Raw genomic sequence first — 42,547 nt, forward strand, 5'->3', positions numbered from 1 at the left:
AACGCAGACAGCAGGATTGACCGGTTGCAATGCCATTCCTGCGCGCAGTTGAGGCTACGATTCTACTGCCATTGTTAGCGTTTAAACCTGATTATTCCAAAGGAACCAGCTGCATCGGCTTGCCTCCCAGTTTCGGAGCAAGTTTTTGCTGCACTGCGACAACTGACGCAAGTGGGCGCCATGCCACAGTCATGTTGTCAATAAAGCCCATATCGTCTAAATGCATGTGGTCCATGCCGTCAATAATATGGTCACCAAACTTAATGGTGAACACTGCAACAAAGTCTGCTCCGTCACGCAAAAGGAGCTTCAGCTCAAAGTCATCGATGGTCTCAAGAAGCCGGGAAACTATCTGAAAAACAAGTTCTTTTCCTTCAAATGGAACAGGAACAATTGGGCTGCGAAGTATGACATTATCCGCCATATAGGCCTCGAGCCCTTCAACGTGACGCTTGCCCATAGCGTTGAGATACGCATCGAGATGCTCAGTGGTGACCATGAAAAAATTCTCCTCATTAGTAAATTTCAGCCAGTGCCTGGTAAGAGACCAGGCACCTTTCAGGTTCATCCTAACGCCATTGATCGTGCGTCATTAAGCGGGGTAAAGTTCATTTCAGATATGACAAAAATGTCAGTAATGAAATTTTCGGGAGGAGATTGTGGATAGTTTCAGCGCACTGGGAGGGCTGGAGGTGTTTGTTCAAACAGCGAGGACACGGAGCTTTGCCGAAGCGGGGCGAAACCTTGGCATTTCTGCGTCCGCAGTCAGTAAAAGTATTTCCCGGCTTGAAGAGCGTGTTGGCGTGCGGCTTTTCCAGCGCAGCACACGTAGCGTCCGCCTTACCTCAGAAGGAGAGATGTTCCTCGAAAGGTGCGGACGCATTTTTGGTGAAATCCAGGCAGCGGAAGATGAACTCAGCGCAATGACACAACACCCACGCGGACGACTAAGGGTGGGTCTGGCACTTTCAGCAGGGTTGCCGCTGCCCGTCCTCTCAGCATTCATGGCGCGCTATCCCGAGATTGAACTCGATCTGGATTTCACCGATCGACTTGTTGATGTGGTCGATGAAGGATTTGATGTGGTAATTCGGGGGAACTCGCTTCGCGATTCACGTCTGGTATCCCGCCCGCTGGGACCCTATCGAGCCTGCCTTGTCGCCGCACCGTCATATTTGAAAGAAAAAGGTATCCCCACAAAACCGGACGATCTTTTGAATCATGCATGCCTGCATTATCGTTGGACGCCCACTGGCAAAATATACCAGTGGCCACTCGAACACACCGCCGGTACAGCAGCAATATCATCGCTGCCCTTGTCGATGGTATGCAATAGCCTGGACGCGTTGCTTTATATGACTCTTGCCGGGCGCGGGATCGCATGTGTGCCCGATTTCTCTGTCAGAACTCCGGTCGCTGAAGGACGCCTGAAAACCTTGCTGGATGCCTACGTAACGGATGCTAATACTATTCATATAATGTGGCCCAGCAACCGAAAAATTACGCCAAAGGTGCGCGCCTTCGTAGACTTTATGCACACCAATTTCTGCGATTATTTGGTCACTCCGATGAATGACCCAAAGCGGAAGAGTGAGCGTTCTCCCATCTGAAACCTGACTTTCCATCTGTACAATCTCCGCGTAAAGGCCGGAATTCTGTTTCTGAAGGGGTGTAGATTATCGGGGGTAGGGTCATTCCTCAGCCAGCTAAGCAGACCTCAGAAAAGTGGTCTTAAAAGTACCACGGTAAAAGTGACACTGTCTCAAACCTCTTCCAAGACACTTTAATCCGCTAAAAACTCAGACATTAATAATATCTACTATAGAGAGCATTAACCACTAGAGTGAGCAAAAGAACTTACACGAAATCTGAAAACACTGTAGTGAGAAGCAACCACTGCAGAGAGTAACATCCACTAAAGTGAGTAAAACCACTATGGAGAGCATTAACCACTGTAAAGAGTAAATAGAGGTGAAGTGGAAAATGTAAGCAAGTACTAACCTAACTATCATAAGGGGCTTCAGGTTAGTAACTACTAGGGGGGTTAGGGTAAAACACGCAAACAACCACTAGAGCGAGTAAAGATTACTAACCGCAGTGGTTGGTGGATTTGATAATCGCTGAGTTTGCTGATTGCAGTGGTTGCGCTTCTCACTACAGTGGTTAATTTGCTTACCACAGTGGTTATGAAAAAAGCCTGCTGATAACACAACAGGCTTCAGGTCAGAGGGATAACGAAGGTATCGATGCTATTTCTTTGCCTGTCGAAGTTGTTCAAGCAACTCAAGTTCTTCTTTCGTCAGCATGACCATCTCACGCGGCGCGCTAGGATCGACATCTTTCTCGGCAGGGATATCAATAATATGTTCATCGTCCAGGACATCATAGACATCATCGCCTATACCTGTCGGGATCTGAGCTGGTCGTAATTTTGGCCGCCTATAGTGGATACAGAAATACACGGCTTTACCGCGTTTGACCTCCGTATAGTCGAGATAGCCAATAGCCTTAAGTTGTTCCATTGCCTTACGAACAGTAGCGTTCTGAGTGATCGCTCGTGATGTCAGATTAAGGCGGGCACGCAGGCGCGACATGGATATGGGAGCGGGATCTGTCGGCAGGCTTTCAATAAAGGTATAGAGAGCCTGCGCCGACTCCTTGCGAGATAGTTCGTTGATTGCCCTGAGCTGAAGAAGAACTTTCTTATCGAATTGATACAACTCAAAAATCTTCGGATCCGCCTGTAACTCGACGACATCCTTTTTCGGGCTATATTTTGCTGACTGAACAAGGTGAGTAACATAATAGTCCCCCTCCTTATTGGAAAACGACAACGTGTTGGTTGCGATACGTTCCAGAGAGGCTTCCAAACGCGCCCTGAGCTTCGCTGAGGAGCGCGCGGAAGGAATGCCACATAATTTAGCGAACTCAACGAAAGGCAGGTATACAGAGTCTCCCAGGACCTTATGCTTGGCAAAGGCATGAATGATCCCGACCCATGTCTTGAAATCATTATCCATATCAAGCCGGGCACCGGTGATCTTAATGTTTTCATATCCTTCAGACTTGACGATCGAAAGTTGCTTGAGCTCCGAAGTGACATCCATGGAATTCATCTGACCTTTACGGCCCCGGGCAGTCGATTTCAACGTGGGTACAAATAAGCCCAACCGCATAAGTGCTACAGGCTGAACCGTGTTATTGCTGTTAGGAACCAGAGTAACAAGTTCACCTGTTCGCTTATCCGTTTCTGCGAAAGCTTTCGCTATCTCTATGTTTTTTGGCTCATTTCCAGACATTATCTGCTCTCACAATGAATGTGCATAAGAGTCTCTCTGTACACGATACAGTGGATACTAACACTCACTATAGCGGTTTTACTACCACACATAGTGGTTAATTTGCTTTTTATAGTGGTTGTTTTACTCCCTATAGCGGTTAACGATCTTCATTTTACCCAAATAGCGCAAGGCCTCCAGAGGTGCGGGGATCTCTTTGGTTCTTTTAGGTTCTATTTGGATCTTATTATTGGATCGAACAAGAGGATAACTTTAAAAACAGAAGGTTAAATTTTCCGATAAGGATCCACAATGACCATTGCAGCCCCGTATCTGGCAGGTGCATAAACTGTGTACATCATGACAAGTCTTCGGACAGCCGGAAGACTTGTCATTTATTTTTCAGGCAATTATCTCATTCCTTAAGGGATAATATTATGCACAGTACTGATGATGGTTTACTCACTCTAGTGGTTTTTAGTCACTCACCAGCGAAGTTAACTTGCTGTTCATAGTGGTTACTAAGCTCTCTATAGCGGTTAGTTTGCTCCTTATAGTGGTTTCTTATGTCGATCAATCCCTTATAGCGCAAGGCTTGTAGCGAAGCGGGGATCTCTTTTGATCTATTAGATGATCTCTATAGGATCTTATTATTGGATCTGGCCTGTGGAAAAGTGGATAAAAAGGAAAGTGAGTTAAAATTTAACGGGAGGAGGAGGGTGGCTCATCTTCAGATAATCAGGTGTCTCTATGATACGCACTGCTTCCAGATCAGCAGTGCGCATCGTTGGCAATGATGTACCTGTCAGAGGTGAGGCATAAATTCGGCCAGCCGGTGTTTTTGTTTTCTTCGTTCGTCAAGATTAGAGGGACTTAACCAAAGCTCCATAGCCTGTCTGATGCCATCCCATTCAGAGTCGATGATAGAATACCAGCGGACATCACGGCTGTGCCCCTTTGAAACCTGTGTCTGCCTGAGAGTACCTTCATAGGTAAATCCGAGTCTTTCTGCCGCACTGATCGCTGCCTCATGCAGGCTGTCACATTTCCATCCACACCGGCGATACCGTAATGTTTCCAGTACATAATAGAGCAATAGGAATATGGCCTCAGTACTGCAAAAGGTGCGTTTCATCAGCGGTGACCAGTTAATCCAGCCTATCTCTACAGAACCGTTATCAGGATCCATTCGCTGTAGCGCAAGAAATCCAACAGCTTTACCTGTAGATATATTGATTACTGCGTAAAAAATGGGATCCTTGCTTGCGGCAAGAGAAGCGATGTAGTAATCGCACTGTTTGATAGTGACGGGGCGTTTAATATGAAAGTACGTCCAGTCACGCTCATCATCAATACTGTGCCAGGCATCGAATAAGTCCCGGCTATGCTTAACGTCAATTGGCTCAAGATAGCAATATTTTCCTCTGAGGATAACTTTTTGAGGAAGCGCATGTGGCTGCCAGTCGGGTAATTCTTTACCCAATGTCTGACCATAAATATTTAATTCAGTCATAATAAATTTTACCTGTGTTGTTAATATTAGTATATTGGGCGAGCACTGTGATTTTGTTTTTCTCCTGCACTATTATTCAATCCATGATGCTCGCATATCGTAATTAAAATACTTATCGGTAAAAAAATAATTTATTTTAGTGCTGAATTTATGTTTACTCTAAAATATACACTAAGCTGTTGATTTATATTAGTTTAAATTAAAAAAGTATTTCTTTGTTTTATTAAAAATATGATTAAGATCACATGTTTATCTTAGTGCGATGAATAGCGGAACGCTGTAAAATGGCGCCATGATTCTTTATTGTTAGAATTAATACTGCATTGTATTATTTCATTCCATAATATAATGACAGCTTTTTATTCGGTATGACCGATACTACTGAATTTTGGATGAACTCATGCCAATTCATCGGCAGAGTTGAAGATAATTCATTTTACTGTATTCATTGACTGACGAAGCAGTAACGGGCTGTCAACTTTGATTATATCGCGATGGGATTTACCCTCTATAATGTGAAGCGCGCTGAGCCTGCCAATTTCATAATGGGGTAATTGTACCGTTGACAACGACGGCAGGAACAAATCACCGATCCCCACCATATTATCGTAACCTATAACTGCCACATCTTCGGGGATCCTCAGGCCTTGCGCCAGGAGCGTCTGGTACACCATAAACGCGATGCGATCGTTACCGCAAATCACCGAATCGAATAAGGGTTTTTTCTGATGAATATGTGCCTGCACAATCGCCGGAATATCCCGATAATGCTCATCACCATATTCCATGTAATAGTGGTCGAGTGTCTCAGAAACCAGCCCCGCCTCCATACATGCTTGTTCCAGACCTTTGCGGCGTCTGACAGTGGCAAGATGTGTTGCAGGCAAATGTAAGCAGAGCGGGCGACGATAGCCTGCAGACAAAAGTGCACGTACCGCTGCATATTGTCCATGTTCGTCATCCGGAATATAACTCGCTACCTGCTGATGCAGGCTTTCGCAATTGGCGAGCACACAGGGAAGGTTTAACAACTTCTCGGGTAGCGGCACCTGTCGCAATCCCATTGTTGTATAGATAATGCCATCCGGTCGGTGTGAGAGAAGCAAATCAACGATATTTTCCGGGCTGTCATCAGAAAACATGTTAACCACAAAGCTGTTCCAGCCATGCGCACGTGCTGTTTCTTCAATGGAGAGTGTGATTTCCACTGAAAAGGGGGTGGTGACGGTATCAAGTGCCAGCACACCGATGGTTTTTGCAATCGCGTGAGCGCCACGTATTTTTTTGGCCGATAAATCGGGCACGTAATTCGTCGCATCGATAGCAGATTGTACGCGTGACAAGGTCTCAGGCTTTAGACGTTCCGGGGAGTTTAGTGCCCTGGAAACCGTCATCAGTGATACATTCGCCAGTTTTGCCACATCTTTCAGGGACGCCATTCTTTTTGCTCCTGCCTGCTCATTACGCCACAGGTTATAAAACTAACTTGCTGATGTAAAAGGATCATACGTGATTTTGGTGTCCGGGTGTGGGTTGCAGTGAATAAGAAAAGTTGATCATGATCTCATACTGCTTATGTTAACGTTAACTTTTGTGATTAACATCTAGAATTACAGCAAAACGGCATGCGCCTTATTTTATGTTAACGTTATCATTTGCGCTCCACCTCAGCATGAGATTGCCATGATGAAAACCCGTCATTCTCAAAGTTATCTGATACTCAGCGCTTTATTGTTCTTTTTCTTTGTAACCTGGTCCTCTACAGGCTCACTGCTCTCGATTTGGCTACATCAGGAAGTCGGTCTGAAAGCAGGGGATACCGGGATAATTTTTTCAGTGGTGTCTTTTTCCACTCTGTTTGTGCAAATTTGTTATGGTTTTATTCAGGATAAGCTGGGGCTGCGTAAGAATTTGCTCTGGTTTATCACGGCATTATTAATTTTTTCCGGTCCGGCCTATCTGCTTTTTGGCCATCTACTGAAAATTAACGTCTTTCTGGGCAGTTTTTTTGGCGGCATCTATATCGGTCTGACTTTCAATGGCGGTATTGGTGTCCTTGAGTCTTACACCGAGCGTGTCGCCCGTCAGAGCCAGTTTGAATTCGGAAAAGCAAGGATGTGGGGGTCGCTGGGTTGGGCTGTGGCAACCTTTTTCGCCGGGTTATTGTTTAATATTAACCCGAAATTAAATTTCGCGGTTGCCAGCTGTTCTGGTCTGGTCTTCTTCATACTTTTGATGCGTTTACGCGTCTCTTCTGCGCCCCATGCCATGCAGGAAGCCGTGGCGGGGGGGAAAGTCACGCTTGAGGATGCATTACGCCTGCTGACCCTGCCGCGTTTCTGGGCGCTGGTATTCTTTGTGGTCGGCACCTGTATTTACGGCGTCTACGATCAACAGTTCCCGGTCTATTTTTCCTCACAGTTCCCGACGCAACATGAAGGGAATGCGATGTACGGCTATCTTAATTCGTTTCAGGTATTCCTGGAGGCCGCAGGCATGTTCTGTGCGCCATGGCTGGTAAATCGTCTAGGTGCTAAAAATGGTCTGATTTTCGCCGGCATGGTGATGGCGATGCGCATGGTCGCCTCCGGATTAGTGGAAGGCCCTCTGCTTATCTCTATCACCAAGCTGCTGCATGCGGTTGAACTCCCGATACTGCTTATCTCTATCTTCAAATACAACAGCCTTAACTTCGATAAACGTCTCTCATCCACGCTCTATCTGGTGGGTTTTGCCTGTACGGGATCCGTAATTGCCACCGTATTGTCACCCCTCGCTGGCTACAGCTACGAAAAATATGGATTTGCTCAGTCCTATCTGTTCATGGGGTTAATGGTGTTCTGCATCACCTTTATTTCTATTTTCCTGTTGCGTTCCGGTAAAACCTCAATGGATCCGCAGATACCACAACTTTCTACTATCTGATTGAAAAGAGAGAAAACGATGACCTATACAATTGCTCATGCTGAACAGGAACTTCAGGCTAAGCGCGAGATGCTAAACCTGCGCTGGTATCCGCGCTATCACCTTGCTGCAAGGGCTGGCTGGATTAACGATCCTAATGGCCTGATCTGGTTTGATGGCTGGTATCACGCCTTTTATCAGCATCATCCTTATTCCACTCAGTGGGGGCCGATGCACTGGGGGCATGCGCGGAGTAAAGATTTGCTTCACTGGGAGCACTTACCCGTTGCCCTGGCCCCGGAAGGACCGGAAGACAAAGACGGGTGTTTTTCGGGGTCGGCGGTGGTGGATGGCGATACCCTGGCGCTGATTTACACCGGACATAAATTTCACGGCGACGCCGGTAACGACGAGAACCTTTATCAGGTGCAGTGTCTGGCAACCAGTCGCGATGGTATTCACTTTAAACGTGAGGGGATCATTATCGATACCCCGCCGGACTTGCATCATTTCCGCGACCCTAAGGTCTGGCGCGAAGGGGATAGCTGGTACATGGTCGTCGGTGCGCGCGTTGGCGATACCGGGCAAATACGATTGTATCGTTCAGCCGATTTGCGTCAGTGGCAGGATGAAGGGATCCTGGATGAGGCGCAAGCCGGTATGGGCTTTATGTGGGAGTGCCCTGATTTCTTTACCCTTAATGGCAAACGTGTCCTGATGTTTTCTCCGCAGGGGATGGCCGCGCAGGGCTTTGAGAACCGCAATCTGTTCCAGAGCGGTTATCTGGTGGGAGACTGGCAGCCCGGAGAGCCGTTTGTCCGCACAGGGGAATTCGTCGAAATGGATCACGGACACGATTTCTATGCCCCGCAGAGTTTCCTGACACCGGATGGCCGCCGCATCGTGATTGGCTGGCTGGATATGTGGGAGTCGCCGATGCCGGAGCAACAGGACGGCTGGTCCGGGATGTTGTCTCTGCCGCGTGAGCTGAGTCTTACTGAAGACAATCGTCTGCAAATGCGTCCCGCGAAAGAGGTGGAAGCGCTGCGTCAGGCCTGGTTCCCATGGCCTGTCAGTACCTTGAAAAACCAGCAGACACTCATGGCAAACAAAGGGGAGGCCATGGAAGTCGTGCTTTACTGGGATTGCGCAAGCAGTGATGCGGAACAGTATGGACTCAGCCTGGGAGAAGGTCTGCGTGTTTATGTTGATACGCAGATGCAGCGTCTGGTGCTTGAGCGCCGCTATCCGCAGTACGGATTATGTGGCACGCGCAGTGTACCGTTGGTGCCCGGCGCTCCTCTGGCTTTACGTATGTTTATTGACAGCTCTTCGGTCGAGGTATTCGTTAATGACGGCGAGGCATGCCTCAGTAGCCGAATATATCCGGATGCCGATCGCCGCGAATTAAGTTTATTTGCCTGGCATGGAACAGCGACATTATCAGATGCCGGAGCCTGGCAGCTGGAATAAGCCCTGTCCAGTGTCGAAAATAACCCGTCTTTGATGATGGGCGGGTTATTACTGCGTTTATCTTCGGGCTGTATTTATACAAAAATGACACATTAATATAAATAATAAGAAGGTCTTTTCCGATGAATAAAATCTGGGTCGGATGTATTTTGACGTCTGTATGTACCTCGGTAGCCCATGCACAGGGTACGCTTTCCCTCGAACAACGGCTGGAACAAATGGAGCAGCGGCTGAAAGTCACGGAGCAGCGCGCGGCGGGTGCGGAGGCTGAAATTCGCGCCCTCAGGCAGGAGAAGCAATTGTCCCACGTAGTAAACAATACTCCCGCGGCTCCTGCGACTCCCGCGCTTCAGCTCACCGGGAATGGTGATATTAAATTTTATGGAGACGTTGAATTTAATATGGATGGTGCCAGCCGCACGGGCAGCCTGACGTCGATAAAAACCAGCACAAATAAAAACTGGGCGCCGGGAAATAAAGAGCGCTGGGATATGAATGGCCGTATTCTCCTGGGGTTTGATGGTCTGCGAAATGGGGTTAATGGAAAATATGCCGGATTCAGCGTTCAGCCGTTGGCTGATATCAACGGAAAAATGAACCTCGACGATGCGGCATTTTTCTTTGGTCAGCAGGATGACTGGAAAATTAAAATAGGTCGCTTCGAGGCCTGGGATATGTTCCCGCTGAATCAGGATACGTTCATTGAATATTCCGGTAATACCGCTAATGATCTCTACAGTGACGGTTACGGTTACATCTATATGATGAAAGAGGGTCGCGGGCGCAGCAGCAGCGGTGGCAATTTCCTGCTCAGTAAGACACTCGATAACTGGTATTTCGAACTCAACACGCTTATAGAAGATGGCAGTTCGCTATTTGTCGACAATAACTATCACGGCAATGCGTTAGATAACCGTAAAAATGTGGTTTATGCCCGCCCGGTTATTGCCTGGCAATCCGGCGAGTGGTCAGTCGCCGCCGCGGTCGAAAGCAACCTGGTGAATAATGCCTACGGATATCAGAATACGCAGGGTGTTTGGGTTGACCAGTCGAACCGGACCGGTTACGGAATGACGATGAGCTGGAATACGCTTAAAACTGATGCAGAAAACGGTGCGGTCGTTAACCTGAGCACGGCTTATCTCGACGCAGCTGACGAAAAAGATTTCAGCGCAGGCATCAATGCCTTATGGCACAGGGTGGAAGTGGGTTACATCTACGCGCACAACAATATCGACAAGTTCAACATGGCCGGGGTGGCCGGTGACTGCGACAGCGACTGCGCGATTCTGGCACCGGGCAAGTATGATATTCATACTCTCCATACCTCATGGCATCTGCCAGATATCATGGATATGCCTAACTTCAATATTTACCTGGGGGCTTATGCCTCCTGGCTTGAAACACCGTCGGTTAAAACGGGTAATACGGATGACCGTTATGGTGCACGCGTGCGCTTTAAATACCTTTTCTAAACACCGGTTGCTGTAAAAACATGGCGCTGGAAATTGGCATGAGCGCATCACTAAAGGATATCGAAGTATGACGTTGAATATAGAAAAACAAAAAATGATCGCCGGCGAACTCTATGAGAGCGATGATGCATTACTCATTAGCGAGCGCAGGCGCGCACGCCAGCTTTTACATGGTTACAACCATTCATCACCAGATGATGAAGAACTGCGTAAACAGTGGCTTAACGAGTTGTTAGGAAGTCATCAGGGCGCGTATATCGAGCCGACTTTCCGCTGTGATTACGGTTATAACATCCATGTGGGAAAAAATTTCTACGCCAATTTTGACTGCGTGATCCTTGACGTATGCGAGGTGCGTATTGGTGATAACTGCATGCTGGCACCAGGAGTGCACATTTATACCGCTACCCATCCGCTTGATGCACAGCTGCGCATAAGCGGGAAAGAACTCGGCAAGCCGGTGACGATTGGTAATAACGTGTGGATCGGTGGACGTGCGGTGATCAACCCAGGTGTCACCCTGGGTGATAATGTGGTGGTGGCTTCCGGCGCGGTCGTGACAAAAGACGTGCCGTTTAACTGCGTCGTGGGGGGGAATCCGGCCCGTATCATTAAGCGGCTTTAGACACCGGTGCCGCAGTCGGTGGAAAAGGGGGGATAAATAATTTAGCCGTTTTGACGCGTTACACCACGGTCAAAACCTAATTGTGTCACGCTGATCCCCCCTTGTTGCAAAATGGCGGCTTCTGTTTCAGGAGCATCCGGTAAGTTTTGCCTTTTCAGGGAGAGCCAGAAGTACTCAAGATCGCGGGGGTCGCGCTGTGAAATAACGTCAATATTGTGCAGATATCCTTTCCCCTGACGGGTAAAGGTCAGCGGCGGCAAGGCCGGGTTAATGGCTACGGGAAAATTGATGTTAAGACATCCGGCCTTGAAATTTTCACTCTTCCAGAGCGCTTCGATAGTGGCAGCGCCCCGGGTTTCTGCGACTGTCCAGGGAACATTATTGCGGTCCGTAAAAGCCTGGCTGAGGGCAAAGGACGTCACCCCCATCAGCATGCCGGTCATTGCAGCGCCAATGGTTCCGGAAAAAACGGTCTCGGTTCCCAGATTGGCCCCTCTGTTAACCCCTGAAAGCAGCAACGTTGGCTTTTTATCTTTCATCAGATGACCGAGCGCTAACGCTACACAATCTCCGGGTGTCCCGGTCACAGCGTATCGTTGTGGTCCTCTCTCACTCAGACGTAACGGACTGTGAAGGCTAAGTGAATGTGACGTGCCACTCTGATCGTGGACGGGAGCAACTATCCAGACATCGTGAGAAAGTTGATGAGCGATTTTTTTCAGGACGGCCATACCGGGAGCATCGATACCATCGTCATTGGTTAATAATATTCTCTCGCATAGCATACTTTGTTGAGGCATAGATTCTCCTTAAACGGGATAAGCTAAGTTGTATAAACGTGGGGATTACGTATGAAAACCGGCAACAAGTTTGCCAAACTGGCTATTTCAACGTATAGACCAGCGTGCCGTATCCGAGCTGGTCGTAACCTCCGCTGTTAGGCCCATAATCACCCCCACCGCCCTCGGGACTGGCTTTTTTTGCAAAAGCTTCGACGTAAGGAGATGTTATCCCTTTCAGCACAACATAATGGTTATAAAAAAGCGCCCAGATTGGCCTCATTTCTCCGCGGAATTTTTCGGAAATGACGGGCTGGGTGACATCACTATTGGTATACGGGGTGTAGGGCACATCATGCATTAGGTTATACTTTGCAACGTATTCGGCGCCAAGCAAAGCCCGGTTATGGTCGTAACCGTATAAATCGTCTCCCTGACTCCAGGCCATTTGGCAGAACGCACCAAGCAAAGCGATATCCAGTAATGAGTGAGCCTGATCGCGGCCGCTTTCCTGGACTTGTCCGAGAGAAGAACCGTAGAGTTTCCACACCAGATGTTCCACAGAACCATTACCCTGGCCATATTTAAAGTAGGTAATCGCTTTATCATAAATATCCCGGCGATCCGTGAGTACGCCGATAGCTAACATGGAGTCCATGTTTGCCAAATCCCAGTTTGCCCAGTAGTGATCAATTTTCGCACCATTATGATGCTCGAGAAAATCCTGATTCATAGGGTAGAAGACGGTCAGCATCATGGTTTGAAAATCATGAAAATCTTTTGGGTTCCATAGGGCTGAGTTACGCAGTATCTCGGCTGCGTTTGCAAACTGATAGCCATAAAGACCTGAGGCCAGATACCGGTCAGATCCTCCCTGAATCGTCGTGAGTGTCGTCGTCCATGCGTTTAAAATACCGATAGCCTTGCGGGCATACGCATCGTCCCCCGAGATTTTCCAACGCAATGCCAGTGCATAAGCCGCAGCAGCGTCGTTAAATAAGGTGCCGTAATTTTCCGTATGAATGCCGTCCTTTCCGCGATAGATAACGGCCTGCGGGTTGGGGTGCCAGTCAAGGGATGCATGCTTATTTTCCCGTAATTTCTGCCAGCCATCGATATAAGGCTGAGTGCCTTGTAACACTTTACTCTGCATCCGTTCAAAGTCTTTCTGGGTATGCAGAAGTCCCGGATGGACAAAGGGCATAACCGCTTCTGCCCGCGTGCTGGTGATGGGGGCAATAATCAATGCCCCGGTTAACATCAGACATGAAAAATAAGGGAGATGCCTATCCCGCACTGCATGATTTTTATAAAATTTCATTATTAATTATTCCTTTATTCTTTAATTAAGGCATGATTTATATTTAATTTTTTGATGTAACTGAGGGGTTCATTTTATTCCGTTGCAAAGATATCTGTAGCAGGCGTAAGCGTCACTGATTTTATTGTAAATAAATATCATCAAAATATAATTTAATGCAATTTACCGTCGATAAGTTAGGCATCTAATATGTAGTATGCTTCATATATTTTTTGTGTTGTGTTAACGATACATTGTGTTTCCCTTGACGAAATATTGATTCTCTTCGGTGAGTATTGCATGGCATTTTTTATTCACCTCGGGAACAGACTCATGAAATCTTATAAAATGGCCTTGAAAAAGGTAGAGTACAAGCTGAAGTTAGTCCGTACATTTTTTATCAGTGATTTACGTTACCGGATGCGAAAGCATCAACAAGAGTTTCGCAGAGTGCCTGATTTTGAAAATCCACAAAGCCTGAATGAGAAGATAAATAACAGAATGATCTTCGAAAGAGACCCTTTCTTTACTATGCTGGCGGATAAAATTGCAGTCCGGGAGTACGTGAAAACGAAAATTGGAGACGATTATCTCGTCCCGCTTTTAGGGGTCTTTGAGAGGGCTGAACTTATTGATTTATCTCATCTTCCTGAGCGGTTTGTATTGAAATGTAGTCATGACAGTGGCAGCGCGATTATCTGCAAAAATAAACATCAGTTCGATGAGCGGGCAGCAAAGAAAAAGCTTAATGATCATCTTAATCGGAATATGTATTATGTCACGCGTGAATGGCACTACAAGGATATCAAGCCTTATATAATCTGTGAAAAATTTATCGATGTCTTCGGGGGGAAACCCTTACATCTTATTCCTGAAGTCTATCGAGTTCATTGTTTTTCAGGTAAAGCACATATTACCGAAGCTGATTTTACTGATGCCATGAATAATGAGTATGTCAATGTTTATGACCCGCACTGGAAAATTCTTCCGCTCACCATGGGTTACAATAACTCCCCGCATGAAATCGCTGAACCTGTTCTTTATCGCCACATGATCGGCCTTGCGGAAAAGCTGGCGGAAGGTATCGCTTATTGCCGGGTGGATTTTATTGCCGATGCAAGCCAGATTTATTTTAGTGAGATAACCCTCACGCCATGCAACGGAAGGATACAGATATCCCCCGTGCACTGGGATTATTTTCTGGGGGAGTTGTGGGTGTGATTTTTCAGTTTAATTATGCAGGATTATATTTTTGCTTAGAAAAAACCCAGGGCATGTCTGAAATATCCTGAGAATGAGGGCGGCGATAATATCAAAAATACGCAATAGTAGGCGAAAATATAAAACAAAATGATCAAAACCAGCATGGCGATATCTCCTTTCATCCGGGTCGCCTTTAATATAGGAGAGTAGAAGGATTGACGTATGAAAAGTCGCCGTTTAGGACGACTTTTCATACGTTCATGTTCAGTCCATCAGAAGGTATAAAGCACACCAAAATTGTAAGTTGTACCACCGCGCTTAACCACAATCGGGCTGTTACCCGCTTTGTCGTCCAGCCAGGTGTAATCGGCACTGACAACGCCGCCCCAGTGCGACGTGAACTGATGACTCCAGGTCAGGCTGCTGTCTACGCCATAGAACCCCCCGGCGGACTGATAAGGTGCGAAATTAGTGCGGTCGCTTTGTTCGCGGCTCACGCCATAAAAGGTGTTCATATAGCGCCGGTCGCCAAAGAGCGCCGCCGACTGAAGCGCGACAGTGTCGGTGTCGTTTTGTACCGGCAGTACCGTGACGGAAGTCTGATAATGCACACCTTGCCCGTCTGTCAGTGGCAGAGTGGCTTTGCCTTCAAAAGACAACCACGGTGTTGCTGACCAACCCACCGCGAGCGCGGTATTCATGGTCGCATCGATATTTCCCATGCCTTTGAGTTTATTCGAGCCATCCCGCCAGGTGGAATTTCTGTCTGTCCGCCCCAGGCTATATCCCAGCGTATGCTCCAGATACAGGCCGTTATCCGCCTGCAGGTCATAACCCACACCTTTCAGCGAATCGAAGAAAAAGGCGCCATCGCGCGCCTGAATGACCGGCGCAACCAGCCAGTGGCGCTGATCGGAACCGCTGTAGCGCGGCGCGCTTTGTGCGCCCATGCCGACGGTAAAGGTTGGCGCAGGCGGAGTGTTGTCGGCCATTGCCTGCAGCACTGTGGCGGACAGGCTGAAACAGGTCATCTGCAGCATTAGTTTTCTGGATATCATTGTGATTCCTCATCACCCAAACATATGGTTCGTAGCGGATTGCAGCCGCGTCTGAAACCCGAAGTATGAAGAGGCCGTGTCAATAAACTGTCGGGGAATTATGAAGAAACCGTCAAGACGCCCCCTGTGCAGACAAAGCGGATCCTGATTGTGGAGAATGACACCGATGTGACGGACATTTCCGGGGCGCATTTAAACGCTGCACATGTGCTGTCGCTGTGCCGGTCAGCAATCTTGCAAAAAAGTGTTCATCTTGACGGTTCCTTGATGAAATATTACGGGAATCTGGACAGTGATTGGATTGAATAGCGATATCTCAATTCAGGAAGACTGTCATGGCTGTTACCTTCACCGATTATGCGCGGCATGCTGTTCGCCATTTATCCGCCTCCGGCCGGATACTTCCCTTCATTCCTGCTGCCTGTCTGGCCATTATTGTTATGGTGCTGATAGGTTGTGGTGACAAAACCCATAAACAAACTCCTCCGGTCAGGCCGGTACGGGCAATTCTCGCACCGTCCCCGGTCGCGGTGGGTTCTCTGATTCAAACGGGTGAAATACGCGCCCATGAAGAGGTTACGCTCGGGTTCCGGCTGGACGGACGCATTCTGACGCGGCAGGCCGAGGTGGGAGATCGTGTGATCGCAGGTCAGGTTCTCGCCACACAAGAAAGCGATACCAGCCGCAACCAGCTCAGCAGTGCGCAGGCCGATCTGAACAGTGCCCGCGCGGCAGAACAGGTGGCCTCGCTCAATCTCAGGCGTATGCAGTTACTGATGCCTTCGGGGGCTATTGCCCGATCGCAGCTTGATAGTGCCCAGGCTGACTGGCAGGCTGCCCGCGCGAAGCGTCAGAGCAGTGAAGATGCGCTCAAAAATGCGCAGGAAAATGTGTCCTGGACAAAACTCATTGCTCCGGCTGACGGGGTGATCACCCAGGTCAGCGCGTCGGCAGGACAAGTGGTCAGTGCCGGACAGTCTGTGATCACCCTGGCCAGTGGCAGCATTCGCGATGCCGTATTTGATGTGGCTGATCCTCAGTCTGTTCCTCAGCAAGCTGACAGCCTGTTTAATGTATCGCTACTTTCGGCCCCTTCCGTAGTGGCCCGGGGGCATTTCCGCGACGTCAGCCCGCAGGCCGATCCGCAAACCCGTACCTGGCGTCTGCGCATCACCCTGGATAACCCGCCACCGGCCATGGCACTCGGTGCCAGTGTTCAACTTACACTTAACGCGTCAGGTCCGCTTTTGATAGCACTGCCTGCCTCTGCGTTGACCCGTACCGGGAATAAACCGGCCGTTTTTGTTGTGGATGAGAAAACACAGTTGTTGCATTTAAGGCCAGTCGTTATCGGGCGTTACAGTACCTCTGAAATATTTATATCTGCCGGTATCCGCTCTGGCGAAAGGGTGGTCATTGCGGGTGTCAGTAAACTTCGAGACGGTGAAAAAGTTATCCCCGGGGAGGACAGCGAATGAAAACGTCTTCCCCGGTCGGGGCTTTCAACCTTTCAGCCTGGGCGCTGAATCATCAGTCGCTGATCGCCTTTTTTATGTTGCTGTTAATGGCGGCGGGTATCATCAGCTATGAGCAACTCCCCCGGAATGAAGACCCGGCGTTTACCATTAAAACTGCCGTGGTGTCTGCGAGCTGGCCGGGTGCAAGCGTGGAGGACACGGTTAATCTGGTCACCGATACGCTGGAGAAAAAACTGCAAGAAACGCCTTATCTTGACTTTGTCCAAAGTGAAACCCATGCAGGGCAATCAGTTATTTTTGTGAACCTTCGCGATGACACGCCCCCTTCAGAAGTCGCGGGTATCTGGTATCAGGTGCGTAAAAAGATGCAGGATATTGCGCCGTCACTGCCAGCGGGTGTGCAGGGCCCGGCGGTGAATGACGAATTTGATGACACATTCGGCACCATTTATGGCTTTACTGCAGAAGGTTTCACGCCGCGTGAGCTTCGTGACAGGGTCGATGATATCAGCCGCAGTCTGATGTCGTTGCCGGATATGGGGAAGATCAATCTGCTGGGTGTGCAGGAGGAGAATATTGTCCTCGCATTCTCACCGGCGCAGCTGGCGGGAATGGGACTGGATTTGCAACAAATCACCGATGCGCTGAAGGCGCAAAATGCGGTTGAACCTTCAGGCGTCTTGCGAAGCGATCGTGAAAACATTGCCTTGCGGGTGAGCGGCGCACTGACATCAGAGCAAAGTTTACGTGCCGTGACGCTGCATATTGCCGGGCGCTACATTCCGCTGACGGATATCGCGACCATTAGCCGCCAGGATGCCGAGCCTCCGTCACCGGCATTCCGGGTCAACGGTCAGCCTGCTATCGGTCTTGCCATATCCATGGCTTCTACCGGCAATATGCTTTCTTTCGGCAAGGCGCTCAATGACCGGATGGCTGCTATTGGCGCGCAGCTCCCGCATGGTATTGAAATGGTTAAAGTCGCGGATCAGTCGACAGTGGTTTCGCAGGCTGTAAGCGGATTTATCCGTGTATTAATTGAGGCTGTGGTCATTGTGCTGGCAGTGTCCTTCGTCTCATTAGGCACCCGTGCCGGGCTGGTGGTGGCTGCGGCGATCCCCATCGTGCTGGCGATGACGTTTATCGGCATGATGCTGGCGGGCATAGGCTTACAACGTATTTCACTGGGGGCGTTAATCATTGCCCTGGGGTTGCTGGTGGATGATGCCATGATCACCGTCGAGGCAATGGTATCCCGCATTGAGGCCGGTGATTCTAAATGGCGGGCAGCAACTTACGCATTCGAAACTACGGCTTTCCCGATGCTGACCGGCACGCTGGTGATGATAGCGGGCTTTATTCCGGTCGGATTTGCCGCCTCAAGTGCGGGAGAGTATTGCTATTCTCTCTTCGCCGTGGTGCTGATTGCGCTTTTATGTTCCTGGGTAGTGGCCATCCTTTTTTCACCGCTGATCGGAACCTGGCTGTTACCTGAGAAACTGGCATCACACGCGGGAAAACAGGGCAGACTGATGCGTTTCTATCAGCGTCTGCTCAATCAGGTTCTGCAAAAACGTGTGGTGACTCTCAGTATTGCCTGCCTTTTGTTAGGGCTTGCCGCTTATGCGACCACGTTTATGCAGGGCGAGTTTTTCCCGGCGTCGGATCGCCCGGAACTGCTGGTCAGCCTTACGCTTCCTGGCAACGCTTCTCAAAGCGACACCGCACGGCAAGCCGGGCGGCTGGAGCATGCCTTGAAAGACAATCCGAACATAGACCATTTTTCTACGTATGTGGGGTCAGGTGCGGTGCGCTTTTACCTGCCTATGGATGTGCTACTGGATGATGAAAACACAGCACAGCTGGTTGTTGTCGCTAAAAGCCTTGAGGACAGGGATAAATTACGTGCGCAACTGGAAACAGTTTTAGCCCGGGATTTCAGCGATATCACGACGCGTGTTTCGCCGCTGGAACTGGGGCCACCGGTAGGCTGGCCGGTAAAATATCGTATCAGCGGACCGGATTACGCGAAGGTCAGACAGATTGCGCAGCATCTCGCCAGTGTGCTCGGAAACAGTCCCGAGACCCGTGAAGTTAACCTGACCGCCGGTGAACCTGAGCGGGTCATCACTTTGCAGGTGAATCAGACCGCAGCACGCGCAGCGGGCGTTTCCTCCGAAAGTCTCGCCACATTGCTTAATACCGTCTGGTCCGGGAGTGTTGTCACCACCGTCAGGGATAAAAACCGGCTGATTGATGTTGTTCTGCGGGCAAATAAGCGTGAACGTCAGGATTTGACCACGCTGTCCGGGCTGATGATCACGACGGCAAACGGGCAGAAAATCCCCCTCAGTCAGGTGGCGACACCTGTCTGGGGCATTGATGACCCGGTTATCTGGCGTCGTCAGCGCCTGCCGTTTATCACTGTACAAACTGATTTAGCCGCAGGGCTGCGTGCAGAGACTGTTTCTCAGCAACTTGCCCCTTTGGTGTCACGCATCAGGGCAACTTTACCGCCGGAATATACTATAGAGGAGGGTGGTGTGGTGGCAGAGTCGGACAAAGGCAACAGCTCGGTATTCGCGGTACTGCCGGTCACACTGTTTGTTATGCTGATCTTACTCATGATCCAGCTTCAGCGATTCTCCCGTATGCTTCTCGCGTTGTTCATGGCCCCATTCGGGCTGATTGGCATTGTGTTGGCAATGTTGCCGACAGGTACGCCGATGGGATTTGTCGCCTTACTCGGTATCATCGCTTTAGCAGGCATGATTATCCGCAACGCGGTGATCCTGATCAGCGAAGTGGACAATAACGTCAGGGAGGGTCTTGACCGCGATGAAGCCATCAAAGCGGCGGCACAACACCGCTCCCGGCCTATATTACTCACGGCTTGTGCTGCAATACTGGGAATGATCCCGATCGCTGAGCAGGTTTTCTGGGGACCTATGGCCTATGCGATTATCGGCGGTCTCATCGTTGCCACTTTCGTCACGCTTACTGTTTTACCCGCTTCGCTGAGTATTATTATGCAGTTTGAAAAGAATCATGTTAATGCAAAGTTAAACTAAGCTGATGAACTTCAGTCACGTAACAGTAGCACTCACTGTCGTACAGAGAAGGAGCCAGCCTGCGAGGTCTGGCTGTAACCTGTTCACGATAATGTTAGTTCTGTGCAATGCTCAGGCAGGTGAACATCTGCCTGAAATCATTCCAAGCCAGGCTGTAAGTTCATTATTGAAAGAAAGCATTAGGGTGAAAAGTATAACTAATAACAAGAGGTTAGAGGATGTCTCCAAAAGCCGTGTTTTTTGACTTAGATAATACGCTTACTCATCGAGCTTTGAGTATTGCCCGGTATGCAGAGATATTTTATTTGGCCTTTCGTAACCAACTTAAAGAAAAAAATGCAGATAATATTAATGCGATTATCACTCGTGAGGATAACGGCGGTTACCTTCCTGAAAACTCGCCATTTTCCTCAATCCGCGAGGCAGTAAGCCAAACATTAGCTTCAGAGCTACGATGGATAGCCCCCCAACAGGGTAAGACAGTCCTGGAACATTGGGTCAATCACTTCCCTTCAGCGGCTATTGTCATGCCTGGTGCCAATGAACTGATTGATGAACTTATCAGGCATGGTATCGCTATTGGCGTCATATCAAATGGCGCTGAGTGGTCACGCAATAAAACGTTAGAAGCCCTTTCTCTTTCAGAAAAAATAGACGTAATGCTCTGTTCTGAAAGGTTTGGCGAAAGTAAGCCCTCACCAAAAATATTTCATGCAGGAGCAAATCGGCTCGGTTTACGTCCAGATCAGTGCTGGTATGTGGGCGATCATCCAGTTAATGATTATCAGGGAGCTAAAAATGCTGGCATGAAATCTATCTGGCTGAAAGGGTTTCATCCATGGCCGGGACGGTGGGTTGATACAGAATATTCCGTAAATTCTCTTAACGAAATCACTATGATGTTTACGCAGCATGCTTTACCTCGGCCTTGGTGAGCAGAAAATAAGATACTATGTACCGGGCTAAAATAAAGAAGTGCATACGTATTAAAATAATAAACAAATTAAAAAGGCCTGCGGAATTCACCACAGGCCCGGGTGGGACAAAATATAGCCCTACATGATTAAGTACTAATCATTATCATGGCTATGCTGTCCACCCTTTTTGCCGGCTTCACTTGCACGTTCGCGGTCATTAGCGAAGTTACCCCCGCTTTTTTGCCCGCCTTTTTTACCGGCTTCTGATGCTTTCTCATGGTCTTCTGCAAAATTACCTGATCCACCACGATGTTCGGCCATAATATCCTCCTATCGGATTAGTACAGTTTTTTAGAGTAAGAGCATCCTGATATGAATATACAGGATGTTTTACCTGAAGAGCATGTGCTCACGTTCAATAATAATATAGTTTGTCTGGCTGTAAAAATTTTTATTTATATTTAATGGGCGGTGAGTGGGGTGTGTCTGCATATACAATCGTAACCCGCTATTCTTTAGGTGGTTTACGGAATCTGCTGTGGTTGGATATTATAATTTTGTTTAGGAAAAATCCTAAACCTATATATTAACAATTAAAACAACTATTATTAATAACTCACATAAACAACATGACGAGGCAATTATGGCTATTACGACATTGAAAGATCTTTTTATTCATGATTTATCTGACGTTTATAGTGCTGAGCGCCAAATTACCAAGGCCTTACCGAAGATGGCACGGGCGGCGACCAATCCCAAACTGGTAGAAGCCTTTAAACTCCATCTTGAAGAAACACAAGGCCAAATTGAACGGCTGGATCAGGTCGTGGAATTAAGTGATGATCTGCGCATTAAACGCATGAAATGTCATGCCCTGGAAGGCCTTGTGGCTGAAGCGCAGGAATTGATCGACTCAGTTGAAAAAGGTGAGGTTCTGGATGCCGGTCTGATCGGTGCCGCGCAAAAAGTTGAACACTATGAAATTGCCACATACGGCACTCTGGTCGCAATGGCCAAAAAATTAGGTTATACCGACGTTGCTAAATTACTTCATGAAACGTTGGAAGAAGAAAAAAGAACCGATGAGAAACTGACCCTTCTGGCGGAGTCCGATCAGGCTTCAAAAGGCTAACTTCCGTTGGGTTGCGATCGTCCGGATGATTGTTTTATTCCTCTGTTTATAAGGAGTTTGTTATGGCCACTTCAGAAGCGTATGAGAATTACATTGACTGGGTGAGGGATGCTCACGCCATGGAACAACAAGCCGAAACGATGTTATCAAAAATGGCGGATCGGTTAGAACACTACCCGGTTCTTCAGCAAAGAATTAAGCAGCATATTACCGAAACGCAGGGGCAACAGCGACTGGTTGAGGGCGTTTTAAACAACCTTGATACCTCGCGCTCCGTGCTGAAGGATACCGCCGGTAAAATGTCGGCGATGGGTCAGGCCTTTGGCGGTATGTTTGCCAGTGACGAAGTCATAAAAGGCGGGATCAGCGGTTACGTATTTGAACATTTTGAAATTGCCTCATACAGCTCTCTTATCGCTGCTGCTGAGCATGTGGGCGATCTGGAAGGTGCCCGCGTTTTTCGGGAGATTAAAATTCAGGAAGAAGAAATGGCTCAATGGTTAGCCGAACATATGCCTGAACTGACGAAACAATTTTTGTCCCGTGAAGAAGACCCGGACGCAGAAGCGAAACGCTGATACTGAGCACGCATTTTACGTTCATGAGCCCCGGCATCGGGGCTCTACGCGTTTAATAAAATGATGAATCCGCCAATCTCAGGCAGTTCCCGTTATATCCCGTTATAAAAGTGCAGCCAGCTTTTCAAGAGCGAAAATGGAGGCCTGCAGGAGAACCGCTTCACTGTCACCGTCAAAATGTCTCACTTCTTGTCGTTGTTTACCTGGCCCGAGATACCAGCCAAACCAAACGGTGCCGGCAGGTGTCCCGTCTTCTCCCCCTTCCGGACCCGCATAGCCACTGACAGAAAGCCCGGTGTCCGTGCCAGCCATTTCGCTGGCACCTTTTGCCATCTCTTTTACGGTCTGAGCACTGACGGCGGTAAATTTAGCCAGCGTGTCTGTACTGACATGAAGCAGTTGATTTTTCGCCCTATCATCGTAGGTAATAAAACCGCTCGCATAGGGTACGCCGCCCTCGGAAGCCGCGCACAATGCCATCCCTACCATACCGGCTGTGCAGGATTCGGCACTTGCCAGTGTAAGGTCTCTGTCCTTGAGTACATGAACCACCTTTTGCGCCGCGTTTAATAATTGCTCATCCATTCCTGTTCTCCTTCTCTTGCTCAAGCTACGAAGAGGATTCACACCTGTTGCCCGCCAATTTTTCCACTAATTTTGTGAGATGTTCTATCTTGTCATGAAGCTGCGCAATTTCTAAATCTGCTTTTACATTCACGTCAGATTCGATTTCCTTACGGATTTGATCATTCTTCTCCTGGCGTTTTTGATTCATCATAATCGCGGGGGCGGTATAAGCTGACTGGAAAGACAGAAAAAGATTAAGCAGGATAAAAGGGTAGGGATCAAAAGCTGATTTCTTAATAAATACATTATAGCTTGTCCAACCCAGAATTATACCCGTTTGTATAAGGATAAATTTCCAGGTTGCAATAGCACCGGTGATTCTTTCGGCAAGTTTTTCACCGAAATTACCTGGCTTCCTGCATTCTTCCGGATCGTTTATTAATGTCGCATGCTCCTCCTGACTTTTTTTTCGAAGTTGTTGCAAGTGTTCTCTGTCTTTGGTGTCCATGATTTCAGCCATATCATCATCCTCTCTGAATTAAGGCATAAAGTTATTTTATTATACATTTCCGATGGGTAAGGTATATCAAACGGTTTTTTTAAAAGCTGTACATAAAACTTTTTTTGTATAATTTTCGCACTACCTTCTGTGTGCCTGTCTATTTCATAAACAATTTAGTATGCTTAAATATAAAATAATGAGCATAACGCGATATTACATCGATAAGATTTTTCTTATTTAAGATAAGCGGTTAAATACGAAAAATACATAAATTTAAGTATTTACCAGACTCAACGAAGAGAATAAAAACAGCTTGAATTTTTTACAACTGACGGATTGCTGTCATTATTAAAATTTACTGAAATGAATCATATACAAGAAAGCAGTGCAGGAGGTGAGAGATGAATTTTCTCGACTGGATGATTGCGGCTGGCATCCTTCTACTGACTATGTCGATGCTGACTGGCTGGTTAAACAGAACGCCTGTGCCTATGTTCGGTCTTTATTTAGTTGTCGGTATCGCTTGTGGTCAATGGGGACTGGGACTGGTAAATATAGATGTTTTTAGGCATACCTCTATGATCAGCCGGGCGACGGAAATTGCTATGGCGGCATCATTGTTTATTACCGGGTTAAAATTGCGTTTTTCCTTTAGTGCGCCGGTCTGGAAAATTGGCGTGGTTCTGGCGCTTCCCACCATGTTATTAACCGTCGGCGGTATGATGCTTATTGCACACTATCTGGCGGGCTTTTCCTGGCCCATCGCGTTGGCCTTTGGCGCGATTGTCGCGCCTACCGATCCGGTGTTAGCCAGCCTGGTGGCCGTCAATGACGCCAGAGACAGTGACTGGCTCAGGTTGTCATTATCCAGCGAAGCCGGTCTCAATGACGGGACGGCATTACCTCTGTTGATGCTGGCATTGATTTTCTTTCATGCAAATGAAGCCCCTCTGTCCGCTGACCAATGGATCCACTGGCTGTCCGTTGACCTGCTTTGGGGATTATTCGCAGGTCTGACCCTCGGCTTCGGGCTGGGCAGGGGCGTTGGCCTGCTCGCGACACGCTCACGACATTTACAACAGGATGTAGCTCCCAGTGATTTCATTGCGCTCGCACTGATGGCCCTGAGCTTCTCACTGGCGACCTAAATAAACGCTTCGGCTTTTCTGGCCGCTTTCGCGGCCGGGGTTGGGCTGCGCAGCGCTGAAGTTAGCGTACAAAAACGCCATAAACAGGATGATGAGAACGGTGAAATCCCTCCCGCCGAAACGATGGTAAATCCTCATTCCCGGCACCGTCTTGAGGAACAGGGGCCGGTGAAGTCCGTCGGATTAGTTATCGGTGACGCGTTATCTTTTGGGGACACGGTCGAACGGCTGCTGGCTGCAACCTTAGTTATTTTATTGGGCATGACGTTAGCGCTGCATTGGGATATTGATGGACTGATGCTTGCTGTGGGGTTGTTTGTGGTTGTGCGTCCGATAGCCGTGTTACTGATGACCTGGGAAATGGCCTATTCCTGGAAACAGCGAATGATGATGGGGTGGTTAGGTATTCGGGGTATTGGCAGTATTAATTATATCGCTTTTGCCCTTCTTCACGGTTTGCAAGGCGAAGAAGTAACCAGAATGGTTAACTGCGCAGTGACATTAATAACGTTCAGCGTACTGCTGCATGGTGTTACGGTTGGGCCGCTGCAGAAATGGCGGCGTAAGAAAAAATAGCTATATTGGCGAAGACGTAGCCGCTGATTGTCGCGAAATCATTATTTGCCGCTAAAGTTATTATAAGCACGGTTCAGAATAGGGTTTAAAACAGAGAGTGAAGCGATGAACAGTGACTGGTATAAAAATGCCATTATTTATCAGGTTGATACCGCTTATTTTTTTGATGCGAACAACGACGGAATTGGCGATATCAGCGGTATTCTTAAACACCTTGATTACATTCGTGGTCTGGGGGCTAATGCACTCTGGCTGACACCTTTTTATCTGACTCCTTTCCGAGATGACGGATACGACGTAAAGGACCATCTCACAGTAGATCCGCGTTTTGGTGATATCGCCGATATGGTGATGCTGCTTGAACAGGCTGAAGAAATGGGACTGCGGGTGATAATTGAATTAATTTTACAGCATACCTCAAGCGAACATCGATGGTTTCAGGAAGCCCGGAAAGACCGTCATTCGCCGTACCGCGATTATTATATCTGGGCAGATGAACCCCCTGAAAATGACGATCCTCCCATGTTTCCCGGGATAGAGGAGAGTGTCTGGAGCTGGGATGAGACTGCGCAGCAGTATTATCGACATATGTTTTACCATGATGAGCCGGACTTAAATCTGGCTTGTCCCGCCGTGATAAATGAAATTGAGCGGGTGATCCTGTACTGGCTCCGGCTGGGTGTTTCCGGATTCAGGCTTGATGCCGCTTCGCACCTGATAAAACAAGCCGGAAAAGGAGATGTCAAAAAAGGTCTCGGGTTACTGAATCATTTACGAAATTTTGTCGCCGTCCGGCACCCCGAAACTATTTTATTGGGCGAGGTTGATGTTCCGCCACAGCAATATAGCGATTATTTTGGCGATAATGATCGCCTGCATATGTTACTGAGTTTCTCACTAAACAAGGCGATGTTTCTTTCCTTCGCACATAAAGATGCCCGCCCCTTGGTTAAGGCGTTGGATGATATTCCCACCCCACCGGCAAGGGCCTGTCTGGCTAACTGGTTGCGTAACCATGATGAACTGGATCTGGCGGGATTAAGCCCGGCAGAACGACGTGATGTTATAAAAGAATTTGGTCCTGAACAGGATACGCATATCTATCAGCGCGGACTGAGACGACGCTTAGCTTCAATGTTTGAAAATGATACAGCAAAAATTGCTATGGCATATTCGGTGTTATTTTCATTACCGGGCACACCTATTATTCGCTATGGTGATGAAATTGGCATGAGCGAGAATCTGTCCCTGAACGAGCGGAATGCTGTAAGAACACCCATGCAGTGGGACACCACCCGGAATGCCGGTTTTTCTCAAGCTGAACGCGATAAACTGATCGCACCAGTGATGGTAAGAGGACCCAACCGTTACCGGCTTGTGAACGTCAGTAAATCACAAATTCAAAACCATTCACTGCTGCATCTTGTCAGCAACATGGCCCGGACGCGGCTAGGGTGCAAAGAAATAGGGTCCGGTACTCATAAAATCATCGACATGAAAATGCCCTCCCTTTTTGCCATTCGTTATGACTATGACGGGGATGCTTTGCTGATGATTACCAATTTAAGCAATAAAAAAGTGCAGGTTGAGCTAAACGAGCCAGAAATTATGATGCTCACCGAACTGCTTGCCGATGAAGAATATGCTAAGTCAGGACTATTGAAAGCAACAGACAGGTTTCCGGTCAATGGCTACGGCTACCGCTGGTTTACGCTCAAATTCACTCGCGAATGAATGCCACGTATACAATACCGAATTACTTTTTCCTGCCGCTTTTTCGCCATAATAGGGCACAAAAAACGGCGCTAAACATTGTCAGCGCCACTTTACCCGTTCGCGCGGGATCGATGGCAATAACACTGTCCTTCGCTTCACCGCTGAACTTTCCCTTGCTTGTGTGATGACCTTCAACAGGCGTATAGAGATTATCGTCTTCATTTATCGGGTGAGGTTCTGACTGCATTTGTCCTCCCCATGCTTTTTGGGACATCAGCTTATCCAGCCATCCCGGGAAAAACATATTGCCAAGAATGGACTGTACAGTGGATATCCCGACCCATAATTCCCTCGGGGCTAAAAGAGAGGCTTTATATATGGCCTCCGCTATCGCTTCCGGCTGGTAAACCGGGGCTACCGGACGGGTGGTCCGGGGCAGCTTGTTACGCGACCATTCAAACTGCGGCGTATTAACGGCTGGGAGATGCACCATCGTCAGCCGGATAGTTGATTTTGAGTGGATAAGCTCTGAACGCAGTGCATCAGTAAAACCACGTATAGCGGCTTTCGCACCACAATAGGCAGATTGCAGCGGAATAGATCGATATGCTAATGCTGAGCCAATTTGAATAATATGCCCCTTATTTTGGGCCGACATAATTTTTAATGCTTCCCGTGTACCATTAATTACACCGTGATAAGTGACATCTGTAACACGTTGATATTCTTGCTGACTCATTTCAGTGAAAGGGGAGATGACCGTACACATGGCGGCGTTTATCCAGACATGGACTGGCCCAAGGGTATTAACAATCTGAGTCGCGGCATCTTCCATCTGACCGGTGTCGGCAACATCTGCACTCATCCCAAGCGCGCGGACGCCTGTCGATTCTATTTCTTTGATTGTTGCTGTGAGACCTTGCTGGCTACGGGCAATAACAGCCACATCATAACCATGCTGTGCAAAGCATAATGCCGTGGCTCGCCCAACACCCGCGGTCCCCCCCGTAACCACGACTAAAGGCATAGAACACCTCCTATTATTTCATTTCTGACATTATCTATCGCTGTGGAATATTGAGGACCGATATTCATATATCCCTATAATCAGCGCCTGCGTATACAGGCGGCAGGCGCTGATTAGGATATTCAGGTCTTAGGCTTGATGATATCTGGCTTGGTGTTTTCAATAGGGCCGGTGGAACCAAGCTCAGCGCCCGTGACAGGGTTTATCGACGGGTCAGACTGGGTCCGTGCTTTCATCGCATCCAGCTGGGACTGCTGTGCTGCATCCAGGCTGACCGAGGCTTCACCCGTTCCGCCATCAACCGCAGGCTGAGGCTGGTCAACATACTCGAATGTCTTATCAGAATTCCAGCTACCACGGACAGTGCCACCTTCTGACATGTTGTAATAGACCTGAGAAAATTGTGGCAGCGGCGGTAATTTGCCCGGCGGGAAATTATCCTGGATCGCGTATAACGCTTTTTCAAAGGACTGCTGATGCGCGACTTCACGGGTCATAAGAAAACTGAGCGCGTCTTTAATCCCCGGATCGTCTGTTACATTGATTAAGCGTTCATACACGATTTTTGCGCGGGCTTCCGCCGCAATGTTTGAACGCAGATCCGCTGTAGGTTCGCCGATGGTGTCAATGTAAGCAGCACTCCACGGCACGCCGGCAGAGTTAACCAGTGCGGGACCGCCGCCATACAGCAGAGAGGTAATATGGCTATCATTCCCTCCACCGGTGAGAGAACGATAAAGGTCTGCCTCTTTTTCGGTCCCTTCAGCCAGCTCACCTTTTGCGCCTTTATTCAGCATACCGACAATAGTACCGATAATTTCCAGATGACTGAGCTCTTCGGTGGCAATGTCGAGTAAAAGATCCTTCCTGCCCGGATCGTCATCTCCAATCCCCTGCGTGAAGTAGCGGCAGGCTGCCGCCAGCTCTCCCTGAGGGCCGCCAAATTGCTCGAGTAATAAATTTGCCAGGCCGGGATTCGGCCCTGCGACACGAACCGTATATTGCAACTGCTTGATATGTTTAAACATGAAGTTTCCTCATTCAAATCGATGAAATATGGGTTGAGCAAATTAAGCCTAGAAAAGGAAAGGGAGATTAACCATAAATAAGGGAAGGATATGAGCATCTGATAACACGTTTAGGATTTTTCTGCATAGAGCAGTTAAAGAGGAAAACTGATCGCCTCAATAACCCTTTCTTTGAAGAGCTTCCCCTGGTGTTATCAGCCACAGAATGTTAATTACACGTATTAAAAGGTGGGAATTAATTTTCAGATCGACTGTTTCAGGATTTCAGCAATATGCCACACATCCAGATTCCCCTGCGCTGCAGCGACAGTCAACTCTTCATGGTCTGGAGAAAACCGAAGAGAAATCCCGTTACGGCGCAGGAACAAAACTGTTGATGCAAATGCCGTTCTTTTATTTGCGTCATTGAAACAATGTCCCCGCGCTATGGCCAGAAGGTATGCAGCAGCCAGAACGTATATATCATTCTCGCCTTCATAAATGTGGCGGTTTAAAATTCGGGTTGCCATACTGTCTATCCGGCCAGGATCGGCATAGCCTGCAAGACCTCCGTAAGCTGCAATCATACGTTCGTGAATACTGATGATGTCTTTACTGGAAAGAAAATAAATCATCGGTTTTTGAGTGCTTCAAGCGTTTGGCCATGTTCAGTAAACAACCAGTCAAAATCCGATTCCGCCTGTATTTTTTGCATTTTTTCATACTGCTCAGCATCAATGACAATGACAGGTTTTGCGGACCGGCGTGTGATCATGATAGGTTCACCGCCGGACACGCCATCAAGGACCGCTGCCAGTTCATTTCGGGCCGTTGTAAAATTTATCGCTTGCATCGTTATCACCTCAATGAAATGTACACCCCAGTTGTACAACTCAATGTACATTTAAAAATGGTATTTTTCAACGCCGCACTCATGACTATTCACACGCATGATTATGAATAAGTAAGGATCACTATGTTCAGTAAAGCACAGCGGGTTGCCTTTCCTGCCCTGGTTATCTCGGTATTTTTGCTTACCGGCTGTCCTCCCGCAGCTGAATTCACTCAATGGGAACGTCCTTCTACGACGGAAGAGGGAGTAAAAAACGCGATGACACAATGTGGTGATCCGGTTGGCTATACACTGAATAACCTGCCCAGAAATGAGCAGGCACTGCAATTCCTTTGTATGCAGCGTTTGGGTTTTACACGTAAGGACGGGTTTGATTTTTGTGAGGTGATGGGAAAACTTCCCGCCTGCGTTGAAAAAAAACAGGGACATCCGCTCAGTCAGTCCCAGCTCGAAGCGCTGCCGTTTGAAGCTGATGAAGGATTCTATCCGATTAAACCGGATTCCAGCCGGTATGAGGATATGCAAGTCACCTGGCGTAAGGTGGGCGCGCCAGGGGGAGGGTTGTCGACGCAAGTTGCCAATGATCGGGAGGCGCTGCCGGTGATGTACGCCTGCGGTTATCCAAAACCGCTCGGGTCCAATCTGGCGGTTGCCAGCATTGGACGTACAGCAAAAGCCCAACGCTGCATGATTGATCATGGCTTTGAACCGAAGAACAAAATGATGCTGGTTTGCCGGCCTTACCCGCAGGTGACGGGATGTGAAAATTTATTGAAATATTCATCCGCATTAAATGAAGTCTCTCCGCGCGCATAGTAACTATCTGCAGTAAGCAGTCTGAACCTGCGCCTCCATCGCTATGATTCGATGCTTCACTCAGAATGCTGTTTCCAGTGAGTCTGTGACGCAATAATCATCATCTACCAATGGCAAATACCGCCATTTATCGAACGCGGTACAGGGATGTGAAATACCACAGCCCACCCAATCACCAGGCTTTAATGTATCCTCATCCGGCAGCAACAAATATGCATGTTGATCGTTCACCTCGCGGATACGCATGCCAGAAGCCGCACGAGGGGCGCTGCCATCAACATTGCGCACCCACAGCGGATTCGGCAGGTCCTGGTCAAAGGGCACATCACGGCGTCCAAAATCAACAAACGCCAGCCCTGGCTCGGGGCGAGATAACACCCGCCCCCAGATTTCCAGCGCTGCCTCAAAATGATACCGGGCATCAGGTTGGGAAAACGGGGCGATGCGGGCATATAACCCGTTATCGTGTGCCATATAGGCACCCGATCGGATCAGCGGTGTGATCGGTAGCGACAGCCGGGCTTCGTTAAAACAGGTACTGACCACATCAAACCAGGCACCGCCACCGGCGCTGAGAATAATGGTGTCGCTGCTGAACAGCTGCTTCTCGGCCAGCAGCGCAGCGGTGGCGATCAGCATCTGACAATAATCTTGCACCCTGGCGATACCAGTGGCGTCACGCTCCGCCCCCAGCGCACCTTCATAACCCGCTACGCCGACCAGTTGCAGGGCAGGGCAGGCAGCGATCGCGGTCGCGATCTCCAGCGCTTCGCGCTGGGTACGGCAGCCGGTACGTCCGCCACTGACGGACATCTCCAGCAGTACCGCAATGCGGCTGTCGCTGAGATGTTGCTCCAGCAAACGAACTCCTTGCATTGAATCGACGTAGCAAAGAAAGCCATGGTCGGGATGCTGCTTTTGCCATTCGCCTATACAGTGAATACCGGCGGGGTCGACCAGCTGATTAGCGAGAAATACGTTGCGAATACCAAACTGGCGCAGCGCCCGTACCTGCGCCGGGGTGGCAGCGCTCAATCCCCAGGCACCGCCTTCAGTGACGGCACGACGCAGGATCGCCGGAGACATAGACGTCTTAGCGTGTGCCGCCAGCATCACGCCCTGTTCATGACAAAAATCTGCCAGCTGACGCAGATTATTTTCCAGCGCCGATTGCTTCATCAGCATCAGCGGGGAAAACACCATGTTGCTGGCAAATATCGGCGTGCCAGCCGGTAACGGCGCATCGCCGCGGCCTGCAACAGATTTAAAGCGTGGCGCGGGTTGGATCGCATCCAGCAGACCATCTGCCATCAGCGGAAAATGAATTGACATAGCGCCTCCAATTAATGCTCAAGCACACGTGACAAAAATTGCTGAGTGCGGGGATTCTGTGGATGAACAAAAATCTGCTCAGGCGATCCCTGTTCAGCAATTACACCCTGATCCATAAACACCACGCGGTCAGCGGTTTTGCGCGCAAAACCCATCTCGTGCGTGACCACGACCATCGTCATACCTTCACGCGCCAGGCTGCGCATCACCTCCATCACTTCGCCGACCAGTTCGGGATCGAGCGCCGAAGTTGCTTCATCAAAAAACATAATTTTAGGTTCAACCGCCAGCGCCCTGGCAATGGCTACGCGTTGTTGTTGTCCACCTGACAGCTGCGCTGGATAATAGTGTGCGCGCTCAGCCAGACCGACGCGGGTCAGGGCTGCCATGCCGCGTTTATTCGCTTCGGCTTCAGACAGTTTCTGCGCTTTAATCAGCGCCAGTGTCACGTTACCGAGTGCGGTTTTGTGGGGAAACAGGTTGAACTGCTGGAACACCATCCCGACATGACCACAAATTTCCCGGTTGCGTTTATTGTCGTGCAGCGGCACATCGTTGACCCAGATTTTCCCCTCATCGGCTGTTTCCAGTCCGCTCATAATGCGCAGTACGGTACTTTTTCCTGAACCCGATGCGCCAATCAGCACCAGCACTTCGCCGGGCGAAACATCAAGGCTGATCTCTTTCAGTACCTGAGTGGTACCAAACGATTTAGTAATACGGCTCAGCGTAATGGCGGATTTGCTCATGATAACTGACTCCTGGTTTAATGATGTTGAACCCAACGGGAAAGCGGAAAACACACAACGAAGTACAGCACGGCCACCAGACCGTAGATCACCACCGGCTGGCCAATGCGATCGACAATGGCCTGCCCCTGATGCATTAGCTCAGACATGCCGATCATGCTGACGATCGACGTATCCTTAATCAGAGAAAGATACTGGCCCACCAGCGGCGGCAGCACAATGCCGCGTGTCTGTGGCAGGATCACGCTAAAAAAGGTCTGGTATTTAGACAGGCCGAGGATCCACGAGACTTCCCATTGTCCTTTCGGCACCGCTTCGATCCCGGCACGAAACACTTCAGCGATATACGCGCCCTGATAAATGCTCAGACCCAGTATCCCGGCAGCAAACAGGTTGATTTCATAGCCGAAATACGCCACCCCGAAGTAGATAAACATCAGGGTGATCAATACCGGGGTTCCGCGAAAAAGCTCGGTATATAACACGGCAACTTGTTGTGCGACTGGCAAACGGCTGGTTCGCAGCACGGCGGTGAGCAGACCGAGTAAGGTACTGCCGATAATCGCCGCCACCGACAGAAGCAGGGTGACACCCAGCCCCTTCAGCAACAGCGGTAACGAGCTGGTGATCAGGTCGTTCATAGCGCGTTCTCCCGCTTCAATGGGTTAGTCAGCCATTTTCTTGCCCACCAGGCGGGCTTTTTTACCCGGGTAACCAGCGGCGGATGAAACATCCGTCGTCCTGCCAGATTACCGAGCCAGGCAAACAGGTTGCTGAGCAGCAAATACACCACCGTCACCACGCTGAAAGTCTGGATATAGAGCAGGGTACGGGCGTTGATCACCGTTGCCGTGCCGGTCAGTTCGGGTAAGGCAATCGCCGACAGCAGCGAAGTACCCAGTAGCAACTGGATCAGATTATTGATAATGGCTGGCCACACCGCGCGTGCGGCCTGGGGTAACACTACGCTGAGAAACAACTGACGGCGCGGAATACCGAGGATCCACGCGGCTTCCAGCTGTCCTTTCGGCACGGACTGAATCCCGGCACGAAAGATCTCCGACAAATAAGCACCGACGTTAATGCCCAGTGCCAGCACGCCAGCAGTAAAGGCGCTCATGGTGACGCCGAGCGAGGGCAGACCGAAAAAGATAATAAAAATTTGCAGCAACACCGGCGTATTACGGATGAATTCGACGTAGCAGTGACTCAGCCAGCGTAGCGGAGCTAACGCGGAAGCTTTCGCCAGTGCTGCCAGCAACCCGAGTGCGACGGCCAGCATGAAAGCGAGAAGAGTGACCTGTAGCGTGAGCCAGGCGGCGGTCAGGAAAGTCTCGCCATAACTCCACAGGGTTAGCCATTGATAACTCATGAATGGACTCCTTCCTGCGGCGTAGCAAAAGCTGCCACGCCGCAGGTGATCAGAATTGCGGGTTCAGTGGATAACGCGGTTTATCGCCAAACCATTTTTGATACAATCTGGCATTCTCACCGGAAGCGTTGATCTCAAACAGGAACTCATTCAGGTAGTTCAGCCACGCCTGGTCTCCTTGTTTCACGCCAAAAGCGTTGTACTCCAGTGGCACCAGCGCTTCGTTGGTGACGGCGAGCGTCGGATCAAGCTTGGCCTGATAAGCGAGGAAGTTGTTATCCTCGATCATCGCATCAGCCTGACCCTGTTTCACGGCAAGGATCGCTGCCTGAGAGGAATCGTATTCCTGAATTTTCACGTCGATACCCATGCTGCGCACTTCGTCACCATTGGTTGACCCTTTCACCGTCGCGATGGTTTTTCCGGCCATGTCATGCGCCGATTTGATACCGCTCTCTTTACGGACCAGCATCGCTTCGCTTGCCACCACATACGGATTGGTGAAGCCGATCTCTTTGGCGCGTTCCAGATTACGTGTGAAGTTACAGAACACCACGTCCACTTTGTTGGTTTGCAGGTTAGGGATGCGGTTGGCGCTGGTGGTGTTCACCATCTCCAGTTTCACACCCATCTCTTTCGCCAGCGCTTTCGCCAAATCGACGTCATAACCATCAGGATTGCCGTCTTTATCGTAAAAGCCGAAAGGAGCGAAACTCAGGCAATCACCCACGCGCAGCGTGCCACGTTGCAATACGGTTTGCAGCGTCGATTGAGGTGCCGCACCCGCCTCTTTTTTTTCTTCCGTGGGAGTACAACCGGCAACGGCCAGCATGACCAGCGTTCCGGCGATGATTTTTAACGAAATTGCATTCATTATTTTTCTCGCTTATTAAATGGAGACAACATGAAAAACATGAGTTATTAACGGACTGCCGTGGTGTTGGCGAATAAATAAAAATCTCAGGTGGTTATCAGATTAATAATATTATTTTCTATCAGCACGAAAGCATTTCATATCCACTTCCACTTTGCAGTCGACGACTAAATCCTGCACGCTACAAATACGTGCCGGTGGATTTCCGGTAAATATATCGCTGAAAACTTTATTAAATGAACTGAAGTAACGTGCGTCAGTTAATACCGCTGTAACGTGAACCACATCCTCCACTGTATAACCCGCCTCACGCATAATGGACAGGCAGTTATCAAACGCCAACCGGGTCTGTTCGATGATTCCGCCTTCCACGACTTCGCCCTCGCGCATTGGTGTCTGACCCGAGATATATAGCCAGCCATCGGCCTCTACTGCTCGTGCGAACGGCAGTTTTTGCCCACCGGTACCGGTGCCGCCTTCAATACCATAACGTTTGATCGTCATGCAACACTGCTCCTTTTTGTTCTGAGAATGCCCATTTGTACGGCATGGCAACAGTCTGGTATACCGGACTGTTATCTGCAATATCGGATTGCCCAAGATTTGCACAGGTTTTTTATTTTTGCAATATGTCGTGAGGAATTTAATTTTTGTGATGCCGTCGCGATCGCAAAATAAAAATGAAAGAAGCAAGTTTCCGAATGGAAATGTTATCCCTCTCGTAATTTAAAAAAATAATCTGCACGTTATGCGCAAAAATGAGGCCCCAAAATAGAACAAGGAAATATAAACTCAGCCAATAAAATTTTAATTAACGGGGATGGGTTAACGACGACTCTCGGTGTATGATGCTTTTCTTTTTTACTGTCTGGCGTGATCGCCTGACTGCATCAGGAGAATTTGCTTATGCCGGACGAGAAACTATCGCGTGCGCGCGGCGTTGACCGGGTTATCGACATTTTTCGCCAGTTGCATATCGCTCGTCAGCCCATGGCGATCCGAGATTTGATCGACGCCACCGGTGCGCCGCGTTCCAGCGTATATGAACTTGTCAGTCTGCTGAGTGAGGCTGGGCTGATTGAACTGGATGCCGACGGCGCGGTGTTCTTTGGCCGTGAAATGCACTACTACGGTGCAGATTACATGGCGCATAACGATCTCATCCGCCGTGCACATCAGCTAATGGTTGAGATAGTGGCCCGTCTTGGTGAGACGGTGCAGCTATGTATGTTGGAAGGGGATAAGTACACCGTAGTTCTGTCAGAAAGTAGTGCCCACCCCTTCAAAATCACTTCTGATATCGGAGTGCGGGTACCGATTACCTGGACGGCCACCGGCCGTCTGCTGCTCAGTAATTGGTCAGACACTGCCATTCTCGATCTCATCCCTGAAGAAGATTATCGCCTGGCAAACGGGCAGGTCCTCGACAAGCAGGCATTCCTCGAAGATATCCATCGTGCCGGACAACTGGGATATTGCCTGACCGAAGGTTTGTCAGAGAGTTTTACCTGCTGTATGGCAGCACCGATTCGTTCGCGTAGCGGGCAGGCGATAGCCGCTATCTGCTTTATGGTGAGCCGCGATACGCCTGAGGAGCGCCGTCAGATGTTACTGAGAGAGTTGATCGTTTTCGGGCAAAAATTGTCTGATTTCACCTGAGTCCGACACATTTTCTTAGTCAGGTGATAACTTTCAGTTCCGTGTCATGATACGTTTTTTATAAAACAGTCATTATCAGCCATGACCCTACCCTAAAATCCTGCTCCGTTGGCGTCAGATTTGGCACGTTAGCCCTTCATTGCAGCATAGCGTTTTCGGTATTCCCCTGGGGGAATACCATTATGTTTGCGAAACACCCGTGTAAAATAGACCGGATCGCTATAGCCCACCGACGCTGCCACCTTGCTCAGCGGCAATGCCGTGGTCTGCATCAGCCATTTTGCCCGATTAATGCGCTGCATCTCGCGCCAGGCGTAAATAGTCTGCCCCAGATTGTTTTTAAACAGGTGCGCCAGCCGCGAGGGCGACAGAAAAACCATCGCGGCCAGCCTTTCAATTCTCATCTCCTGGGCGATATGTTCGTTCAGGTAATCGCAGACTGCGTTGATACGTGGGTCATGGGCATGACGGTTACTGATCGGCTGCAACTGAAAGCAGTTTATAATTAGCCGCTCCAGTGCATTCATCGCCAGCGCTTCGGAGAAAGGTACTGAGTCGTTATAGTGGCGGATTACTTCGTAAAACAGATCGCGCAGCACCAGTTGTTGCTGCGGGTCGTTGACCATCGTTTTGCCAATGCCATGAGTGGTGTGATCCCACTTCAGCCAGTCGACCCAATAGGGCCGCGGGATAAAGTAAATCCACAGATGATCCCAGAACTCACTATGCTCATCACGCCCGTAGTGGTGGGATACGCCGGGCGGGAACAACAGCAGTTCATTTTCGCGAAACAGCAGTGCCCCGTCCCCTGCTTTGGCCCGCGCCTGGCCGCGCAGGGTCAGGTTGATGATGTAGCCCTTCATCCCCTGAGGGCGGTTAATATAGTAGTCGAGCTTCGATCCACGGCTGATGGGGGTAAAACCGGCAACTACCCAGGCGTTAAAGGTGAAGGTTTTTATCAATGGCGAGAAGTTCAAAAGCTCATTGATATCCAGTTCCATATCTTCTCCGCCGGTAGTCATGTGCCGTTAACTTTCGATGATACTAAAGTCCCAGCCTTTGAGACGCAATGGCTCACCGCAGGCCACTGTTTTGCCGCTCAGCAGTTCAGTGCCTGCCGTTTCCGCGATCGCTTCCTGATTATCAGCGCTGTAGTTAAACAGGAAGTGGATATACTTACCGTCGCGGTTACGCATCGTTCTGGCGACCAGCGGATAACGATGGATGGAGGTGCGTGAACGTAAGCTCAGCCCATCGGTCAGCGTGTCAAAAAGCTGCTGAATCAGCGATTTATGTGGCAGGAAGCCAACATACAGCGCCCGTCCTTTACCGTAATCTGCCTCAGTGGCCGCCGCGTACTCTCCCCAGGCCGGATGCTGGTAGCGCAGCAGCGTGCGGGTGCCCGGCGCAGGGGTCAGCAGTTCCATCCACAGTTCGACATTATTATGTGCACGGCAGTCGATCGCTGGCGTACAGGCAGCAACAGTTACGTCCTCAGGTAGCGTGAACTGGCTATAGGTTACGCCGCAGGCCTGACACAGGATGCCCGGCTGGGCACTGCTGCGCACCTTCACGTTCTCGTCGCTAAAACCAGACTTAAAGCCAATCAGCGCTCGCCCTCCTTGCTCAATATAGTGGTTTATGCGCGCCAGCAGACCGTCATCAGCGGCGTAGAGACCAGGAACAATAAGCGTTTTATAGCGCGAGGTTTCATCAGTTACGTCATTAATGATATCCAGCGCGATATTATGATCATAGAGCGCGTCGTGGAAGCGACGGAAAATATCGTTGTAGACGTTGCCCTGAGCATTACCGGGACGAAACTGGTTAAGCGCATCCATCGCTTCGTTGCTGATCAACAGTGCGACATCATTCTCCGCGCGCAGCCCGGCAAGCTTAGGGGAGAGGCGGGCGAAATCGGCGCCGATAGTCGTCGCTTCTTGCCAGGTGGCGTTGCGCGAAAAGTCGTGGCTCAGCAAACCCTTCCAGTAGGTTTCAAAAGCGTTGTGAATGGAATGCCAGTGCCAGTAGGAAACCATCGCCGCGCCGGCGGCCACGTGGCTGAAGGCCTGCAGCCGCAACTGGCCGGGGAACGGCGTCCACTGGGCGAACCCCTGCGCCTGCGTTTCAAGAACGAAATAGTTATTTCCCCCCTTGAGTGCGCGGGTGATAGTACCGCCAAAGGCGATTTCCCGCCCGGTCAGGTGCTTCTGGCTGGGGTGATAGATATCAACCCCGGCGATATCCAGCGCCTTCGCGGCGGCAAAATGGTCAACCCGCGGCTGCACGCCAAACGAATAGCCGCGCCACTCAAAGTCAAAATTATGGGTCACGAACTGATGAGGGAGCGAGTACTCCCGCACGATCTCCGCCTGCCAGGCCAGATATTCCGTCACCTGCTGGCGCTGATAGCATGAGAAGGCGCAGGTGAGGCTGGCATTAATGGTGTTCTCAACGGGCGGGAAATCATCCCAGTTATCGATGCGGTTACTCCAGTAATCGAGGCCGAAGTCGTGATTTAGCGTGTCGAGGCTGGTGTATTTTTCGCGCAGACTGCGTACAAATCCCGTCTGCATATAATGTCCGACGTTGTCGTAGTGCTTTGTTTCGTTATCCAGTTGCCAGCCAACAATCGCCGGGTGGTGGTGCACGTGCGCCAGCAGGGTGCGGATAATCTTTTCCGCATAGCGGCGAAAATTAGGGTTAACGATATCCATAATCTGCCGTGGGCCGTACTTCTGCTGCCCCCCGGCGGTGGTAACGAGAATATCAGGGTATTTAGCGACCAGCCAGGCCGGTACCGCATAGGTGGGAGTGCCGATGATCACCGCGATACCCGCTTCGTGCATTGCGTTAAGCACACGATCGATGTGGTAAAAATTATATTCACCTTCCTGCGGCTCCAGCGTGCTCCAGGTGGATTCGGCAATACGTACGACATTGATGTTCGTTTCGCGCATCAGTGCGATATCTTTCGCCAGTCGGTCCTCCGGCATATATTCGTCGTAATAAGCGACACCGTAATATAAATCAGACATAGAGTTTACCTCATGAAGTTAGTGTGCGGCTGCGGACTGCGGGGCGAAAAATCGCGCTTTATCCAGCGTGATAAAGGAGAGCAGAGTGAAGCACAGGGCTATGCTGCCAAGCACCACGTAGCTGCTGGTGAAACCCAGGCTCTGGTACATATGGCCAATGCCGGTAGAGAGGAAAATCGAGCTGAAGCTTTTGGCGAACTGAAAGCCAATCAGATAGACGGTGGCGGAAAGCATAGTGTTAAAGTTAGCGGCGATATATTTCAGCGCAGCAACCAACAGCACTGAACTTTCAAAGCCGTGCAGCAGTTTAATCAGGCTGATGGAGACCGGGCCGATCGCCCAGGCAGAACCGATAATGCGCAGACTCATAATTATGCCACAGTACAGCAGGGCGTTTTTAGGGCCGATTTTATTGACGAACCAGGGCGCGAAAAACATCACTACCGCATCAAGGACGATTTGCCCGGTCGTCAGGTAACCAAAGACTTCCGCACCGCGCGCCTTGCTTTCAAAGAAGTGGCTGTAATAGATAGCGAACTGCTGGTCGTAAGTTTCATAGACCGCACCGACGCCAATCATGTAGGCAGCGAAGAACCAGAATTTCTTCATCTTTAGCAGAGCGGTGGCGTCATCAAAAGTCACGGGAGAGCCTTTGCTCTGCGGTTGTGCTCCTGCATGGGTGGTGTCGACCCGGGTTTTCCAGACGACAAACAGCAGGCAGACCCCGGCAGCGCTGGCCAGCCAGAAAATCATGTTCTGATCGACGCCGTAGAGCTTGCCGGCGGCAAACGTACCTATGGCAGCACCAATCCCGCCGAACATACGCGCCCGACCAAATTCAAATCCGGAGGCGCGGCTGACCTTATCAATATAGGCTTCGCAGATGCCACAGCCAGCGCCATAGGCCATGCCTATATAAACCCCTCCAGCCAGTGCGCCGAGAATCACGTTGTACTTCAGCAGTGGGGCGAAGACATAAATCCAGTAGGGAGCAAACAGTGTAATAATGATGGCCAGCATCCACATCAGGTGTTTGCGGTAGACCAGTTTGTCGGAGATAAAGCCAAAAAGTGGTTGCACACAAACCGCGATGATAGCGGTAAATGAGTAAACCAGACCGACATCGGTATAGCTGATGCCGATGGTTTCCGTCAGCCAAAGTGACAGATAGGGATAACAGCAGCCCCAACCGATGAAGAAGAACAGGAAGAACAGGCAGCTAATTGAATAATTTTTTTTCATGATACCCTCGTTTCCTCACACACGAATCTTGATGTAGAGACGCGAGCAACGTTACCGTTTTGCGCGACGGGGAGTCATAAACGTTTCGCTACCGACCAGTAATAACCTGCTACAGCGAGACGCGCGTGAGCGGCTTCACATTATGGGGGGGACGAGAGATCCCGGTCACAGTATTCGGCGGAAGGGAGGTCAGGGGGTGTGAGCCTGTTTATTTTCACGGGAAATAGACGTCGCTGACGTAACGGGAAGCGCTACGGGTAGAAGTAAAAACGAGGGCAGCGTTATAAAAGAGAAACGAACAATAACGCTGACCGCGAATATGCCTGATATTTTACAAGCCGGATGCAATGAAGAGATAAATCATTTTGACTTCACTGTATGCATCTTACGCCTCGCCGATAACAGGTAACCAACACCGGCACAAACAGCAAGAAACCAGGGAATAAATTCCACCAGCTTTGCATCACCGCCACCTGTGAGTAGCTGCAGGTTGTTGATCGCCATGATAATGGTAACCGACATGGTGATAAGTGCGCCCATTGGTGCCCACAGCACTTGCCACGCGCTGTGATTGTGTTTGCCAACACGCCGGAAAAACCGGATAACGGCAGCAGAGACCCCTACCTGAAGTATCAGGATCGACAAGGTCGCAATCGCGGAGCCGAAGGCGAAAATCTGGACTAACGGATCCATATTGGTGCCGCCCATTCCCATCAGCAGCAATAGTAGAATCACACTGTGGGCATGGCTGGCCTTGTGCGGCGTTCCGTTGGCCGGGTGAGTTTGGCACAGTTCTTTCCAGATCAGGCCATCACGGCTGATGCTGAAGATATAACGCGAAATGTTGTTATGAAATGCCAGTGCAGCAGCAAACAGACTGGTGATCAGCAGCACGGACATGGTTTCAACGGCCCACTGACCGACATATTCGCGGGTAATATCAAAAATGAAGTTTCCAGGGTCTTTACGGGCAATCTCCACAATCTGATCAAAACTATAGGCTTGCACCAGCGACCAACTGGTAAAGCCAAAGAAAACGGTAATCATCAGCAGTGCGCAGAGGGTGGCGCGCGGCACGGTTTTATGCGGATCACGACACTCTTCGGCATAAATCGCCGTTGACTCAAAGCCGATAAATGAAGCGATACAAAAAATAAACGCAATACCGAGATTGCCGTGACTAAACACGGCCGGATCAAATGAACTGAAGTTCAGTGGCCCCGGCTTTTTTATCAGCAAACTGACGTCCGTCAACAGCACAATTGCCACTTCCGCGATCATCAGC

Annotated in this window: 38 protein-coding genes and 1 pseudogene; 15 read left to right on the forward strand and 24 right to left on the reverse strand. The window is 49.5% G+C overall.

Annotated elements, in window-relative coordinates:
- Nucleotides 1-91: 91 nt before the first annotated feature.
- The gene (locus ACOZIO_RS23915; RefSeq protein WP_240782871.1) at nucleotides 92-568 is read right to left on the reverse strand and encodes a nuclear transport factor 2 family protein; all 477 of its coding nucleotides are present in this window, start codon (nucleotides 566-568) and stop codon (nucleotides 92-94) included.
- Nucleotides 569-659: 91 nt separating this feature from the next.
- Here ACOZIO_RS23915 and ACOZIO_RS23920 point away from each other — a divergent pair, with 91 nt between their 5' ends.
- Nucleotides 660-1,610, forward strand: a complete 951-nt coding sequence (locus ACOZIO_RS23920) for a LysR family transcriptional regulator (protein ID WP_129992246.1) — start codon at nucleotides 660-662, stop codon at nucleotides 1,608-1,610.
- A 639-nt stretch (nucleotides 1,611-2,249) separates the two neighbouring features.
- Here ACOZIO_RS23920 and ACOZIO_RS23925 read toward each other — a convergent pair.
- From ACOZIO_RS23925 to ACOZIO_RS23935, 3 genes are all read right to left on the reverse strand, one after another.
- Nucleotides 2,250-3,299, reverse strand: coding sequence for a RepB family plasmid replication initiator protein (locus ACOZIO_RS23925; protein WP_421595815.1), 1,050 nt, complete (start codon nucleotides 3,297-3,299; stop codon nucleotides 2,250-2,252).
- A gap of 784 nt (nucleotides 3,300-4,083) precedes the next feature.
- Nucleotides 4,084-4,791 (reverse strand): GNAT family N-acetyltransferase, encoded by a 708-nt coding sequence (locus ACOZIO_RS23930; RefSeq protein WP_129955452.1) that lies wholly within the window; start codon nucleotides 4,789-4,791, stop codon nucleotides 4,084-4,086.
- Nucleotides 4,792-5,222: 431 nt separating this feature from the next.
- Nucleotides 5,223-6,230, reverse strand: coding sequence for a LacI family DNA-binding transcriptional regulator (locus ACOZIO_RS23935; RefSeq protein WP_129992203.1), 1,008 nt, complete (start codon nucleotides 6,228-6,230; stop codon nucleotides 5,223-5,225).
- Between the two features lie 244 nt (nucleotides 6,231-6,474).
- Between ACOZIO_RS23935 and ACOZIO_RS23940 the strand changes: the two genes are divergently transcribed.
- The 4 genes from ACOZIO_RS23940 (at nucleotide 6,475) to maa (ending at nucleotide 11,268) form a co-directional block, all read left to right on the forward strand.
- Complete coding sequence (locus ACOZIO_RS23940; RefSeq protein ID WP_129992204.1) at nucleotides 6,475-7,716, forward strand: MFS transporter; 1,242 nt, start codon at nucleotides 6,475-6,477, stop codon at nucleotides 7,714-7,716.
- A gap of 18 nt (nucleotides 7,717-7,734) precedes the next feature.
- Nucleotides 7,735-9,168: a glycoside hydrolase family 32 protein gene (locus ACOZIO_RS23945; RefSeq protein ID WP_421595817.1), complete on the forward strand. Its 1,434-nt coding sequence runs from the start codon at nucleotides 7,735-7,737 to the stop codon at nucleotides 9,166-9,168.
- A 122-nt stretch (nucleotides 9,169-9,290) separates the two neighbouring features.
- A complete protein-coding gene (locus ACOZIO_RS23950) occupies nucleotides 9,291-10,643 on the forward strand; it encodes a carbohydrate porin (protein ID WP_217156763.1) in 1,353 nt (450 codons plus the stop codon).
- A gap of 73 nt (nucleotides 10,644-10,716) precedes the next feature.
- Nucleotides 10,717-11,268: a maltose O-acetyltransferase gene (gene maa, locus ACOZIO_RS23955; protein WP_421595833.1), complete on the forward strand. Its 552-nt coding sequence runs from the start codon at nucleotides 10,717-10,719 to the stop codon at nucleotides 11,266-11,268.
- A 41-nt stretch (nucleotides 11,269-11,309) separates the two neighbouring features.
- On the opposite strand, the gene surE is transcribed toward maa, so the two are convergent.
- Both surE and ACOZIO_RS23965 read right to left on the reverse strand, forming a co-directional pair.
- On the reverse strand, nucleotides 11,310-12,068 hold the full coding sequence (gene surE / locus ACOZIO_RS23960; protein WP_129992207.1) for a 5'/3'-nucleotidase SurE: 759 nt from the start codon (nucleotides 12,066-12,068) through the stop codon (nucleotides 11,310-11,312).
- Between the two features lie 82 nt (nucleotides 12,069-12,150).
- Complete coding sequence (locus ACOZIO_RS23965) at nucleotides 12,151-13,368, reverse strand: alginate lyase family protein (protein ID WP_205952708.1); 1,218 nt, start codon at nucleotides 13,366-13,368, stop codon at nucleotides 12,151-12,153.
- Between the two features lie 312 nt (nucleotides 13,369-13,680).
- On the opposite strand from ACOZIO_RS23965, the gene ACOZIO_RS23970 reads away from it, so the two are divergent.
- Nucleotides 13,681-14,568, forward strand: a complete 888-nt coding sequence (locus ACOZIO_RS23970; RefSeq protein ID WP_129955446.1) for an ATP-grasp fold amidoligase family protein — start codon at nucleotides 13,681-13,683, stop codon at nucleotides 14,566-14,568.
- A gap of 254 nt (nucleotides 14,569-14,822) precedes the next feature.
- On the opposite strand, the gene ACOZIO_RS23975 is transcribed toward ACOZIO_RS23970, so the two are convergent.
- On the reverse strand, nucleotides 14,823-15,608 hold the full coding sequence (locus ACOZIO_RS23975; protein ID WP_129955445.1) for a MipA/OmpV family protein: 786 nt from the start codon (nucleotides 15,606-15,608) through the stop codon (nucleotides 14,823-14,825).
- Between the two features lie 335 nt (nucleotides 15,609-15,943).
- On the opposite strand from ACOZIO_RS23975, the gene ACOZIO_RS23980 reads away from it, so the two are divergent.
- The 3 genes from ACOZIO_RS23980 (at nucleotide 15,944) to ACOZIO_RS23990 (ending at nucleotide 21,092) form a co-directional block, all read left to right on the forward strand.
- Nucleotides 15,944-17,086, forward strand: coding sequence for an efflux RND transporter periplasmic adaptor subunit (locus ACOZIO_RS23980; RefSeq protein WP_129992209.1), 1,143 nt, complete (start codon nucleotides 15,944-15,946; stop codon nucleotides 17,084-17,086).
- Complete coding sequence (locus ACOZIO_RS23985) at nucleotides 17,083-20,157, forward strand: efflux RND transporter permease subunit (protein WP_129992210.1); 3,075 nt, start codon at nucleotides 17,083-17,085, stop codon at nucleotides 20,155-20,157. Before ACOZIO_RS23980 ends, ACOZIO_RS23985 begins: the two co-directional genes overlap by 4 nt.
- Nucleotides 20,158-20,375: 218 nt before the next feature.
- On the forward strand, nucleotides 20,376-21,092 hold the full coding sequence (locus tag ACOZIO_RS23990) for an HAD family hydrolase (RefSeq protein WP_129992211.1): 717 nt from the start codon (nucleotides 20,376-20,378) through the stop codon (nucleotides 21,090-21,092).
- A 135-nt stretch (nucleotides 21,093-21,227) separates the two neighbouring features.
- On the opposite strand, the gene ACOZIO_RS23995 is transcribed toward ACOZIO_RS23990, so the two are convergent.
- A complete protein-coding gene (locus ACOZIO_RS23995; RefSeq protein ID WP_014333835.1) occupies nucleotides 21,228-21,395 on the reverse strand; it encodes a general stress protein in 168 nt (55 codons plus the stop codon).
- A gap of 322 nt (nucleotides 21,396-21,717) precedes the next feature.
- On the opposite strand from ACOZIO_RS23995, the gene ACOZIO_RS24000 reads away from it, so the two are divergent.
- Together ACOZIO_RS24000 and ACOZIO_RS24005 are read left to right on the forward strand one after the other, a co-directional pair.
- Entirely contained in the window at nucleotides 21,718-22,206 is a 489-nt protein-coding gene (locus tag ACOZIO_RS24000; RefSeq protein WP_129955437.1) for a ferritin-like domain-containing protein, read from the forward strand.
- 62 nt (nucleotides 22,207-22,268) lie between these two features.
- On the forward strand, nucleotides 22,269-22,784 hold the full coding sequence (locus ACOZIO_RS24005; protein ID WP_129992212.1) for a ferritin-like domain-containing protein: 516 nt from the start codon (nucleotides 22,269-22,271) through the stop codon (nucleotides 22,782-22,784).
- A 102-nt stretch (nucleotides 22,785-22,886) separates the two neighbouring features.
- Here the strand turns inward: ACOZIO_RS24005 and ACOZIO_RS24010 are convergent, their stop codons facing one another.
- The gene (locus tag ACOZIO_RS24010) at nucleotides 22,887-23,369 is read right to left on the reverse strand and encodes a CinA family protein (protein ID WP_129955433.1); all 483 of its coding nucleotides are present in this window, start codon (nucleotides 23,367-23,369) and stop codon (nucleotides 22,887-22,889) included.
- Nucleotides 23,370-23,394: 25 nt separating this feature from the next.
- Nucleotides 23,395-23,871, reverse strand: coding sequence for a DUF1003 domain-containing protein (locus ACOZIO_RS24015; RefSeq protein WP_129992213.1), 477 nt, complete (start codon nucleotides 23,869-23,871; stop codon nucleotides 23,395-23,397).
- A 383-nt stretch (nucleotides 23,872-24,254) separates the two neighbouring features.
- Between ACOZIO_RS24015 and ACOZIO_RS24020 the strand changes: the two are divergent.
- Nucleotides 24,255-25,577: pseudogene (locus tag ACOZIO_RS24020) on the forward strand (cation:proton antiporter).
- 105 nt (nucleotides 25,578-25,682) lie between these two features.
- A complete protein-coding gene (locus tag ACOZIO_RS24025) occupies nucleotides 25,683-27,311 on the forward strand; it encodes an alpha-amylase family protein (RefSeq protein WP_129992214.1) in 1,629 nt (542 codons plus the stop codon).
- Nucleotides 27,312-27,333: 22 nt separating this feature from the next.
- Here ACOZIO_RS24025 and ACOZIO_RS24030 read toward each other — a convergent pair whose 3' ends face one another.
- The 4 genes from ACOZIO_RS24030 to ACOZIO_RS24045 all read right to left on the reverse strand — a co-directional run bounded on the left by ACOZIO_RS24030 (nucleotide 27,334) and on the right by ACOZIO_RS24045 (nucleotide 30,180).
- Nucleotides 27,334-28,320, reverse strand: coding sequence for an SDR family oxidoreductase (locus ACOZIO_RS24030; RefSeq protein ID WP_129992215.1), 987 nt, complete (start codon nucleotides 28,318-28,320; stop codon nucleotides 27,334-27,336).
- A gap of 122 nt (nucleotides 28,321-28,442) precedes the next feature.
- The gene (locus ACOZIO_RS24035) at nucleotides 28,443-29,348 is read right to left on the reverse strand and encodes a manganese catalase family protein (RefSeq protein ID WP_129955425.1); all 906 of its coding nucleotides are present in this window, start codon (nucleotides 29,346-29,348) and stop codon (nucleotides 28,443-28,445) included.
- Nucleotides 29,349-29,590: 242 nt separating this feature from the next.
- Nucleotides 29,591-29,962, reverse strand: a complete 372-nt coding sequence (locus ACOZIO_RS24040; RefSeq protein WP_129955423.1) for a type II toxin-antitoxin system death-on-curing family toxin — start codon at nucleotides 29,960-29,962, stop codon at nucleotides 29,591-29,593.
- The gene (locus ACOZIO_RS24045; protein ID WP_129955421.1) at nucleotides 29,959-30,180 is read right to left on the reverse strand and encodes a type II toxin-antitoxin system Phd/YefM family antitoxin; all 222 of its coding nucleotides are present in this window, start codon (nucleotides 30,178-30,180) and stop codon (nucleotides 29,959-29,961) included. The genes ACOZIO_RS24040 and ACOZIO_RS24045 overlap by 4 nt, the downstream gene beginning before the upstream one ends.
- 123 nt (nucleotides 30,181-30,303) lie before the next feature.
- Between ACOZIO_RS24045 and ACOZIO_RS24050 the strand changes: the two genes are divergently transcribed.
- Nucleotides 30,304-30,996, forward strand: coding sequence for a hypothetical protein (locus ACOZIO_RS24050; RefSeq protein WP_217157029.1), 693 nt, complete (start codon nucleotides 30,304-30,306; stop codon nucleotides 30,994-30,996).
- A 60-nt stretch (nucleotides 30,997-31,056) separates the two neighbouring features.
- Here the strand turns inward: ACOZIO_RS24050 and ACOZIO_RS24055 are convergent, their stop codons facing one another.
- From ACOZIO_RS24055 to ACOZIO_RS24080, 6 genes are all read right to left on the reverse strand, one after another.
- A complete protein-coding gene (locus tag ACOZIO_RS24055; RefSeq protein ID WP_421595823.1) occupies nucleotides 31,057-32,328 on the reverse strand; it encodes an alanine racemase in 1,272 nt (423 codons plus the stop codon).
- An 11-nt stretch (nucleotides 32,329-32,339) separates the two neighbouring features.
- Nucleotides 32,340-33,077 (reverse strand): amino acid ABC transporter ATP-binding protein, encoded by a 738-nt coding sequence (locus ACOZIO_RS24060; RefSeq protein ID WP_129955415.1) that lies wholly within the window; start codon nucleotides 33,075-33,077, stop codon nucleotides 32,340-32,342.
- Between the two features lie 17 nt (nucleotides 33,078-33,094).
- Nucleotides 33,095-33,718 carry an amino acid ABC transporter permease gene (locus tag ACOZIO_RS24065; protein ID WP_421595824.1) on the reverse strand — a complete coding sequence of 208 codons (624 nt, stop codon included), beginning with the start codon at nucleotides 33,716-33,718 and terminating at the stop codon, nucleotides 33,095-33,097.
- Entirely contained in the window at nucleotides 33,715-34,449 is a 735-nt protein-coding gene (locus ACOZIO_RS24070; RefSeq protein WP_129955411.1) for an amino acid ABC transporter permease, read from the reverse strand. Before ACOZIO_RS24070 ends, ACOZIO_RS24065 begins: the two co-directional genes overlap by 4 nt.
- Nucleotides 34,450-34,498: 49 nt before the next feature.
- A complete protein-coding gene (locus tag ACOZIO_RS24075) occupies nucleotides 34,499-35,323 on the reverse strand; it encodes a transporter substrate-binding domain-containing protein (RefSeq protein WP_129992219.1) in 825 nt (274 codons plus the stop codon).
- Between the two features lie 111 nt (nucleotides 35,324-35,434).
- A complete protein-coding gene (locus ACOZIO_RS24080) occupies nucleotides 35,435-35,827 on the reverse strand; it encodes a RidA family protein (protein ID WP_129955407.1) in 393 nt (130 codons plus the stop codon).
- A gap of 402 nt (nucleotides 35,828-36,229) precedes the next feature.
- Between ACOZIO_RS24080 and ACOZIO_RS24085 the strand changes: the two genes are divergently transcribed.
- Entirely contained in the window at nucleotides 36,230-36,982 is a 753-nt protein-coding gene (locus tag ACOZIO_RS24085) for an IclR family transcriptional regulator (protein WP_129992220.1), read from the forward strand.
- A 128-nt stretch (nucleotides 36,983-37,110) separates the two neighbouring features.
- On the opposite strand, the gene araC is transcribed toward ACOZIO_RS24085, so the two are convergent.
- From araC to ACOZIO_RS24105, 4 genes are all read right to left on the reverse strand, one after another.
- Nucleotides 37,111-37,983, reverse strand: a complete 873-nt coding sequence (gene araC, locus ACOZIO_RS24090; RefSeq protein ID WP_129955403.1) for an arabinose operon transcriptional regulator AraC — start codon at nucleotides 37,981-37,983, stop codon at nucleotides 37,111-37,113.
- A gap of 27 nt (nucleotides 37,984-38,010) precedes the next feature.
- Entirely contained in the window at nucleotides 38,011-40,020 is a 2,010-nt protein-coding gene (locus ACOZIO_RS24095; protein ID WP_421595827.1) for a beta-galactosidase, read from the reverse strand.
- A gap of 18 nt (nucleotides 40,021-40,038) precedes the next feature.
- Entirely contained in the window at nucleotides 40,039-41,262 is a 1,224-nt protein-coding gene (locus ACOZIO_RS24100) for an oligosaccharide MFS transporter (RefSeq protein ID WP_421595828.1), read from the reverse strand.
- A 360-nt stretch (nucleotides 41,263-41,622) separates the two neighbouring features.
- The coding region (locus ACOZIO_RS24105; RefSeq protein WP_421595830.1) for an APC family permease at nucleotides 41,623-42,547 on the reverse strand (925 nt) is incomplete at its 5' end.

This window comes from Rahnella sp. PD4 (genome assembly GCF_049199325.1).
Taxonomy (GTDB): Bacteria; Pseudomonadota; Gammaproteobacteria; order Enterobacterales; family Enterobacteriaceae; genus Rahnella; species Rahnella perminowiae.

Bases quoted from the DNA above. Each gene is read 5' to 3' on its own strand.
- ACOZIO_RS24075 (WP_129992219.1), bottom strand. From the start codon at position 35,323: ATGAATGCAATTTCGTTAAAAATCATCGCCGGAACGCTGGTCATGCTG.
- ACOZIO_RS23950 (WP_217156763.1), top strand. From the start codon at position 9,291: ATGAATAAAATCTGGGTCGGATGTATTTTGACGTCTGTATGTACCTCG.
- ACOZIO_RS24040 (WP_129955423.1), bottom strand. From the start codon at position 29,962: ATGATTTATTTTCTTTCCAGTAAAGACATCATCAGTATTCACGAACGT.
- ACOZIO_RS24015 (WP_129992213.1), bottom strand. From the start codon at position 23,871: ATGGCTGAAATCATGGACACCAAAGACAGAGAACACTTGCAACAACTT.
- ACOZIO_RS24050 (WP_217157029.1), top strand. From the start codon at position 30,304: ATGTTCAGTAAAGCACAGCGGGTTGCCTTTCCTGCCCTGGTTATCTCG.
- ACOZIO_RS24095 (WP_421595827.1), bottom strand. From the start codon at position 40,020: ATGTCTGATTTATATTACGGTGTCGCTTATTACGACGAATATATGCCG.
- ACOZIO_RS24045 (WP_129955421.1), bottom strand. From the start codon at position 30,180: ATGCAAGCGATAAATTTTACAACGGCCCGAAATGAACTGGCAGCGGTC.
- ACOZIO_RS24065 (WP_421595824.1), bottom strand. From the start codon at position 33,718: ATGAACGACCTGATCACCAGCTCGTTACCGCTGTTGCTGAAGGGGCTG.
- ACOZIO_RS24100 (WP_421595828.1), bottom strand. From the start codon at position 41,262: ATGAAAAAAAATTATTCAATTAGCTGCCTGTTCTTCCTGTTCTTCTTC.
- ACOZIO_RS24010 (WP_129955433.1), bottom strand. From the start codon at position 23,369: ATGGATGAGCAATTATTAAACGCGGCGCAAAAGGTGGTTCATGTACTC.
- ACOZIO_RS23915 (WP_240782871.1), bottom strand. From the start codon at position 568: ATGAACCTGAAAGGTGCCTGGTCTCTTACCAGGCACTGGCTGAAATTT.
- ACOZIO_RS24080 (WP_129955407.1), bottom strand. From the start codon at position 35,827: ATGACGATCAAACGTTATGGTATTGAAGGCGGCACCGGTACCGGTGGG.
- ACOZIO_RS23985 (WP_129992210.1), top strand. From the start codon at position 17,083: ATGAAAACGTCTTCCCCGGTCGGGGCTTTCAACCTTTCAGCCTGGGCG.
- ACOZIO_RS24005 (WP_129992212.1), top strand. From the start codon at position 22,269: ATGGCCACTTCAGAAGCGTATGAGAATTACATTGACTGGGTGAGGGAT.
- ACOZIO_RS23970 (WP_129955446.1), top strand. From the start codon at position 13,681: ATGAAATCTTATAAAATGGCCTTGAAAAAGGTAGAGTACAAGCTGAAG.
- ACOZIO_RS23965 (WP_205952708.1), bottom strand. From the start codon at position 13,368: ATGAAATTTTATAAAAATCATGCAGTGCGGGATAGGCATCTCCCTTAT.
- ACOZIO_RS24085 (WP_129992220.1), top strand. From the start codon at position 36,230: ATGCCGGACGAGAAACTATCGCGTGCGCGCGGCGTTGACCGGGTTATC.
- ACOZIO_RS24055 (WP_421595823.1), bottom strand. From the start codon at position 32,328: ATGTCAATTCATTTTCCGCTGATGGCAGATGGTCTGCTGGATGCGATC.
- ACOZIO_RS23995 (WP_014333835.1), bottom strand. From the start codon at position 21,395: ATGGCCGAACATCGTGGTGGATCAGGTAATTTTGCAGAAGACCATGAG.
- araC (WP_129955403.1), bottom strand. From the start codon at position 37,983: ATGGAACTGGATATCAATGAGCTTTTGAACTTCTCGCCATTGATAAAA.
- ACOZIO_RS23935 (WP_129992203.1), bottom strand. From the start codon at position 6,230: ATGGCGTCCCTGAAAGATGTGGCAAAACTGGCGAATGTATCACTGATG.
- ACOZIO_RS23975 (WP_129955445.1), bottom strand. From the start codon at position 15,608: ATGATATCCAGAAAACTAATGCTGCAGATGACCTGTTTCAGCCTGTCC.
- ACOZIO_RS24070 (WP_129955411.1), bottom strand. From the start codon at position 34,449: ATGAGTTATCAATGGCTAACCCTGTGGAGTTATGGCGAGACTTTCCTG.
- ACOZIO_RS23940 (WP_129992204.1), top strand. From the start codon at position 6,475: ATGATGAAAACCCGTCATTCTCAAAGTTATCTGATACTCAGCGCTTTA.
- ACOZIO_RS24030 (WP_129992215.1), bottom strand. From the start codon at position 28,320: ATGCCTTTAGTCGTGGTTACGGGGGGGACCGCGGGTGTTGGGCGAGCC.
- ACOZIO_RS24060 (WP_129955415.1), bottom strand. From the start codon at position 33,077: ATGAGCAAATCCGCCATTACGCTGAGCCGTATTACTAAATCGTTTGGT.
- ACOZIO_RS23930 (WP_129955452.1), bottom strand. From the start codon at position 4,791: ATGACTGAATTAAATATTTATGGTCAGACATTGGGTAAAGAATTACCC.
- ACOZIO_RS23980 (WP_129992209.1), top strand. From the start codon at position 15,944: ATGGCTGTTACCTTCACCGATTATGCGCGGCATGCTGTTCGCCATTTA.
- ACOZIO_RS23990 (WP_129992211.1), top strand. From the start codon at position 20,376: ATGTCTCCAAAAGCCGTGTTTTTTGACTTAGATAATACGCTTACTCAT.
- ACOZIO_RS23945 (WP_421595817.1), top strand. From the start codon at position 7,735: ATGACCTATACAATTGCTCATGCTGAACAGGAACTTCAGGCTAAGCGC.
- ACOZIO_RS24025 (WP_129992214.1), top strand. From the start codon at position 25,683: ATGAACAGTGACTGGTATAAAAATGCCATTATTTATCAGGTTGATACC.
- ACOZIO_RS23925 (WP_421595815.1), bottom strand. From the start codon at position 3,299: ATGTCTGGAAATGAGCCAAAAAACATAGAGATAGCGAAAGCTTTCGCA.
- ACOZIO_RS24000 (WP_129955437.1), top strand. From the start codon at position 21,718: ATGGCTATTACGACATTGAAAGATCTTTTTATTCATGATTTATCTGAC.
- surE (WP_129992207.1), bottom strand. From the start codon at position 12,068: ATGCCTCAACAAAGTATGCTATGCGAGAGAATATTATTAACCAATGAC.
- ACOZIO_RS24035 (WP_129955425.1), bottom strand. From the start codon at position 29,348: ATGTTTAAACATATCAAGCAGTTGCAATATACGGTTCGTGTCGCAGGG.